Raw genomic sequence first — 56,415 nt, 5'->3', positions numbered from 1 at the left:
ACCGCCACCCGCGCGATCACCACCAAGCGGAGCGCCCGGGCACCCCGGCCGCGCGGCTCGGTCAAGGGCCTCCCGTTCACGATCCTCGGCTGCGTGTTCCTGGCGATCATGGTGTTCCCCGTCTACTGGATGGTCAACACGAGCCTCCAAGCGACGTCCGGGGCCGCCACGGCGACGTGGTTCCCGTTCTCCCCGACCTTCGCCGGCTACGAGGCGGCGTTCGCCCAGCAGGGGCAGAACTTCCTGTCGAGCATGATCATCGGGCTCGGCACCGTCCTGCTGACGCTGGCCATCGCGACGCCCGCCGCCTACGGGCTCGCACGGTTCCGGATGCGCGGCGGCCGGGTGTTCCTGCTCGTGCTGCTCATCACCCAGATGATCCCGGCGATCGTCATCGCGAACGCGCTGTACACACTGTTCAACAACATCGGGCTGCTCAACAGCTACGTCGGGCTGATCCTGGCCGACAGTGCGGTCCAGGTGCCCTTCGCCATCCTGCTGATGCGGGCCTTCATGGAGTCGATCCCGCCGAGCCTGGTCGAGGCGGCCCTGGTCGACGGCGCCAGCGACTTCCGGGCGTTCGTCTCGATCGTGGTCCCGATCAGCCGGAACGCGATCGTCACCGCCGCGCTCTTCACGTTCCTCGGCGCGTGGGGCGACTTCCTCATCGCACTGACCCTGACGTCGACGACCTCGGTGCGACCGATCACGCTCGGCATCTACAACTACATCGGGTCGAACGTCACCGACTGGGGGCCCGTCATGGCCACCTCGGTGCTGGCGTCCCTGCCCGCTGCCGTCCTGCTGATCTTCGCGCAGAAGTACATCTCCGCTGGTGCCCTCGGCGGTGCCGTCAAGTGACGGCCCCGGACCGACGCCACCACGCATCCCAGCCAGAAAGGCACACCATGACCACCACCCCGCTGCGCATCACCGTCTGGGGCGAGAACGTCCACGAACAGGTCGAGCAGCACGTCGCCGAGCGCTACCCCGACGGCATGCACGGCGCGATCGCCGACGGCATCCGCGAGAACCTCCCCGGCGCCGTCGTCCGGACCGCCACCATGCAGGAGCCCGAGCACGGCCTGACCGACGAGGTCCTGGCCGCGACGGACGTCCTGACCTGGTGGGGGCACGCCGCGCACCAGGACGTCGACGACGCCGTGGTCGACCGGGTGCACAAGCACGTGCTGTCCGGCATGGGCCTGGTCGTCCTGCACTCCGGCCACTGGTCGAAGATCTTCGGCAAGCTGATGGGCACGACCTGCACCCTGCGGTGGCGGAGCGAGCACGACCAGGAACTCGTCTGGACCGTCAACCCGCAGCACCCGATCACCCGCGGCGTCCCGAACCCGATCGTCATCCCCGAGCAGGAGATGTACGGCGAGTACTTCGACGTGCCGACCCCCGACGAGCTCGTCTTCATCTCGGGCTTCACCGGCGGCGAGGTGTTCCGGAGCGGCATGACGTACCGCCGCGGCCTCGGGAAGATCTTCTACTTCTCCCCCGGCGACCAGGACTTCCCCGTGTACCACCACAAGGACGTCCGACGCGTGATCGCGAACGCCACCGAGTGGGCGCGGCCGGAGCGTGAGCGGGAGATCCCGACGCTGCGCCGTTACGACCTGGGCGAGTACTTCGACGGCCAGCACTACCGCGGCCCGTTCGACGACGCGCCCGTGGACGAGCACGCAGCCGACGCCGACGCGTCCGACCACGCCGGGGCGCAGGCGTGACCGCGCTGCGCGTCCTGCAGGTCGGGGCCGGGGGCATGGGCCGAGCCTGGCTCGGTACCGTCGCGGCCGACCCCGACGTCGAGCTGGTCGGCATCGTCGACCTCGACCTCGACGTCGCCCGGGCCGGGGCCGCGCACGCCGGCGACCCGTCGATCCCCGTCGGCACCGACCTGACCGTGCTCGCCGCGGAGACCGGCGCGCAGGCGGTGCTCGACATCACCGTCCCGGTCGCGCACCACCCCGTCACACTGCAGGCGCTGCACGCCGGACTCCCCGTGCTCGGCGAGAAGCCGGCAGCGCAGACCGTCGCCGAGGCACTCTCGCTCGCCGCGGCGGCCGAGGCCACCGGCAAGCTGTTCATGGTGTCGCAGTCACGCCGCTACAACGACCAGCTCGTCGCGTTCCGGCACCACGTGCGCGGCCTGGGTGGGATCGGCGGCCTGAGCACGCGGTTCGCCAAGGCTCCGCACTTCGGCGGCTTCCGCGAGCAGATGGACGACGTCCTGCTGCTCGACATGGCGATCCACGCGTTCGACTCCGCCCGCTACGTGCTCGAACGGGACCCGGTGTCGGTGTACTGCGAGTCCTGGAACCCGTCGTGGTCCTGGTACCGCGGCGACGCGGCCGCTGCGGCGGTCTTCGCCTTCGAGGACGACGTCCGCTACGTGTACGACGGCTCGTGGTGCGCGCCGGGTGCCGAGACCTCGTGGAACGGCGACTGGCGGGCCTCCGGCGCCACCGGCACCGCGCTGTGGGACGGCGACCACGACCCGTCCAGTGACCTCGACGGCACCGCTGGCGCACCGTCGCCCGCACCGAGCGTCGGGTACGAGATCGCCGGTGCGCTCACGTCGTTCGTGCACGCCGTGCGCTCCGGCGAGACCCCGGACGGCGAGGTGCACGGCAACGTCATGAGCCTCGCCATGGTCGAGGCGGCGATCGCCTCGACCCGGACCGGGCAGCGCATCGTCATCGACGAGGTGCTCGAGCGCGCGCACACCGAGGCACTCGCCGCCGAGCGGCACGACGCCGTCCGCGACCGCCTGGCGGCGTGGAGCTCGGTGCGCGAGGCCCTGCGCGCGTCCGTCCCCGCGTCGTAGGGCGCACGGCACACCCGCACGGCCCGCCCGCGCGGCTCGCCCGCGCGCGTTCCCCCGAGGTTCCGAAATCTCGGCATGTCGGCGTCCGTCAGACTCCCGATCGGAACCTCGGCGGACGTGAGCGGCGAGTCGCGGGACCGCGGCCGCTCGTGTCGAGCGCGGCGCGTGCGGTGGACGCGACCGAAGGACGGACGGGAGGCCCGTGGCGACGCCGCCACGGGCCTCCCGTCCGCCTTCCCCCACGACCAGGGCGCGGGCCCGGCGCGCGGTCACCCCGGCCAGGACTCCCACGACCACGACCCGCCTGCGCGCCGGTGGTAGGCGAGCCGGTTGCTCGCCGCGTCGGTCGCCCCGCGCCAGAACACCATCCGCACCGGTGTGAGTGCGAACCCCGCCCACGTGCTCGGCGGCCCGAGGTCCGTGCCCGCCCGTTCGCGGCCGAACGCCGACCAGGCCTCGCGGCGCCGAGCCGGTGTGTCCGCGGCGGACGCGTGGTCGTTGACCCACGCGAGGGCCTGCAGGTACGGCGTCCTGGCCGCGTAGGCCGAACGCGCCTCCTGGTCGGAGACGGGCGCCACGTCGCCGACCACGACGAGCTGGCGGGCGGCCTCCGGCCAGTGCAGGGTCACCGCGGCACGGGGCACCGCCGCGAGTTCGGCTGCCTTCCGGCTCCGCGAGTCGGTGTGGAAGTGCAGGCGTTCCCCGTCGAACAGGGAGAGCAGGACCGTCCGGGCGTCGGGGTAGCCGTCGAGCCCGACGGTCGAGAGGGTCATGGTCGGACCCGGAGCGTCGGCCGCGGCGGGGAGCCACGACGCCGCGAGGACCAACGGGTCCGTCGGCACGGGCGCATCGTCGACGCCGTCGGACGCCGGGGCGGGCGCGCCCGGGTCGGACACGCCCGCCCCGCGCGGCACGGTCACGAGACCGCAGCGTCGGCGGGGCGGGCCACCGCCGGACGGCTCACCGCCGGGTCGAACCGTGCGATCTCGTGCAGCGACGTCACGGCCTCGGCGACGGAGTGCTCCCACAGGACGGCACCGTACGACGCCGTCGCCCGGCTGGCATCGCCGACGACCCCGGGCGTCCCGAAGTCGTCGGACAACCACCCGAACGACACCGGGCCGCCGTTGAACGCGATCTTCTCGAAGCCGGCGATGTGCTCCGGCACCCAGCGTTCCGCGAGCGACATGTCGACCAGGTCGGGGCGCAGGTGCAGGATCATCGACGTCTCCGCCGCGCCGCCGTGGATCCCCAGCCCGAGCTCGTCCGCGTCCTCGCCGTCCGGTCCGGGGACACGGGCGAGGGTCGGCATGAGGAAGGTCTTCAACCCGTAGCGCTTCCGGATCTCACGCAGGGCAACCTGCAGCAGGGCGACGTTGCCGCCGTGCCCGTTGGCGAACACCAGGGTGCCGGCGCCGGTGAGGGCGACCGCGCGACCGATCTGCACGGCGGTGTCGAACATCGTGTCGCTGTCGAGCCACACCGTGCCGGGCGCCCAGCTGTGCTCGTCGGACTTCGTGAACGACAGTGTCGGGAGCTGCCAGACGTCCAGCCCCTCGGCGGCGGCCTGCTCGACCGCCGCCCCGCCGATGTGCTCGGCGAGCAGGTGGTCGGTCAGGAGCGGCAGGTGCGGGCCGTGGTGCTCGACGGCTCCGGTGGGCTGCACGACGATCGTGTCCGGCCCGAAGCCCGCAGCGACGGCCGGACCGGACAGTTCCGCGAGCCGACGCGAGCGGACCGTGCCGACCCCGGCGCTCACTTGCCGAACCCCGGGACGACGGGCTGCGCGGACGCGGTGGAGCCACCGCTGACCACGAGCGACGGGTCGATGACGTGCCCGGGGTTGAGCAGGCCCGCGGGATCGGTGCGCTGCTTCAGCGCCACGAGCTCCTCGACGCCGTGGTCGACGTAGTACTGGTGCGGGCTGTGCACCCGGACGCCGAGTTCGCGGAGCACCGGGTAGCCGGCGTAGACGTCCTCGGCACCGGTGTACGGCGCGGTGAGCATCCCGATCGGTCCGACGTGCGCGGCCTCGATGTGGAGCATGCCGCCGGGGTAGACGGCCTCGACCTCGGCGATCCGGTCGATGAGCGCCTCACCGCCGACCTCGACGTGGAAGTACTCGGTGTCGCTCGTGTTCCGCTTCAGCCACCAGATCGGGTGGTTGTACGACAGCATCGACACCTTCGTGGTCTGCTGCAGCCCCTCGCGGACGTCCAGCACCGCACCGCCGGCGGCTTCGATACGTGCCCGGGCCTCGTCGAGCACGACGTCGTCGATGATCGCTCGCAGGCTCGCACGGTCGTCGGGGACGGCCAGGTCGGACGGCAGCGTCGCGGCGATCTCGGCGCGGTCGGCGCTCACGAGCCGCGGCACCGGGTCGAGTCCGCGCAGCGTGCGGACGGCGACGAGCGCGTCCTCGAAGGTTGGGAACGCCGCGTAGACGGCACGCCACTCCTGCAGCGGCTCGAGCCGGACGGTGGCGCGGGCGATGACGCCCGCGGTGCCGTAGGTGTGCACGAACGGCTGCGCCTCGTCGCCCTCGACGTGCAGCAGTTCGTCGGCGCCGGGGAGCGCGACGTCGAGCGCCGTGACGAAGCCCTGCCAGTTCGACCCGTGCGCGATCGACCCGGTGCCGCCGGAACCGCCGGACAGGAAGCCGCCGATGGTCGACTGCGCGGTGGACGGGTACATCCAGAGCTGCTGGCCCGTGGCTGCGGCCGCCTGCTCCAGGGCGACCATGGACGCGCCGGCCTCGGCGGTGATCCAGCCGTCGCCGACCTCGACGACGGCGCGTGCCCGCGACGTGTCGAGGACCAGGCCGCCGTGCAGTGGGATGCCCTGGCCGTAGTTGCCGGTGCCCTTCCCGCGGGTGGTGACGGGGACGCCGTGCCGGACCGCGGCCTGCAGGGTGGCGGCGATGTCGTCGGCGCTGGCCGGCGACGCGACGAGGTCGGCGAGGCCGAGGGGCAGCTGCTCGCTGAGGATGGGACTCATGGTGGCCTCGTCGACGGAGGCGCGGGCCCGCGTGCGCTCGTCGGCGCTCACGCCGCGCTCGCCGAGCAGTGCGACGAGCTCGGCGCGCAGCGCCTCGACGGAGGTGGGGGTGACGGTGGTCATGCTCACTCCTGGTGGGTGGGTGGTGCGGGGACGACGGACTGGGCCCACGTCGCCGGTTCCGGTGCGACGCGCCAGCGGCGGACCGGCCGTGCCGGTGGGGAGAGGCGCGGGGCGGCGTGGCACCGCGCCTCCCGTCCGCTTGTTGGCCGGCTCCCGTTCGACGGGAGCCGACCGGTGTCAGGAACCCAGACCGATGGACTTGTCGAGGAACTCGTTCGTGTACAGGTCGGAGGGCTTCAGGCCGCTCTTGACGTCACCGGTGTCGGCGAAGACGGGCGTCGCCTTCGCGATGAAGTCCTCCATGCGCTGCTCGTCCATCGACCCGATGTAGCCGTCGGTGTCCTTCGCGAGGCCGAGCTCCACCATCTGCGCCGCGGCGAACGCGCCGACCTTCGAGTCGTACGTCCAGCCGTTGTTGTACTGCTGCACGAGCTTCGTGATGAGGTCGTTCGTGGCCCCCGGGGACTTCAGGTAGTCCACGTCGGCCTGCTGCATGACCGGCACGAGCTTCTGCAGGCACGGCTCGAGCTGCTCCAGGTCACCGGTGCGGACCGACATCGCCTCGGGGTAGGGGTTCCATCCCGTGCTCGAGACGAGCGCGTAGTCGACCTTCTTGCCCCAGGCCGCGACCTGGTTCTGGTAGATGTACGGCTCGGCGGTCGCGAAGCCCTGCTGCGCGTCCTTGCCGCCCGCGGACACGAACTTCGACGGGGTGCCGTCGTAGCTGCCGTCGAGGACCTTCTTCGGCAGGATGCCGGACTGCTCGAGGTAGGTCATGTACGCGGCACCGCTGAAGTAGCGGACGACGCCGCCGTCCTTCTCGAGGGCCGTGCCGAGGCTCTTGATGCTGTCGACCTTGGGGTACGTCTTCGGGTCCCACATGATCGACATCGGGGACTGGTCGTTCTCGGCGAACACCGCCGTGGTGGGCAGCTTGCCGGAGAACTGCACCTGCTCGTCCGTGGACATGTACCCGAGGGTGATGTCCTTGTCCTGGTACATCTGCGACGCGACCTTGGTGTACCCGATCGCCGGGCCGCCGGCACGGATCTCGAGCTTGACGCCGGTGCTCTTGCCGTTGGCGTAGAGGTCGCCGGTGACGGTCTTGCCGGAGGAGTCGATCACCGGGTCCGGGCCGAGCATCTGGTAGAGGTGGCCGTGCTCGCCCTCGGGGTTCCAGTCGGTCTGGACGACGACGGTCGCGGGGCACGTGCCGGAGAGGTCGACCTTCGGCCCGGAGGCGGTCGACGAGGTCGCGGCGGTCGTCCCGGTGCTGCCGGACGACCCCGCCGCACAGCCGGTGAGGGCGATGGCGGTGGCGGCGAGGGCGGCGGTGGCGACGCCGAGGCGGGAGGTGGTGCGCATGGAGGCTCCGTTCGTGGTGCGGGTCTCGTGGTGCTGTGGTGGGAAGGGGTGGTGTGGTTCGTCGGGGCGTGTCAGCTGAAGTCGTGCCAGCGGCCGACGGCCAGCCGGCCGATCAGGCCGAACACGAGGAAGACGGCGACGCCGTAGAGCGAGGCGATCAGGATGGTCGCGTACAGCTCGGGGCCCATCAGGCGCGATGCTGTCACCTGGATGAGGACGCCGAGACCGGGGTTGCCGCGCTGGAAGAACTGGTCGCCGACGATCGCCCCGATGACGCTCAGCCCGGCGGAGGTGCGCAGGCCGACGAAGATCGACGGCAGCGCGGCGGGGAACTGCAGCTTGACGAGCTGGGCGAACCGGCCGGCGCGCTGCAGCTGGAACAGCTCACGCTGCGCGCGGTCGGCGGACTGCAGCCCGAACAGCGTGTTCGACACCATCGGGAACAGCGCGATCATCACGGTGACGATCACGCGGCTGACGAACTCGTAGCCGAACAGGGCGCCGATGAGCGGCACGAGGGCGAGGATCGGCACGCACTGCAGCACCACGGCGTACGGGTAGAGCGAGTTCTCGAGCCACTTCGCCTGCGCCATCGCCATCGCCCAGACGACGCCGATCACGATCGCGAAGCCGAGGCCGGTGAGCGAGACGACGGTGGTGCGTCCGAGGGCGGACCAGAGGTCGGAGCCGAACGTGGACGGCGACCCGTCCGGCAGGGTCGGCGCGACGATCGCCTTCGCCACGAGGTGCGGGTACGGCACGAGGAAGGCCAGGCCGCGGACGTGGTCGTAGTACGCGGCTGCCGCGTACCAGATGCCGACGAGCACGGCGAGGACGACGACGGGCTGCCACCAGGCGATGCCGCGGCGAGCCCGAGGAGCGGCACGACGGGCGGCGGCCCGGACCGCGCGGGTCTCGGCGGCCTCCTGCAGGGTGACCATCAGCGGTGTCCTTCCCGGAGCGCGTGCGAGACCTCGCCGACCAGTTCGGCGAACTCGGGTGTGAATCGGATGTCGGGGTCGCGGGGCATCGGGAACGGCACGTCGAACCGGCCGACGATGCTGCCGGGGCGTCCGGACATCACGATCACCTCGGTGGAGAGGTACACGGCCTCGGACACGGAGTGCGTGATGAAGAGTCCGGCGAACTGCTGTTCGACGAACAGCCGGAGGAGCTCGTCGTTGAGGCGTTCGCGGGTGATCTCGTCGAGGGCGCCGAACGGCTCGTCGAACAGGAAGAGCTCCGGGTCGAGGGTGAGCGACCGGGCGAGCGAGACCCGCATCCGCATGCCGCCGGACAGCTGCTTCGGCAGGTTCGTCTCGAAGCCGTTCAGGCCGACGAGGTCGATGGCGTGAGCGGCCTTGGCGGCCCGCTCGACCTTCGACACGTGTCCGAGCTCGGCGAGCAGTTCGACGTTGCCCTGCACGGTGCGCCAGGGCAGGAGCGTGGCGTCCTGGAAGACGTAGCCGATGCGGTCGGCCGCGACACCGGCCGACCCGTCCGACGCGGTCTCGAGGCCGGAGGCGATGCGGAGCAGCGTGGACTTGCCGCAGCCGGACGGGCCGACGACCGAGACGAACTGGCCGCGGTCCACGGTGAGGTCGACGCCCTGCAGGGCGATGGTGCCGTTCGGGAAGGTCATCTCGACGTTGCGGAAGTCGAGCAGCGTGTCCGTCGTGGCGACGGGTGGCGGGGCGGTGGTGGTCACGATCACCTCGGGTTCTCGGTGCGGGCGGGCGGTGGGGTCAGGCGGGGACGGCGGCCGCGGCCGGTGCGGCGACGATCCGTCGCACCTCGGTGCGGGCGACGAGTCGCCCGCGGGACAGGACGATGCGGTCGGCGGGGGCGTTCGCGACGGCGTCGGTGACGCTCGTCGCGGCCACGGCGAGCAGGTCGGCGCGCCGCCCGGGGACGGGACCGGCGGCCGGGAGGCCCATCACGCTCCGGGCGGTGTCGCTCACCATCGCGTACGCCTGGTCCGGCGTGACGTGGCCGGCGGAGACGAGCAGCGATGCGGTCTCGAAGGCATCGCTCCGGCCGACCGGGTTGAAGGGGTCGCGGACGTTGTCCGCGCCGGCGGCGACGCGGACGCCGGCGTCGAGGAGCGCGTGGATGGCGGTCAGTCCCCGCGGCGTGGCGACCGGGTGCTGCCAGCCCTGCAGGTACAGGTTCGTGATCGGGAGCGTGATCACCCCGAGGTCGGCTGCGGCCACGTCGGCGACGACCTCGGCGAGTCGCTCCGGCCCCAGGGTGCCGAGCCGGACGCAGTGCCCGGCGGAGTACTGCCGGTCCCGCCGCAGCGAGCGGGACGCCCGGGCGTAGTGGTCGAGGGTCACCGGACCGTCGAGGCTCTCGTCGGCGTGCAGGTCGACCCCGATGCCCCGTCGGCGGGCGATGGCGAGGAGTCGGTCGACGTCGGCGAGGGGGTCCTCGGCGAGGTGCGGTGCGCCGCCGACCAGGTCCACGCCGAGGTCGAGCACCGCCTCGACGTGCTCGTCGGGGGCGAGCGGGCCGGCGAGGGCGACGAGCTCGATGTCCATCAGGCCGGCGAGTTCGTCGCGGACCTGCACGAGGGCACGGGCGCCGCGCAGGGCCTGCCCCGTGGTGGCGGGCCGGTCGGCCGCGCTGTGCCGGCCGCTGAGCACGTCGACGTGGCTCCGGACGGCCGTGGTGCCGGCGGCGAGCAGCGTGAGGGCGGCGGTCCGGGCACGGTCGGCGATGTCCTCGACGGTCATGGTCGTCGCGTGCGCGGTCCACGAGGCGATCGCGGCGCCGAGGTCCCCGAGCGGCGGCCGGATGGCGTCGGCGCTGAGGGCCTTGTCGAGGTGGGCGTGCGGTTCTGCCGGTGCGGTCAGGAGCAGCCGGCCGCCGAGGTCGATCGTCTCCTCCGCCGGTGCCGCGAGGGTGCCGGCCGGTGCCACGGTCGAGACGGTCGCGCCGTCGATCGCGACGTCGACCGAGCGGCCGTCCGGCAGCAGCGCGGAGCGCAGGAGGGCGATCGGGCGGAGCACTGACGAGTCCATCCGGAGCCTCTCGATCATGTGTGAGAATGTTGATCGCATCAACATCTCCGATGCTAGGGCTGCGGTGTTTCCCTCTCGTTTCGAGGCGGTTGCCGTGTGTGACGCCCGACCCGACGTCACCGGGAGCGGGAACGAGCGTTCCGTCCGACCGGTCGGGATGGCTCAACCGAGGACGAGAGGATTCCGCGTGAGCACCGGCACCACCACCGAGACCGACCGCGTCGTCGACGATCAGACCCAGCGGATCGGTGAACACATCCGTGCCCGCCGACGCGCCGCCCGACTGACGCTCGTCCAGGTCGCCGAGCTGACCGGTCTGTCGCACCCGTTCCTCAGCCAGGTCGAGCGCGGGCACTCCCGCGCCAGCATGGTCTCCCTCGAGAAGATCGCCACGGCGCTCGGGACGACCCAGGTCGAACTGCTCGCCGCCGGTGCCCCCGAGCGACCGGGGCACGACGTCCGCCTGCCCGAGGTGATCCGTGCCGGCGAGGGCGCCCGCGGACCGTTCTCGAGCGGCGAGGCCCGGCTGCTCGTGCACGCGGGCCCGCACGCGTTCGAGCCGCTGGAGTGGGTCGGCGACAACACGGACCTCGGCGAGTACTTCGAGCACCACGAGGACGAGTTCCTCACCGTGCTCGCCGGCCGCGTGCACCTCGACCTGCGCGGGCAGGAGCCACTCGACCTCGGACCCGGCGACTCGGCGTACTACCGCGGCGGCACCGGCCACCGGTGGTGCAGCGCGGACGGCACCCGCTTCCACATGATCGTGGTCAAGGAGACCCCGCGCGCCGGAGCGATCGCGTGAGCGCCGTGCCGGAGCGTCGGCGGCTGCGCGTCGCCGCTCGCCACCGGGTCGCCACCGACGTCGTCGCCCTCGACCTGGCCCCGGTCGACGGTCCGGCGTTGCCGGACTGGGAACCCGGAGCGCACGTCGACCTCGAGGTCTCCCCCGGGACCGAGCGGCAGTACTCGCTCGTCACGACGACGGTCGACGGGCACTGGCGCATCGCCGTGCTCCGCGAGCCAGACGGCCGCGGCGGATCGGTCGCCGTGCACGAGGGCCTGGCGGTCGGCGACGAGGTCGCGGTGGCCGGACCGCGGAACCACTTCGGCCACGACCCGGCACGCCCCGCGGTCTTCGTCGCCGGGGGCATCGGGATCACGCCGATCCGGTCGATGATCGCCGCCGCCGAACGCGCCGGAACCCCGTGGGAGCTCCACTACGCGGGGCGGTCCCGCGACCGCATGGCGTTCGTGCACGAGCTCGTCGCCGCGCACCCCGACCGGGTCGTCGTGGCCGCGGCCGACGAGGGCGTCCGGCTCGACGTCGACGCGCTCCTCGCCGCACCGCGCGACGCGGTCGTGTACTGCTGCGGGCCGCGCGGGCTCATGGACGCGGTCGAGGCCGCTGCCGCGCACTGGCCGGCGGGCAGCGTCCGCGTCGAGCGCTTCGAGGCCGCCGCGGACGTCGACGCCCCCGGCGAGGCCTTCGAGGTCGAGCTCACGGTCACCGGCGTCACCGTGACGGTCCCCGCCGACCGGACCCTGCTCGAGGTCGCGGAGGACGCCGGCGCATTCGTGCTCTCGTCCTGCCGGGAGGGCACGTGCGGCACCTGCGAGACCCCCGTGCTCGAGGGCGCGGTCGAGCACCGGGACACCGTGCTCAGCCCGGAGGAGCAGGCCGACGACCGCACCATGATGGTCTGCGTGTCCCGCGCCCGGCGCGGCTGCCCGCGACTGGTGCTGGAACTCTGACCGGACGGACTACGGACGCTCCGTGCCGTCGAGTGTGCCGCCGGTGAGCGCGGACAGGCGCTCCAGCCCCGCTTCGGCCACGAGCTGCCGAGCGAGCGGACGCGCCCGTTCGACCGCCTCACGTACGTCCACCCGAGTGACGTCGCCGTCCGCGACGCTCAGCTCCCCGTCCACCCAGACGTCGCGGACCTCGCGACTGCCGGCGACGAAGACCACCGCCTGGTAGGGGTCGTGGACGTTGGCGAGGGTCGGGGAGTCGCCGTCGAGGACGACCAGGTCCGCGCGCTTGCCCGGCTCCAGCGAACCGATCTCGTCCTCCATGCGCAGGGCACGGGCACCGCCGATCGTGCCCATCTCGAAGGCCTCGCGGGCGCTCATCGCGGTGGCCTGCAGGTCCCGCACCCGGGCGAGCAGCGCGGCCGTCTTCATCGCCTGCAGGAAGTCCTGGGAGTCGTTCGACGCCGGGCCGTCGACCCCGATGCCCACCGGGACCCCCAGCGCACGGAGCTCCGCGATCGGGGCGATGCCGCTGGCGAGGATCCCGTTCGCGACCGGGTTGTGGGCCACGCCGACGCCGTTGGCCGCGTACCGTTCCCGGTCCTCGCGGTCCACCCAGACGCTGTGCGCGGCGATCACCGGGACCTGGAACATGCCCGTCGCCTCGGCGTGCCCGATGGCCGTCCGTCCGGTGCGCTGCCGGGCCGCGGTGACCTCCTCGCGCACCTCGTGGAAGTGCACGTGCACGCCGTGGCCGCCGGCGACCGCGTAGTCGACGTGCTCCTGCCAGGTGTCGTCCGTGTACCGCCCGATCGACGAGACGCCGACCCGGAACGTGCTGTACCGGCTGGCGGCCGCGGCCTCGCGCAGGGCCTCGAACTCCTCCAGGATGGGCGTCGCGCCGAAGTCGCGGTCGACGTCGCCGGAACCGAACGACACGACCCCGCGCAGCCCGAGTTCCTCGAGCGCCTGCACCACACCGGGCGTCGCCGGTTCGTCCGGCACCGGGTCGGCGCAGAACATGTCGTTCGCCGTCGTCACCCCGCTCCGGAGCAGCTGGATGCCCTGCAGCACCGTGCCCGCGTGGGCCTTGTCCCGGGTCATCACCGGGTTGACGCGCCCGATCAACGCCGTGAGCCACTCCCACAGCGTGTACTGCGAACCGATCCCGGTGATGAGCCCCTCGCTGAAGTGGCCGTGGGTGTTCACGAAGCCGGGCGTGACGACGTCGTACGCACCGCCGCGGACCGGTGCGTCCGGGTGGGCCGCCGCGAGGTCGGCGTACGTGCCGACCGCGGCGATCCGGTCGCCGTCGAGGAGGACGGCTCCGTCGCGGATCGCGGCGGGCGTGGCGGCACCGTCGGGTGCTGCGGTGAGCACCCAGCCGGCGCGGATCAGGGTCTGCGTCATGGGGCGAACCTACGGTCCGCGTGTTCCCCGGGTGTTTCCGCCCGGTCACGGGCCGGAAACAGGGGACTGCTAGAAACACCACCATGCTGACCGTCACCGGTGCCCTCCGCGTCCTCGTCGACCCCCGGACCGAACGGGAGGGCGACGTCGTCGTCGACGACGGCAGCCGCCGCGCCACCACCCTCGACGCATCCGGGTGCGTCGTCACGGCCGGCCTCGTCAACGCGCACCACCACCTCCTCCAGACCGCGTTCCGCACCCTGCCCGGGACCCGCGGCGTGCCGATGGCGGCCTGGCTCCCGACCATGGCCGCGGCGTACGGACGGGTGGGGCACGACCCCGAGCTGTACGCACTGGCGGCGTCCGCCGGAGCCGCGGAGGGCCTCCTGTCCGGCGTCACGACGATCGCCGACCACCACCTGAACTGGCCCGCCGAGGCGACCACGGACGACACCGTCGCGCTCGCCGCGGCCACCGTGGACGCGGTCCGCGGGCTCGGCGGGCGACTCGTCTTCGTCCGCGGCTCGGCGCGGGACGACCCGGACCGCGCGGCGGCATCGGCGGACGCGATCGCGTCGCGGCTGCTGCACGACGACGCCGTCGGCGGCGTGGACCCGGACGGTGGGTTCCAGGTCGCCGTCGGCCCGGCGGGCGTGCACTCCGACGGCGAGGCGACCTTCCGGGCGCTCGGCGAGGTGGCGGCGCGGCGCGGACTCCGCCGGCGGACCCAGGCCAACGAACAGGTCGACACCGCGATCGCGCTCGATCGCTACGGCCGTCGTCCGCTCGACCTGCTCGAGGAGTGGGGGTGGCTCGCACCGGACGTCACGATCGCGCACCTCTGCGACGTCACCGACGACGAGATCGCCCGGCTCGCGGCAGCAGGCGTGACCGCCACGCACGCCCCCGGGTGCGACGTGCCGATGGGGTGGGGCATCGCTCCCGTCGCACGGCTCGCCGCGGCGGGGGTCCCGGTCGGCCTCGGCACGAGCGGCGGGGGCAGCAACGACGCCGGACACCTGCTCGCGGACGCCCGGCTGGCCATGCAGGTGTCGGCACTCGTCGGGCCGCAGCTGCCGGCGCGGCAGGTGCTCGGCGCGGCGACGGAGGGTTCCGCGGCGGGGCTCGGACGCCCGGAGCTCGGGCACCTCGGCGACGGGAGCGCGGGCGACCTGTGCGTGTGGGACGTCTCCGGGGTGGCGGACGCGGGCGTCGCCGACCCCGTCGCGGGACTGCTCTGGGCCGCTCCCGGGCGGCGGCCCCGACACGTCGTCGTGGGGGGACGCGTGGTGGTCCGCGACGGGGAGCTCGTCGCGGCGGACGAGCGGGAGATCGCGGCGCGACTGGCCGAGCGGTTGGCCCGGACACCCGCCGTCGTCTGACCGGATCGCGCGCCGCCGGCTCAGCTCGTGGACACCGCCCGGCGGTGGATGGGACCGGCACCGTCGACGAGCGCGCCGCCGTCGGCACCGGTCCGGACCGCGATCACCTCGGCCATGATCGCGACCGCCATCTCGGCCGGCGTCGTCGCACCGATGTCGAGCCCGATCGGGGACCGCAGCCGGTCGGTGTCCGGTGTCCCGAGCGCGCGCAGCTCCGCCATCCGGCGTGCGTTCGTCGTGCGGGAGCCCATCGCCCCGACGTACCCGGCACCACGTCGGAGCGCCGAGTCGACCACGGCGGCGTCGAACCGGTCGTCGTGCGAGAGCACCACGACGGCGGTGGTCGCGTCCACCGGCAACGCCTCGACCACACGCGTCGGCCAGCCCACGATGCGTTCGTCGGCGGCCGGGAAGCGCTCGTCGGTCAGGAACACCGGCCGCGGGTCGACGACCGTCACGGCGTAGCCGAGCACCGCGGCCGCGTTCGTGAGGGCCACGGCGAACTCGACCGCGCCCACCACGATGCACCGCGGCCGGACGTCGGCGCGCTCCACGAAGAGCCGGCCGCCGCAGCCGTCGGGGACGTGCACGACCGCGCCGAGCGTCGACGGGTCGAGCGAGAGGCCGAGCGACGTCGGCACCCCGGACGCCGCGCACCGGAGCGCGTCCACGACGTCGGCGTCGTCGGGACGGACGCGACGGACCAGGACCTCGACGCGACCGCCGCAGCGGAGCGCCGGTGCCCACATCGCGTCGACGTCGTCCGGGTCGTCGTCGAACCCGAAGCGTTCGAGGACCGCCTCGCCCGTCTCGAGGACCTGTTCCGCCGTGTCGAACAGCGCCCCCTCGACGCACCCGCCGGAGATGGTGCCGACGACCTGACCGCCGGGCAGGACGGCCATCGACGAGCCGACGCCGGTCGGCGCGCTGCCAGTCATCGCGACGGCCGTCGCGACGACCACGGGGTCCCCCGCGTCGAGGGCGGCCAGGAGGCGCGGCGCCAGTTCGAACATCACGCACCCCCGGCGTCGGTCGCGTCCTGGAGCATCGCCCACACCCGGTCGCGCGTCATCGGCAACCGGTGGGGGCGCACGCCGACGGCGTCGCGCACCGCGTTCGCGACGGCGGGCGCGACCGGGTTGTACGGCGCCTCGCTCATCGACTTCGCGCCGAGGGGGCCGAGCGGGTCGTGCGTGTCGGCGAAGCGCACCTCGGTGCGGGGCACGTCGGAGATCTTCGGCACCCGGTACGCCCGGAACGCGTCGGTCGTCACCCGACCGGTCTCGTCCAGCACGACCTCCTCGTACAGCGCCGAGCCGATCGCCTGCGCGGCGCCGCCCTCCACCTGGCCGCGGAGCTGCTCCGGGTTCAGGACGGTGCCGGCGTCCACCGCCTGCACGCTGTGCAGCACGCGGACCTCGCCCGTCGGCCGGTGCACCGCCACCCGGGCGCCGTGCACGGTGAACGCGAGCGACCGTGGCGTGCCGTCGTGGCTGCCGTGCGCGACGAGCGGGCCGCCGGCGAGCAACTCGGCGTGCCCGACGAGCTCCTCGCCGACGCGGACGCCGTCCGGCCCGACCGAGACCGCCGGCCCGAGCGGCCCCGACGCGGTCCGGGGTGTCCGGGCGGCGACGATCCCGAGGGCGCGCCCGGTCATGTCCTCCCGGAGCGCCTGTGCCGCGGCGTACAGCGCCTTGCCGGCGACGACGACCCCCGCGGACCCGAACGCCCCTGTGTCGTGCCGCGCCGCGTCGGTGTCCGACTGGTGCACGTCGACCCGGTCCGTGGTGGTGCCGAGGGCGGTGGCGACGAGCTGCGTGTGCACCGTCGTGGTCCCGTTGCCGAACTCGGCCGTGCCGACGCCGATGCGGTACCGGCCCTCAGTGGTGGCCTCGACCGACACGTGCGCGTGGTGCCCGCGCGGCGGCATCGTGGCGATCGCCGCGAGGGCGACCCCGGTGCCGAACGCCCAGTCCCCGGAGTCGTCCAGCGGCGGCCCGTCCATGCGTGGGACCTCGGGTACCGGCGCGCGGAGGGCGTCCTCCACCAGGTCGATGCACTGGTCGAGTCCGTAGCTGCCCTCCCAGCGCAGGTCGTCCTGCTCGTCCGGGTCCGTGACCACGAGGGGGTCTCCGGGGACCACGACGTTCCGCCGCCGCAGGTCGAGCGGGTCGATGCCGAGCTCCCGGGCGAGCTCGTCCATGGCGGACTCGATCGCGAACACGACCTGGCCGAGCCCGTACCCGCGGAACGCCCCGGACGGCAGGTTGTTCGTGTACACGGACTCCGCGTCCACGCGCTTCGACGGGCACCGGTAGACGGCGACGGACTCGCTGACGGAGTGGAACATGACCCCGATCCCGTGGTTGCCGTACGCGCCGGTGTCCATGGTCTGGTCGACGTGCAGTGCCGTCAGGTGTCCCGCGGCGTCGGCACCGAGCCGGACCCGCACGCGCATCGGGTGCCGGGTCGGGGCGATCGTGAACTCGTCACGCCGGCTGAACTCGTACTGCACCGCGCGACCGGTCCGCAGCACCGCGAGGGTGACCAGGTCCTCGGTCAGCAACTCCTGCTTCCCGCCGAACCCACCGCCGACGCGCTTCGCGACCACGCGGACACGGCTCGGGTCGAGGCCGAACACGTGCGCGATCTCGTCCCGCACCAGGAACGGGACCTGGGTCGCGGTCCGGAGCACGAGCCGCCCGTCCCGGTCGACGGACCCGCGGGTCGCGTGGGTCTCGAGCGCGGCGTGCGAGACGCGGCCCGTCGTCCAGGTGCCCTCGACGGTGGCCGCGGCCGTCGCCAGGGCCCCGTCGACGTCGCCCGTCTCGCCGTGCAGGGCGGCGACCACGTTGCGGCCCGGCTCGGCGATCCGATGCTCCTCCGTCGTCTTGTCGGCGTGCAGGAGCGGAGCGCCGACGGCACGGGCCGCGTCCGGGTCGTGCACGCTCGGCAGCACCTCGTAGCGCACCCGCACGAGGGCGCAGGCCTGCTCGGCGACCCGGACGCTGTCGGCGACGACGGCGGCCACGCGCTGCCCACGGAAACGGAGCACCCGGTCGAGCACCCGGGTGTCGTCCGGGTCGTCCAGGCGGGACTCGTGCCGACCCGTGGAGAACAGCACGCCGGGGTCGTCGTGGTGGGTGAGGACGGCGTGCACGCCCGGCAGGGCTTCGGCCTCCGCCGTGTCGATCGACACGATGCGGGCGTGCGGGTGCGGGCTGCCGAGGACCGCGAGGTGCAGCAGCCCCTCCGTCCGCCGCACGTCGAGCGTGTACTCCTCGCGTCCGGTCACGATCGCCATCGCGGCCGGGGCGGCGACCGACGTGCCGATCGCCTGACCGGCCGCCGCGCAGGCCGTGTTCGCGACCCCGTCCAGGGCGTCCTCGATCGCCCGGTACCCGGTGCACCGGCAGAGGTTGCCCTTCAACGCGCGGTGCCGGTCGGCCAGGGCGTCCTCGTCGAGCGTGGACGCCGTGACGACGTACCCGGCGGTGCAGAAGCCGCACTGGAAGCCCGGGGCCTCGGCGAACGCGCGCTGCACGGGGTGCGGGTCCTCCGGCGTGCCGAGCCCGGCCGCCGTGGTGACGGCACGACCCGCCATCCGGTGCGCCGGCGTGATGCAGGAGTGGACCGGCACACCGTCGACGAGCACCGAGCACGCACCGCAGTCGCCCGCGTCGCAGCCCTTCTTCACGGACGTCACCCCGTGCTCGCGGAGCAGGGTGCGGAGGACCTGACCGGGCTGCGGTTCGGCGTCCACCGTCGCGCCGTCGACCTCGAACCTCATGCCGCACCGCCCGTCGTCCCGAGCGCCTCGGCGACGAGCTCCGCCGCGAACCGCCGGGTCACCGCGCGCCGCCAGTCGGGGGAACCGTGCGGGTCGTCGTACCAGGCGTCGTGGGCCGCCAGCCGCGCATCGACCTCCGCGGCGGTCGGGACCCCTGGATGACGGAGCAGGAGCGGCCGCGGGGTCGCCCCGGTCACGACGAGGACGAATCCCGACGCCGACCACCGCGCCGTGACCAGCGCGCCGGTCCGGCCGTGCGGGCTGAGGGACACCCGGCGGAACCCGGTGCGTGCCACGAGGGCCGCTCGTGGCACGTCGAACGCCCGGATGACCTCACCCGGCGCGAGGTCGGTCGTCCGCGGCCCGGTGACCAGGTCCGCCACCGGGACCCGGCGCTCCCCGCCGTCCGGCGTCCAGACCTCCGCGATCGCGTCGAGCGTCACGAGCAGCGCGGTGATCGCCCCCGCCGGCAGGGCGACCGCGACGTTGCCGCCGACCGTCGCCTGGTTCCACACCTTGAACGACGCCAGCAACGCGTTGGCGCACCGGTCGACGAGCGGCCAGGCACGCCAGTCGTCCTCGGGCGCCACACGCAGCAGCGACGCGATCGTGCACGTCGCGGCGATCCGGAGTCCTCCGGCGCTGCGCTCGGTGTCGCGCCACCCCAGTGCCGTGAGGTCGACGAGCCCGGTCAGACCCGGCTGCTCCTCCGAGTACAGCCAGGTGCCGCCGGCGAGGGGATGCTCACCGGGACCGAAGGAGAGGTCGTCGCGGTGCGACGGTGTCCGCACGGTGCGGACGGAGACGAGGTCCATTGCAGGGTCCGATCGGGATGGGGGAACGGGTGTCGGTGGCGCCGTCGGACCGTCGTCCGTGCGCGATCATCCCGCGGTTCCACGCCGAGGACCGCCGGGGTGCGGATGTGTGCGCCACGGGGCCCTCCTCGATCGGGTGCGTCGTGGCCGCAACGCTATGGAACGGGTGTTTCCGTGTGGTTACGGGCGTTCGACGGCTGCGTCACGACCGGGCCGTGGCCGCTGGCGGAGGTCGTGACGTGTTCGACCCACCGCCGAAACACGCGGATGTCATCGTCGCCTCCATGGAGATCACCGACGTCCAGCCAGTCCCCACCACCACGACCGTCCGCCTCGGTGCGAACCAGTACGGCAAGGCCGAGGTCCGGCTCGTCCGGGTGACGCGCGACACCGACCGGCACGAGATCGAGGACCTCACCGTCACGACGCAGTTGCGCGGCGCGGCGCTCGCCGACTCGTACACCGAGGGCGACAACGCGAAGGTCGTCGCGACGGACACGCAGAAGAACACGGTCTACGCCTTCGCGAAGGAGCACGGGGTGGGGACGCCGGAGGAGTTCCTGCTGCGACTCGGCCGGCACTTCAGCACCGCCTTCGACTGGTACGACGGCTCCACCCTGTCCGCCGAGCAGCACACGTGGGAGCGGATCGTCGTCGACGGCCGGGAGCACGACCACTCGTTCGTCCGGGCCGGTCGCGGAACCCGCACGGCCGTGGTGCAGGTCGACGGCGACGACGTGCACGTGCTCGCCGGGGTCACCGACCTGACGGTCCTGAAGTCGACCGGCAGCGAGTTCCACGGGTTCCCGCGTGACGGCTACACGACGCTCGCTGAGACCGACGACCGGATCCTCGCGACCTCGGTGACGGCCCGCTGGCGGTACACGCCCGAGGCGGTGGCGGCGGGCATCGACTACGACGCCGTGTACGCCGGTGTCCTCGACCGCATGCTCGCGACGTTCGCCGAGCTGCACTCCCTGGCGCTCCAGCAGACCCTGTTCGCGATGGGCCGCTCGGCGATCGAGGCGTTCCCGGAGATCGCCGAGGTGCGGTTCTCGATGCCGAACAAACACCACTTCCTGGTCGACCTCGCACCGTTCGGCCTGGACAACCCCGGCGAGGTGTTCTTCGCCGCCGACCGGCCCTACGGCCTGATCTCCGGCACCGTCGTGCGCGACGGCGTCGCCGAGGCCCCTGCCGCGTGGACGTCGGTGCCGGCGTTCGTGTGACCGACGTGGTGGGCGTGCTGCTCGCCGCCGGTGCGGGGACGCGGATGGGGCGGCCGAAGGCGCTGGTCGCCGAGCCGGACGGCACCCCGTGGCTGCACCTCGGCGTCGACGCGCTCCTGCTCGGCGGCTGCGACCGGGTCGTCGTCGTCCTCGGTGCCGCCGCCGACCGGGCGCGGGCCCTCGTGCCCGCAGTGGACGGGGTCACCGTCGTCGTCGCGGACGACTGGGCAGCGGGGCCGGGCGCGTCGCTCGCCGTCGGGCTCGCGGCCGTCACCGGGCCGGCGACGGCCTGCGTCTCCCTGGTCGACCTGCCCGGCCTCCCCGCGACGGCCGTCCGGCGGGTGATCGGCGACGGCGACCACCCGACGGCGCTCCGCCGCGCGGTCCACCACGGCGTACCGGGACACCCGGTGGTCGTCGGCTCGGAGCACCGCCCCGCGCTGGTCGCCGCGCTGTCCCGCGACCCCGCGCACGGTGCCGGCCCGTGGCTGGCGTCGTCGGGCGCGGGACCCGTCGAGTGCGGCGACCTGTGGGACGGTCACGACCAGGACCACCCCGCCGTCCTGCACTGACCCCACAGCGTCAGCGCGGGATCACCGAGAACAGGAACCGCTTCCGCACCATGTACCAGGCCAACAGGATCAGCAGGGTGTGGGTCGCGAAGCCGATCCAGCCGTTGCCCCAGTCGACACCCGGGATCGACGCGATCGCCAGCGCGAAGAAGACCTGCCACACGAACACGTAGAGGCTCGCCTGCCCGATCGGGATCCAGAGCCACCCGATCGCCGCTGAGATCGGCTTCCAGAACACCGTCAGGATCGCGTACGACACGATCGCGAAGAACGCGATGTCGACCAGTCGGCCCCACTGCAGGTCCACCCGCTGGTACGCCGTGTTGTACAGGTCCTCGTACATCGACGCCGGGAACGGGACCGGTGTGAACCCGGCGTGGTTCGCCGCCCAGACGTACACCAGGAACGCCGCGTAGCCGCCGACGCCGATGCCGACCAGGACCTTGCCGAGCCGCCCGGTGAGCGCGCCGATGATCTGCCGTCGGTAGTACCCGAGCACGAGTCCGTGGGTGAACACGACCTGCCAGGTGAGCAGCGGGAAGACCGCCTCGAACTGCGAGTTCAGCGGGCGGAAGTCCGGGTTGAGCGCCTGGAACACGTACAACGCCCAGCTCACGACGAGCACCACCCACCAGAAGCCGCGGCGGATCAGCCAGAGCAGCGGCGGGATGAACAGGCTCAGCACCACGAACAGGCCCATGATGTTGAACGGCCAGGGGCCCATCTCGAGCAGCAGGAACTGCCGGATGGCGTACCACGGCGGCGGGTAGCCGAGCAGCTGCATGGCGTTCGGGTACAGGTCGTAGACCCGGCCCTCGGCGCCGACGCCGCCGGTGCCGGTGCCCCGGTCGGTGAACGTCGTGATCGCGTCGGTGTTCAGGAACGGGACGAAGCTCAGTGCGAAGACCACCGCGATCACCACGAGCGTGACGAGGTACTGCTTGCGCGCACGCTTCCACGCCCCGATCGCGGCCGCCCACTCGCCGAACTTCTTGATGGCGAACGGGTAGGTCATGCCGAGGACCATGCCGGACAGGAACACGAACATCTCGGCACCGGTGATCGCACCCACCGCGTGCAGGGTGAGGTACGAGTACGGTCCGCCGATCTCGATGTGTGTGATCACCACCGCCAGGATGATGAACCCGCGGAACAGGTCGAGCCGCAGGTCGCGCCCGGGCTTGCCGTCGTCGGGGTACCGCCACCCCGGCAGCAACCGTCCGAACAGGCCGCTCAGCAGGAACACCACCGCCAGGCCCACGGCGAGCCAGACGATCCACGCCATCTGGTCGCCGCCGGTGTCGTACTGCTGGTCGGTCGCGGCGTTGCCCTGCTGCGTGGTGACGCGGTCGGTGACCGGCCCGAACGCGAAGTGGTCACTGCGCTCGAGGTCAGTGCGGAACGAACCGGCGATGCCGGGCACGGCCGTGTCGCGCCAGTCGGCGACACGGTTGCCGGCCTCGGGCTCGCGACGGTTCGTCTCGACGAAGGTCACGCCCCGGATCAACGGGCGGTCCTGGACCGACGCGATCACCTGCCGCCACCAGCCCTGCTTGACCAGCAGCTCCGCGTCGCCCCGGCGGGTGTGGTCGTACAGCGCACCGGTGTCGAGCAGCATCGACCGGTCGCCGTCGACCGCGAACCGGTCGTAGAAGCTGTCGGCCTGCTGCTGCTCGTAGCCCCAGGTCTCGTCGAACCGGGACTCGACCTCACCGGGCTCCGGCACGTCGTTGCGGGTGAGGGGCACGTCGCGGCCGGCTGCTGCCGTCGACTTCCCCTTGCCGAAGGAGTACATCGACAGCCCGACCCAGTCGACCGACGCGTCGCCCGGCCAGTACGGCTCGTAGGGGTCGTCGGCCGCGGTCAGCGCGCCGTCACCGTCGGTGTCGAGCTTCGCGACGTCGGTCGCGGACAGGTCGTCCAGGCGCCCGGCGGACTCGCCGAACGGGTACCCGGCACCGTACGACGGCGACCAGACCATGAGCGCGTCGGAGTCGCCGCCGTGCACCGCGGTCGCGAGTGTCCGGAACGCCTGCACGAACTGCGTCGGCTGCTGCCCCCAGCGCACCCACGTGCCGTTCATCTGGGGCGCGAACCGGACGAGCACCTGGGTGTCGTACTGGTCGTGGACCTCCTGGAGCACGGTGTTGACGGCCCGGGCGTCGGCGACGTCGAGCGAGCGGAGCGACTGCCCCGGCTCGAGGCTGACGACGAGGACCGCGCCCTGCGTCGCCGCGGCACGCGTCGCGCGGAGGAGCTCCCGCCGGGCCGAGCGGTCGAGCGGGTAGTCGATCTCCACCCCGTACATGGACGGCGTCGCACCGAGTCGTCCCTCGTACCCCGCCGGGGAGTCGTCGCCCCAGTCGAGGTCCGGACCGAACCAGGCCGTCCCGCTCGCCGGCGCCGTCGCCGCGGCCGTGTGCACCGTCACCGCGGACGCCGGCAGTGCACCGCAGAGCAGGAGCGTCGCGATCGTGACGAGGACGGCGACCACCCGGGCCGCCAGCAGCCTCACCGTTCGCACACCAGGGTCCAGACGTTGTGCCCGTGCTCGTGTCGGTGCTCGAGCCGGTCGAGGGCGGCGATCGCGAGTGCCAGGCCGCGTCCGCTCTCCTGTTCGACGTCGGCCATCGTCACGGCGCTCAGGTCGATGTCCACCGGCAGCCCGTTGTCGGTGAGCTCCGCGGTCAGGGCGCGATCCGTCGACTCGAGCCGCACGGTGTACCGCCGACCGGTCGCCTGGTCGGCGCGTGTGGTGTGCTCGACGATGTTGGCGGCGACCTCGGCCAGGGCGGTCTCCAGGGCGAACCGGAGCCGGGCGTCGTCGATGCCGAGACCGTCCCACCATGCGGCGAACCGGTCCTGGACCTCGTCGAGCGACACGGGCGTCGCGGCGACGTCGAAGGTGGTCTCGGCGCTCACAGTGGTCCTCCGGCGGTGCTCGACTCGTGCTCTGACTGGGCTGCCGTGCCCGGGCCTCGGTAGAGCACGGCACGGATCACGATGCTGAAGATGAACAGGTCGAAGACGACCCACGCGGTGTTGACCAGCGGCGCGATGCCCGACGCCTGCCCGGTCAGGTACCGGATGCCGATCATGACGAGTGCGGCGACCAGGGCACCCATCGCGAAGAGCTGCGGCTTGACGAGGTCCCACCGCGGCTTCTGCTCGGTCTCGTCGCGCACCTTCGGTGTCACCCGGAACCCGAGCGGCTTGCCGCGGAACACGTTCTCGAACGCACTCGTCACCGCCTCGATCCACACCGGGAACAGCGCGAGCGAGTACTGCTGCCCACGCCAGGTCGGTCTGCCCGCGGCGACCACCCAGAACAACAGCTGGTTCAGCACGAGGAACGGGATCAGCCGGGCGAAGAAGTCGACGCTGTACGCCTGCACCGGCACGACGCCGAACGACAGGCACAGCACCGGCGCCGCGATGTAGACGATCGCCGCGAACCCGGACAGGTAGCTCCACATCGTGGAGAAGTACATCAGGCGCTGCCCCCAGGACAGTCCCTTCTGCACCAGTGGGTTCTCGCGGAAGAACACCTGCATGGTGCCCTGCGCCCAGCGGAGCCGCTGCACGAGCATGGTCGGCAGGTCCTCGGGTGCCAGGCCCTTCGCCAGGATCTCGTCGTGGTACGCCGACTTCCAGCCGAGCCCGTGCAGCCGCATGGCGGTGGCCATGTCCTCGGTCACCGAGATCGTGGCCAGCGGCATGATCGGCTGCGCCTCGTCGTCACGGTTGACGTCGAGTGCCCGGGCGAGGACGGCGATCGACTCGATGGCGGCCACGGGCGATGCGTCGCGGCGGCCGAGCACGTCGAGCGCAGCGTCGTCGAGACCGGCGAAGGTGTTCGCGTCGGTCGACATCGCCGCGAGTTCCTGCAGGTCGTTCCGCACCGACTCGAGGTCGGCGGCGGCGAACCGGAAGGCGATCGCGTCGATCCCGCGCTGGAACGCGTAGGTGACGTCGCCGAGCGGTTCGCCGGCCCGGACCTGGTCGCGGGCACGGTCGACGACGGCCTCGGCCTCGTCCAGGGCTCCGAGCACCCGCGGGTCCGTCTCGGTCTCGCGGGCGCGGGCCAGCAGCTTCCGTGCCGTCGTGATCGTGCGCTGCACCGACGCCTCGACCTCGACCACGTAGCGGGAGATGCCGAGCTGCATCAGGGCCTCGCGCCGCAGGATCGCGTTCGACCCGCAGAAGAACGCGGCGTTCCAGCCGTCCTTCGACTGCTGGATCGGGCCGTAGAACAGCGGCGCCTGGCTGCCGAGCAGGTCCTGTTCGGGGACGTTCTCGAACCACTGCGGCGTCTGCACGAGTGCCATCCGCGGGTCCTTGAAGTAGCCGAGCGTGCGGTCGAGGATCTCCGGCTCCGGCACCTGGTCGGCGTCGAGGATCAGCAGGAACTCGCCCTGGGTCGCGAGCAGGGCGTTGTTGAGGTTGCCGGCCTTGGCGTGCCGGGGCCGGTCGATCCAGTCGGCACCACGGGTGACGACGCCGATGCCGAGCGACTCGGCGGCCGCGCGCATCTCGGGGCGGTTGCCGTCGTCGAGGATCCAGGTCGCGTGCGGGTGCGTGATCGCCTTCGCCGCCCGGGCCGTGCGCACGACCATCTCGACGGGCTCGTTGTACGTGGTGATGAAGACGTCGACGGTGACGTCCGATGACGGCTTCGTCGGGGGTTCCCCGCGCTCGCGCAGCCGCCAGGCTCCGAAGGCGAACAGGAGCGAGTCGATGACGCTGTAGGTCTCGGCGAGGATGAGCGGCACGGCGATCCACCAGGAGTGCCAGTTCACCGAGGCGGCCCAGCGCCAGACGACGTAGTTCACCCCGGCGATCGAGGCCAGGAGCGCGACGGTGCGCACCGTGACGAGCCGTCGGCGGGCCGTGCCGGTGCTGAGCCGGCGGCGGTCCTGCCGGCTGACATCGAGCGCCGTCACCGGGTCGCTCCGGCTGCGGGGTCGCCGACCGTGCTGCGTCGCAAGGGTGCCTCCTGATCCGCGGACCCCGGCCGCAGCGCGCCCGGGTGTGGTCTCGTCCGGACGCAGACCCAGGGGTCGTCGTGCCGGCCGTCCGCTCCGGTCGTCGGGCACGACCTCGGCGTAGGGACCTGTCTACCGCAGCGACCGCCCCTCTGTCAGGCCCGGACTGCGAGTCGTGGACAACGGCCGGGGTCCACCCACCGTGCAGGTCAGAACGCGGCGGCGAACCCCAGGTCGTCGGCGAGGCGCGCGATCACCTGGTCGAAGTACGCGGCGCCGTCGGAGACGGAGCCCACGAAGTGGCCGAAGAGCTCGAACGAGATCGTGCCGAACACCGTCGACCACGCCATCAGGGTGCGGACGAGGACCTCGTCGGGCAGCGTGACGCCGAACGATCGCAGGGTGGCCGGGGCGTCCGCGACTGCGGGGCCGGCCGCCCCGGGAGCCGCCGTGGGCGCGGTGGGTGATCCGGGCCTCCCGTCCGCTCCCGGAGACGACGGGACGGGACCGTCGGACGCGACCGCATCGGCGACCACCCGTACCAGCGCGAGCGTCGTCCGCGCGGCGGGCGCGACCGTCTCGCGGGGCGCGGCGTAGCCCGGTACGGGCGACCCGAACAGCAGCGCGAAGTCCCCCGGGTGTGCGACGGACCACGCCCGGATCGCACGGCACGCGGCGACCCAGCGGGCGCCCGGCAACGGCCCGGCCGCGGCGTCGGCGGCCTCGACCGCTGCGCCGAGTTCGTCGTAGTCGACGATGAGCAGCGCCGTCAGCAGGTCGTCGCGGCTCGGGAAGTAGCGGTACACCGCTGACGAGACCATGCCGACGTCGCGGGCGACGGCGCGCAGGCTGAGCGCCGCCGGGCCCTCGTCGGTGAGGCGGGTGCGCGCGGCGGCGAGGATGTCCGCCCGGACCGTCTGCCGGGCGAGCTCGCGTGCTGTCGGTGCCATCCGGTCACCCTGCCACACGAGAGCACTGCACACAAACGAGAGCAGTGCTCTTGCTCTTTCGTGCTCCAGCGCGCATCCTGGTGGCGAGAGCACCGCTCTCGCTGACCGAACGGAAGCAGGGACCATGTCGCACAACCACCTCGTCATCGGCGCCGGCCCGGTGGGCCGCCACGTCGCCGCGCTGCTCGCCGAACGCGGCGAGCGCGTCACGGTCGTCACCCGCTCGGGTCGCGACACCGGCCTGTCGGGAGTCGGGCACGTCGCACTCGACGCCTCCGACGACGAGGCGCTCACCCGGGCGGCCGACGGCGCCGCCGTGCTCTACAACTGCGCGAACCCCGGCGACTACACGCAGTGGGAACGCACCTGGCCGCCGCTCGCCGCGTCGATGCTCAGCGCTGCCGAACGCACCGGCGCCGTGTACGCGATCACCGGCAACCTGTACCCGTACGGTCCGGTCGCCGGGCCGATGCGACCCGACACCCCGGACGCCGCCACCGACCACAAGGGGATCCTCCGCGCCCGGCTGTGGGCGGACGCCCTGGCGGCGCACCGCGCAGGACGTGTCCGCGCCGTCGAGGTCCGGGCCTCGGACTACGTCGGGCCGGGCATCGGGGCGAACGGGCACGTCACGCGGGTGCTGCCGGCCGCATTGCAGGGGAAGGCCGTGACGATGATCGGCAGGACCGACCTGCCGCACACCTTCACCGACGTGCTCGACGTCGCCAGGACCCTGGTGGCGGCAGCTTCGGACGAGCGCGCGCACGGCCGCACGTGGATGGTGCCGAGCAACGCTCCTCGTACCCAGCGGCAGGCGCTGACCGAGGTGCTGGCCGCCGCCGGCAGACCGCCCGTGCCCGTCCGACGGGTGCCCGCCGCCGCGATCCGTGCCCTCGGGCTCGTGTCGCCGATGATGCGGGAGCTCGCCGACATGACCTACCAGTGGACGGCGCCGTACGTGGTCGACGACGCCGAGAGCCGCACGTGGTTCGGCATCGAGCCGACCCCGTGGGACGAGGTGTGCCGCCGGACCGTTGCCGGGGTGTCGTGAGGGGTGGCGGGTTGTGGGGGTGGCGGCGGTGGGCGGTCTCGCTGGTGCCGGCTGCCGGGCGCCGAGTGCCGGGTGCCGGGTGCCGGGTGCCGGGTGCCGCTGAGGTTCCACAACACGCCGCCGGTGTGCCGCCGAGGTTCCACGGACCGGCCGAGGGAGCGCCGACACTCCAAGATTTCGGAACCTCGGGCCCGCCCGGCCCCGCACCCCGCACCCGCGACACAGGACGGGGTGGGACGCGCCGTTGCGTCCCACCCCGTCCTGCCTCGGTCTGCCGGTCAGATCACCAGCAGCCGCGAGTACTGCGCCGACGACAGCTGCTGGGCAGCCCCGCCGGAGGCCGGCACGCGCCAGAGCCCGGCCGAAGCTCCGCTGTCGACGTTGACGAAGACGTCGCCGTCGTCGGAGGCGGCGCCCGTGTTCGGCCCGCGCGACCCCGCCGTGATGCCGGAGACCGCCACGGTGGATTCCCCACCGGTGCCGACCACGAGCTTGTCCGGGATCGTGCGGTCGACCTTGCAGCCGGTCGGGCTGGTCGGGTACTCGGCGGGGGCGCTGCACCACTCGGCGGACTGCAGCAGCGAGAACCCGTCGGCGTTGGTGGCCGCGTACTCGAACGCCAGCCGGGGCTCGATCCGCGTCAGGGCCGTAGCGCCCGGCTTCAGCTGGTACCAGGCCCACGAACCGGCGGCACCGGGAGAACGGATGTCGACGTACACGTTGCCGTGCGAGTCGGCGAGGACCGCTGCGGGGTACCCGACGCCGGAGCTGCCGGGGAGGGTGATCGCCCGTGCGGTCATGCCGGTGCCCACGACGATCGGGGAGAACTGCGAACCGCCGACGGCGACGACCTTGCCGTCGGGAGTGACGGTCCAGAACCGCTGGCCGCTGCCCGTGGCAGTCAGGTCGAGCACGGTCGTCGCGGTGGAACTGCCGACGGGGAGCTTCTGCACCGCACCCGTCGCCGAGTCGATCCAGTACAGGTTGCCGGCGACGTCGGAGCGCAGGTCGGGGGTCAGGTGCAGCCCGGTCGCCAGCGTCCGCGTGGCACTGCCGTCGGCGGGGTGGAACAGGATCGAGGTCAGGTCCGCCGAGGGGGTGAACACGTCACCGACGTCGTCCGCGGCGAAGCCCGTCCCGTTCGCGGCGACGACCTTCCCGGTGCCGGAACCGTCCTCGGCGAACCGGACGACGTTGCCGGACGCGTCGAGGGCGAACAGCGACTGCGTCGTGTCGACCACGGACGGCGTGGTGTAGCGGACCAGGATGGTGCGGCCGGTCTTCTTCGCGCCGATCGCGCGCACCGAGAAGCGGTAGGTCGTCTTCGGCGTCAGGTCGCCGAAGCGGTCGGACCTCGCCTTCGCCGGCAGCCGGTCGACACCCTGGTCGGGCTGGTGCTGCGCGGGGGAAATCGTGACCTTCCAGCCGGTGACCTTCGCGCCGGACTTCGGGGGACCCCAGGTCACGGTCGCGCTGTCGCCGGCTCCGGTGACCCGGACGGCGGTCGGCGCGCCCGGCGCCGAGGACGAGGGGGCAGCCGTCGCCGGCGCCACTCCCCCGATGACGAGCGCCGCCGCTGCGGCGACGGTGATGAGTGCTCGGTACACGTTCGTTCCCCTGCCTTCCCCGCGGCTCCCTGCGTCACGGCTGCAGGTATCACAGCACCGCCAGGGCACCAGGGGAACCGATCCGGGCGTGATGTGCGGTTCCCCGCACCGCAAGATGCCGCACCGGCGTCTGGCGGGCCCGGGACCCGCGCCGACGACGGACGGGAGGCACGGTGCCAGCCGGCACCGTGCCTCCCGTCAGGATGGGGTCGCGTCCAGGACGCGGCTCGCGTCAGTAGCGCGGCTTGCGCTCCGGACGGTCGTCGCGGTCGCCACGCGGGGCGCGGTCGCGGTCCTCGTAACGACGGGCACCACCGCCACCACCACGGCGGTCGGGCTTGATCTCGATGAGCTTGCCGCTGATCCGGGTGTCGGTCAGACGGTCGAGCACGCCACCGTCCATGTCGGCCGGCAGCTCGACGATGGAGAAGTCCGGCTGGATGCGGATCGCGCCGAAGTCGTCGCGGCGCAGGCCGCCCTCGTTCGCGAGCGCGCCGACGATCTGACGCGGCTCGACGCGGTGCCGACGACCGACCTCGATGCGGTAGGCCGTCATGGGCTGCGAACGACGGGGGCCGCGGTCGCGGTCACCGCCACGGTCGCTGCGCGGGGCACGATCGTCGCGTCCGCCGCGGTCGTCGCGCTCGCCACGGCGGGCGTCGCGGTCCATCTGCGTGCGGAGGGCGTCGTCGGCTGCGGTCAGGAGCAGCGGCGAGTCGCCCTGCGCCACGACGGCGAGGGCGGCGGCGACGTCGTCCGAGGGGACGTCGTGGTGCTCGACGTAGTGGGCGATGACGTCGCGGAAGGCGGCGATGCGGCCCTGGTCCTCGAGCGCCGCGGTGATCGCGTCGTCGAAGCGGGTCAGACGCGTCTCGTTGACGTCGTCGATGGTCGGCAGCTGCATCTGCGTGAGCGGCTGCTTCGTGTGGCGCTCGATCGCGGAGAGCAGGCGACGCTCGCGGGGGGTGACGAAGCTGATCGAGTCACCCGAGCGACCGGCGCGACCGGTGCGGCCGATGCGGTGCACGTAGGACTCGATGTCGACCGGGATGTCGTAGTTCACGACGTGGGTGATGCGGTCGACGTCGAGGCCACGGGCGGCGACGTCGGTGGCGACCAGGATGTCGAGCTTGCCGGACTTCAGCTGGTTGACGGTCCGCTCGCGCTGGGCCTGGGCGACGTCACCGCTGATGGCGGCGGCGGCGTACCCACGGGCGCGGAGCTTCTCGGCCAGGGTCTCGGTCTCGCTCTTGGTGCGGACGAAGATGATCATGCCCTCGAAGTCCTCGACCTCGAGGATGCGGGTGAGCGCGTCGACCTTCTGCGGGTAGGAGACCATCAGGTAGCGCTGCGTGATGTTCGCGGCGGTCTTCGTCTTGGTCTTGACGGTGATCTCGGCCGGGTCCGTCAGGTACTGCTGCGAGATGCGGCGGATCTGCGCGGGCATCGTCGCCGAGAAGAGCGCGACCTGCTTGTCGTCGGGGGTGTCGGCGAGGATCGTCTCGACGTCCTCGGCGAAGCCCATCTTGAGCATCTCGTCGGCCTCGTCGAGCACGAGGTACTTCAGTTCGGACAGGTCGAGCGTGCCCTTCGCCAGGTGGTCCATGATGCGACCGGGGGTGCCGACGATGACGTCGACGCCACGGCGCAGGGCGGAGAGCTGCACGCCGTACGCCTGGCCGCCGTAGACGGGCAGGACGTGGACGTTCTTCATGTGGGACGCGAACTGCTCGAACGCCTCGCACACCTGCAGGGCGAGCTCACGCGTCGGCGACAGCACGAGCGCCTGGGGCTTCTTGCTGCCCGAGTCCATGCGGGACAGGATCGGCAGCGCGAAGGCCGCGGTCTTGCCGGTACCGGTCTGCGCCAGGCCGACGACGTCGCGCCCGGCGAGGAGCGTGGGGATGGTGGCTTCCTGGATGGCGGAAGGGGTCTCGTACCCGATGTCCTTGACGGCCTTGAGCACAGCGTCGCTCAGGCCGAGATCGGCGAAGGTCACCACGGGCCCCTCGTCGGTGGTCTCGGTGGTGGTGGCGGTGTCCGTGCTCATACACCAACGGTATCTCGAATGCACGCACCGCAGTGACCGGAGGGCAGGCGGACGGGAGGCACGGGGCGGGCCCGACCCGTGCCTCCCGTCCCGTCGCGGTCACGTCACGGGCGTGTGGTGCCGATCCCGAGGACCGCGTCGGCGCGGTCGTTCAGCCGCGTGAGCATCTCGGCGAGCGAGCGCAGCTCGTCCGAGGCGAACTCCTCGGTCAGGTCGTCGAAGACCTCGGCGCCGGCCGCGTCGAGCTGGTCGAGCAGTCGCTTGCCCGCGGGTGCGAGGGACACGAGTGTGGCGCGGCCGTCGGCGGGGTCCGGCGATCCGACCAGGTGCTCGGCGTCGATCAGCGACGCGACCCGGCGACTGATCACCGGGCGGGACAGGCCCGTCGCGTCCGCGATGGCGGTTGCCCGGACGGGTCCGTGACCGGCGACGGCCCGCAGGATCACGCGCGCCGTCGGGTCGAGTCCCCCGCTGGACTCGATGAGCGAGGAGCGCAGGGTCTGTCGGACCCACAGCCGGTCGAGCTGGGATCGCAGGAGTCGCTCGGCAGCGTGCCGGTCGTCGGACATGCGCTCAGCGTAGCGGCCACATTTAGTTGCTTGTCGGAAGCAACAGATGTATCGTTGCGCGGTCTGCAAAGTTACACAGCACGAAAAAGGAGTTCGATGACCGCCACCGCACCCGTCCAGGTGCAGCACGGTCGGCACAGCGCCGAGGCCCCAGCAGCCTCCGGCGGTACCGGCCAGCAGCCCCTGATGACCCACCGACAGATCCTCCTCGTGATCTACGGCCTGATGGCTGGCATGTTCCTGTCGTCCCTCGGCCAGACGGTGTTCGGCACGGCGATCCGCACCATCGGCGACGACCTGCACGGCCTCGACCAGCAGGCCTGGGTCACGACGGCCTACCTCATCACCTCGACGATCGCGACGCCGATCTACGGCAAGCTCTCCGACATCTTCGGCCGCCGTCCGCTCTACATCTTCGGCATCGTCGTGTTCATCCTCGGCGCCGTCCTGTCGTCGATGTCCACCTCGATGCTCATGCTCGCGGCCTTCCGTGCCGTGCAGGGCATCGGAGCCGGTGCGCTGATGTCGCTGCCGCTGGCGATCATGGGCGACATCCTCGCCCCGCGCGAACGTGCCAAGTACCAGGGCTACTTCCTCGCCGTGTTCGGCATCTCGTCCGTCATCGGCCCGCTCATCGGCGGCCTGCTCGCCGGCTCCTCCGAGATCCTGTGGATCACCGGGTGGCGCTGGGTCCTGCTGATCAACGTGCCGATCGGCGTCGCGGCGCTCCTCATGGTCATCGTCTTCCTGCACCTGCCGAAGGTGCACAGTGCCGACGACGCGAAGCCCAAGGTCGACTGGTGGGGCGCGACCGCCGTCATCGTCACCCTCGTGCCGCTCCTGCTCGTCGCCGAACAGGGCCGCATCTGGGGCTGGGGCTCCCCCGCCGCCATCGCCTGCTACGTCGTCGGTGTCGTCGGCCTGATCGGGCTGCTGCTCATCGAGTCGAAGATGGGCGACGCGGCGATCATCCCGCTCAAGCTGTTCCGCTCGGGCACGTTCTCGATGGCGACCGTCATCGGGTTCCTGGTCGGCTTCGCGATGTTCGGCGCGATGCTCACCATCCCGCTGTACCTGCAGATCGTCGTCGGGCTCACCCCGACCGAATCCGGCTTCGCCACCCTGCCGCTCGTCGGTGGTCTGATGATCGCCTCGATCACCTCGGGTCAGATCGTCGCCCGCGTCGGCCGCTACCGGATCTTCCCGGTCATCGGCACCGCGCTCGTGTCCGCCGGCTACGTCGTCCTGACCTTCATGTCGATCGACAAGCCGCTCTGGTTCCTGATGATCGGCATGTTCCTCATCGGCCTCGGCCTCGGCTCGGTCATGCAGTCGCTCACCCTGGCGTCGCAGGGCTCGGTGGAAGCCCGTGACATGGGCGTCGCCACGTCGTCCGCCACGTTCTTCCGCCAGATCGGTGGAACGCTCGGCACCGCCGTGCTGCTGTCCATCCTGTTCTCGGTGATGCCGGCGAACATCCTGACCGCGACCGCGAACGAGAAGGACCTCGGTCCGGCGCTCGACGCCGCGCTCAACCCGACCGTCGCCAGCGCGAAGGCGAACCAGGGCGCCATGGACAAGATCTGGACGCCCGTCGTCACCCCGCTGACGAAGACCGTGCAGTCGCAGCTCGACGCTGCCTCCGCGAAGGCGACGCAGGCCGCCGACGCCGCGGTCACCGAGCAGGTCACGGCAGCCGTGCAGCAGCAGGTCGCCGCCGGTGCGGTCCCCGCCGCCTCGGCCCAGTCCGTCATCGACCAGCAGGTCGCCGCGGAGACGCCGGCGGCCGAGCGGTCCGCGCTCGAGCAGGTCGCCGACCAGGCACACGCCAGCGTGCAGGACGGCACCGTGTCCGTCGACTGGTCGAACGCCTCGCAGCGCTCCTACTGGGTCGACGAGCTCACCCCGGAGCTCGCGAAGAAGATCGACGACGGCAACACCACGAGCGACAGCGCCACCAGCACGAACGACACCTCGTTCCTGACCGGTGCCGACAGCCGCCTGACCCGGCCGTTCATGGCGGGCTTCAACGCCTCGTCCGTGACGATCTACTGGGTCGGCCTCGGTGTGATCCTGCTCGCGTTCGTGCTCACCTGGTTCTTCCGGGTGCCGCCGCTGCGCCAGCGTTCCGCCCTGCAGGAGCGCGCCGACCTGTCCGCCGAGGCGCAGCTCGAGGCCGAGGCCGGTGCTGCCGCGGCCGACGCCGGCTCGTTCACCGGTCCGATGACCGGCTCCGTGCCGACCGGCTCGGTGCCCACCGGCTCGGGCTCGACCGGAACCACGCCGACGACCCGTCGGTGACCGACCGGGGCGTCCGTCCGTGCCCCCTTTCCGGGCGGGCGCCCCTCCCACCACCCAGACCACACCAGGAGTCCCCGTGATCACCACCCCGGCAGCGGCAACGGCAACGGAGCCGTGCACGCTGCGTGAACGGAAGAAGCAGCAGACCCGCCAGGCGTTGCACGACGCAGCGCTCACCCTGGTGTCGGCGCACGGACTCGACGGCGTCACGGTCGAGCAGATCTGCGCCGACGCCGACGTCTCCCCGCGCACGTTCTTCAACTACTTCTCGTCGAAGGCGCACGCCGCACTCGGTCTCGACTCGGTCGAGGTCCCGGAGCACTCCGCGGTGTGGTTCGCCGAGGCTCAGGGCGGCCTGGTCGACGACCTGTGCTCCCTGGTCGCTGCAACCGTTCCGCTCTCCCAGGACCGCCGGCGGATGAAGGAGCTGCTCGTGCTCCGGCCCGAGATGTCGTCGATGGTGATGCAGTGGATGGCCGAGTCACGCCAGTCGCTGCTCAGCGTCGTCGGCACCCGCACCGACGAGCAGACCGCACGCACGGCCGTGACGCTCGTGATGTCGGCGCTCAGCGAGGCTGCCCACCGCGACTCCGTGCGGAGCAACGACGAGCTCGCCGTGCGACTCCGGGCCGTGGTGCGCGAGATGGCGGCGCTGGCCGCCTGACGCTCCCGCGCCGGGCCGTTCCGCGTACTCGGTCGTTTCGGGCGTACCTGGCCAGAACTTCTGACCAGGTACGCCCGATTCCGCTTTCCACCGCACGCGTTCTGGGAAAGAACGCCGCGCCGCGGGACCGCCGGCTCAGGAGTGGGCGAGCGGATCGAGCTGCTCGGGGGTGACGTCGGCGGCCGCGGTGGAGCGACTGAGCGCCTCGGATTCCTCGTCGCGCGCGAGCAGCTCTCGACCCGCCGCGGTGCCGTGCTGGAACGCATCCGGCCCGACCAACAACCGGAGCGGCGGCTGGTCCATCTCGACGACCCGCAGCACGAGCTCCGCGACGAGGTCCGGGTCGCTGGCACCGATGGCTGTCCCCCCGTGCAGGCGGGCCGACGCGCCGACGGTCGACCGGTACTCGGGCCGGACCGGGGCCACCTGCATCGACGAACCGGCCCAGTCCGTCCGCATCCCGCCGGGCTCGAGGACGGTCACGCGGACGCCGAGGGGTTCGACCTCCTTCGCGAGCACGGACGAGAAGCCACCCACCGCCCACTTCGCCGTCTGGTAGGCGCCGAGGCCCGGCGTGGCCATGCGACCACCGACCGAGGAGACCTGCACGATGTGCCCGGAGCCCTGCGTGCGCATCACCGGCAGGGCGGCTTGCGTCAGGGCCACGACGCCGAACAGGTTCGTCTCGACCTGCGCACGGAAGTCTGCCGGCTCGACGTCCTCGATGCTCGCGAGGTTGGCGTACCCGGCGTTGTTCACGAGGACGTCGAGTCGCCCGAAGCGATCGACGGCGGTACGGACGGCCGCACGTGCTGCGGCCGGATCCGTGACGTCCAAGGGGACGCTGACGAGGGTCCCGCCCTCTGGGACGACCAGGTCGTCGAGTGCACGTGGGTCACGGACGCCGGCGACGACGTCGTGGCCGGCGTCGAGCGCGGCGCGGACGATGGATCGACCGAGGCCGCGGGAGGCGCCGGTGACGAGGAAGACGGACACGATGGTTCCTAACTGACTGGTTGGTTGATAGAAGTCATGGAACGCCATCCGCTCGCATTTGTCAACCACCCGGTTGATACGATGGCGAGTGTGCCGATGCCACGAGATGCCGACGCCACTCGCGCGAGACTCCTGCTCGCCGCGCGCGACGAGTTCGCTGCGGTCGGGATCGCGGGGGCCCGCGTCGATCGGATAGCGGCCGCCGCCGCGAGCAACAAGGCGCAGATCTACCACTACTTCACCAGCAAGGACGGCCTGTTCGACGCGGTCTTCGACGCCATGGTCGCCGAGACGCTGGACGAGGTGACGATCGATCCGGCGGACCTCCCCGAGTACGCCGGACGGTTGCACGACTCCTACGTCGGGCGGCCCTGGGTCCAACGGCTCGCGACGTGGTACCGACTCGAGCGCGGCGACACGCAGCACCCGATCGACGCGGTCGTTCGGAGCAACACGGCGAAGCTCCAGGCGATCGAGGGTGCACAGCGCGACGGCCTGCTCTCGACCGCGTTCGACGCGGCCGAACTGCTCGGCCTCGTGATCCACACGGCTGCGCTCTGGAGCGGCGCGACCCCCGAGTACGCCCGGCTCACGGCCAGCGCCTCGGCTGCCCGCCGCCGCGCGGTCGTCGTGCAGGCGGTGGCCGCGATCACCGCGGGCTGAGCCGCCGAGCGGGGCGGTGCCAGACGAGCGCGGCGTTCGCGGCGTCGCGGGCGAAGCGGAGCACCCGCAGCACCACGATGTCGTGGTCGCCGGCACGGTGGACGGCCTCGACCGAGCACTCCAACCACGAGTGCGCACCGTCGAGCAGCACGGCCCCCGACCCGGTGTCGACGTGCGGCACACCGACCAGTCGCTGCGCCCGGTCGCGGGAGGCCAGCTGCCGGGTCTGCTCGGCGTGCCCCTCGGCGAGGACCGAGATGCCGAGCACCGGCGCCGCCGCCAGGTCGGGCCAGGTCGTCGACGAGTGCTGCACGGCGATCGTCGCGAGCGGCGGGTCGTAGGAGACCCCGACGGTGAACGAGGTGGCCACCATGACGACCGGCGCGCCCGCCACCCGGGCGGCGATGGCCGCCACGACCGAGGGGATCTCGGCGATCGCCTCGCGGATGTCGAGCGGGTCGCCGACGAACTCGTGCTGCATGGGGGTTCCTTCGTTCAGGAGCGGGCGAGCAGGGAGCGGGCACGTCGTTCGTCGGCACGCATCGCGGCGACGAGGGCGTCGGGCCCGGGGAACGTGCGCTGCCGACGGAGCCGACGGCCGACGGTGAGCTCGACGGGGGTGCCGTACAGGTCGCCGTCGAAGTCGAGCACGTGGATCTCGACGGTGCGCGGCCGGTCGGCGAAGGTGCTGTTGCTGCCGATCGACACGAGGGCCTCGCGCGTGCCGGGCCACGTCGGTGCGGTCAGCCACCCGACGTAGACGCCGTCCGACGGCACCGTACGGCCGTCGTCGGGAAGCAGGTTGGCGGTCGGGAACCCGAGCCCGTGGCCGACGCCGGCGCCGTGCACGACCGCGCCGGTGAGGACGGCCGGCGCCCGTCTCGGCAGGGAGACCGCCGCCACGAACGCCCCGAGTGCCGCCAGCGCCAGGGCGCCGAGGGCGACCGCGTCGGTCGACACCGCGAGCAGCACGGCGGTGACGGTGCTGCCCAGGACGGCACCGAGCTGCTTCACGGTGTTGAACGTGCTCGACGCCGCACCGATGGTCGCCGGGCCGGCCCCGAGCACCGCCGCGAGCGAGAACGGGGACCAGACGAACGCGTTCGCGACCCCGAAGCCGGTGAACGCCGCCGCGACCGCCCAGAGCGGAGCCGACGTCCCGATGAGCACAGCGGTGAGCGTCACCGAGACGACGAGCAGGACGGCACCGGTGGTCGCCGTCGCTCGCGGGCCGGCGGTGTTCGTCGTGCGGCCGACGAACGGTGCGGCGGCCAGGCAGGCGATCCCCATCGGCACGAGCACCAGGGCGGCTGCGCCGGCACCGAGTCCGCGCCCGTCCTGCAGGTCGAGCATCAGCGGGATCGGGGCAGAGCCGACGCAGAACGACGCGGCGGTCGCTCCCCACGAGCCGGTGACGAACCCGCGGTCACGGAACAGCCCGAGCGGGACGAGTGCCCGGTCGCCCGCTCGGCGCTGCACGGTGAGCACGGCGGCGACGACGAGCGCGCCGAGGACCACCAGACCGACCCGCGGCAGGGGTGCGGCGAGCACTCCGTCACCGGTCCCCTGCACGCCGACGACCACCGCGAACACCCCGGCGGTCACCCCGACGACGGCGAGCACCGGCAGCGGCACCGCGATGCGTCGGGACACCGGCACGAAGCGGAGCACGGCGACGGCGGTGACGATGCCGACGGGGACGTTCACCAGGAAGACCGACGGCCACCCCCACGCCTCGACGAGCACGCCCCCGACGATCGGGCCGGCGACGGTCGCGGCACCACCGCCGGCGCTCCAGACGGCGAGCGCGACGGCGAGCCGCGGCGGGTCGAACAACGAACGGATGACGGTCAGGCACTGGGGCGTCAGCAGCGCGGCGCCGACGCCCTGCACGGCGCGCCAGACGACGAGCGCACCGATCCCCGGCGCGAACGCGCAGCCGACGGACGCGACGGTGAACACCGCGAGCCCGAGCAGGTAGACGCGGCGGTGGCCGAAGCGGTCGCCGAGCCGTCCGGCGACGAGGAGCGGCACCGCGAACGCGAACAGGTAGGCGCTGTTCACCCAGACCGACAGGGACGCGTCGGTGCCGAGGTCGCTGCCGATGTCCGGCAGTGCGACGGACACGATCGTGCTGTCGAGCAGCAGCATGAAGAAGCCGAGGCAGAGCCCGCCGAGCGCGAGCCACCGACGGGCCGGGGTCACCTCACACCGCCAGGTTCTCGCGGAGCGTCGACCCCGGGTACCGCGGCGCCAGGGCACCGCGGGCACGCAGTTCCGGCACGAGGAGCTCGCTCAGGTCGGCGAACCCGGTGGGCATGCCGAGCGGGCTGGACAGCATGTAGCCGCCGCGTCCGCCGGTGGCCGCGAAGTTCTCCTGCAGGGCGTCGGCGACCCCCGCGGCGTCGCCGACCAGCATGTGGTCGAGGCCCGTCGCGGCACGCCAGCCGTGTTCGAAGAAGTCGTCGCGGTCCATCGTGTGGTCCTCGCCGAACTCGGCGACCAGGCTGCCGACCAGGCCGGCCGGGCTCGCCTGCGCGGCGACGATCTCGTCGCGCAGCTCGCCGAGCCGGAACGTCTCCGGCAGCGTGGAGAAGTCGTAGCCGGCGTTGTGCGAGATGAAGGTGCCGACGGCCTCGCGGTTCCAGAACGACAGCAGCGCGTCGCGGCGGGCGGCGGCCTCGGCGTCGGTGGCCCCGACGATGACCTGGGTCGCCCAGAGGATCCCGACGCCGGACGGGTCCCGACCGGCGTCGGTGAGCGCTGCGTCGAGCGCGTTCCGGTGCCGGAGCTGTCCGGCGACGCTCGACCCGAACCCGAACACCAGGTCGGCGAAGGACGCACTGGCGGCGATGCCGCGCGGCGAGTTGCCGGCCTGCACCACCACGGGGTGCCGCTGCGGGCTCGGGACGCTCGCGAGCGGGCCACGGACCTTGAAGAAGCGGCCGTCGTGGTCGATGGGGTGCACCCCGGCCGGGTCGGCGAACCGTCCGGTCGAGCGGTCGCGGACGATCGCGTCGGGGGCGACGGAGTCCCAGAGCGCACGGCAGACGCCGATGAACTCCTCCATCCGTTCGTACCGCAGGTCGTGGTCGATGAGGTGGTCTGACCCGTAGTTCGCTGCGTCCGCACCACGCGACGAGGCGACGACGTTGAACGCCATCCGTCCGCCGGTGACGTGGTCGAGCGAGTTGAGCAGCCGGGCGACGGAGAAGGGGTGCGTGAACGTCGACGAGTAGGTGAGCCCGAACCCGATGTGCTCGGTGACGGTGGACATCGCGGCGATCACGGGCGACATGTCCTGCCGGGGCCACTGGATGCCCCACTCGACGGCCGGGTCGATGCTGCCGCGCCACGTGCTCGGCACACCGGACCCGTCGCCGAAGAACAGCATGTCGACGCCGGCACGTTCGGCCGTGCGGGCCACCTCCATGTACATGCGGACGTCGGGGAAGTCCTGGCCGACCCAGCTGCCGGCCGCGGCCCACCGCCCCTCGGTGTGGGTGAAGGACAGGTCGTAGGCCAGGTGCATGCCGCTCATCGGGCACCCACCGGCGAAGCGGACGCGGACGCGGGCACAGACGCAGACACAGACACAGACGCAGAGGCGGACTCGCGCCACAGCGCCACCGTCTCGTCGGCGTCGGTCACGACGCCCACGTTCAGGTCGATCAGGGTGAGCGCGGCGTCGTGCACGTCGGTGTCGTACGCGGCGGTGGCGTCCTGCGGGACCACCACGGGCCAGCCGAGCTGCATCGCGTCCTGCGCGGTGGCGAGGACGCAGCACTCGGTCGTGAGTCCCACGACGGTGACCCAGCCGATCCCGGCGGAGGTGAGCCGGGCCTCCAGGTCGGTGCCCAGGAACCCGCTGTACCCGCGCTTCACGACGCGGGTCTCACCGGGCGCTGGCGCCGTGCGGTACCACTCGGCGCCCTCCGTGCCGATCCGGCAGGGCTCGTCGTCCGGCATGGGTCCGTCCGGGTCGCCCCCGCGCAGCCACGTGCTGGAACGCCACGGCCGGGCCGGGTCGCTGCCGAGTTCGACCCAGACCACGGGGACGCCCGTCGCGCGGGCCTCGTCGACGAGCGAGCCGATGCGGGTGACGGCGGCGTCCACGGCGACGGACGCGCGGTCGTCGAGTCCGTACGGCGCGATCCGCGCCGGCTCACCGAAGTCGCGCTGCACGTCGACGACGACGAGCGCGGGGCGCGGACCACCGGCCGGCGAGCCGGCAGCCGGCGAACCGGCCGCCAGCGAACCGCCAACCGGCGAACCGGCAGCCAACGATCCCCCGTCCAGCAGCCTGACGAGCCGTGGGTCGCGACCCACGTCGACTCCCCCGGTCACCGGACGACCGCCGCGTCGTGCTGGCGGAGCGCGGGCAGGACGGTCTCACCGAACAGCACCATGTCCTGGTCGTACTCGGGGAAGATCAGCATCAGGCCGTCGAGCTCGCCCCGGTCGACGATGTACTCGATGTGCTCGGTGACGGTCTCGGCCGACCCGGCGACGTACGCGGTCTGGAACGCGTCCTCGCCAGCGGCACCGTCCGCCCACGCCCGTGCCTGCTCGGCGGGGACGCCCCACGACGCCCGCATCGAGGCCAGCGCCTGTCGGTCGACGCCGGCACCCCACTCGCGCACCTTCCGCTGGGCGGCGGCGTCGGTCTCGCCCTGGACCACCGTGAGCATCGAGTACGTGCGGCATTCGCGGCCCTCGGCGGCGGCGCGGTCGTGCACGTCGCGGGACAACTCGCGCATCTCGTCGAGGCTGTCCGCCGCCAGGAAGGCCCCGTCGGCGTGCTTCGCCTGGAACGCCCTGGCCGCCTCGGACTTGCCGGCACTGATGATGGTCGGGCGCGACACGGGGTGGGGGCGGGACTCGCACGCGTCGAGGTCGAAGTACGGCGTGTGCATCGTGACGCTGTCCTCGGTCCACAGGCGCGTGACCGCCTCGGTCCAGAGTTCCGTCATCCGATACCGGTCGGCGTGGCTGAGGGCCGCGTCCCAGATCCCGAACTGCTCGAACTCCGCCGCGTAGGCGCCGTTGACGATGTTCATGCCGGCCCGGCCGCCGGAGATGTCCTGCAGCGTCGTGTACATCTTGGCGGCGACCGCCGGGTTGTGGACGTTGGCGTGCATCGTCGCCCAGATCTTGACCCGCTCGGTGGCCTCGGCGATCCCGGCCATCATCGTCATCGACTCCAGGGACCGGCCCCAGTGGTCCGTGGAGCCGCCGAAGCCGCGCCACTTCGCCATCGACATCACGAAGTCCAGGCCGATCGTCTCGGCGTGCAGCGCCGCGCGCTTGTTCCAGGCGTAGGTCGCCTCGGGGTGGGGTGCCGTGGTGGAGAGCATCCACCCGCCGTTGCCGATCGGGAGGAAGATCCCGTACTCCTTCGCGGGCATCTCACGCCGCCTTTCTGGTCGTTGCGGAACACTCGGTGACGATGGGGCTCACGGTGCGGGCCACACGGTCTCGCCGTCCTTCGTGATGGCGTCGATGTACTCGTTCGTGAACCAGCTCTTCGCGTCGTCGGCGGTCACGGAGCGCTTGACGATGTCGAACTGGTGCAGCATGTCGACGAGCTTCGTCACGTTCTCCGGGTCGATGCCGCCGAGCGGCTGGTCCGGCGTCGGGTTGTCCGCGATGACCTTTGTCTCGGTCGTCCAGATCTTGGTGTTCTGGGCCGTGTCGTACGTGGCGCCGGACAGCTTCGCGGCGTACCCGACGCACTGCTTCGTCTTCGCCTCGCTCGCGGAGCAGAAGTCGTAGGCGTGCAGGGCTGCGCGCAGGACGTCCTCGACCGCGGTCGGGTGCGCCTTCGCGAACGCCGGGTTCACGGCCATGGCGCCGATCGACGAGGGGATGTCGTAGTCGACGGGCTGCCAGACGGTGACGTCGTCACCGGCGGCCTTGAGCAGGTTCGGCTCGTTCGACACGAAGCCGGTCAGCGCCTCGAGGCCGTTCTGCTTGCGGGGCAGGACGGACGGGTCGTAGCCCTCCTTCACCAGTGTGAGGGAGTCCCACTCCACACCGGCCTTCTCCATCATCGCCCGGACCGACGCGGGGACGTAGCCCTTGTGGCCGACGACCTGGCCGTCGAGCTGCGGCAGCTCCGTGATGTCCTCGTTCGTCATCAGGACGTCGAGGCCGGCGTTCGAGTACGACGAGATCCCGGTGATGTCGATGCCGTTCGCTCGGGCCTGGATGAGGTCCTGCTCGGCGACGGCGGACACGGTGGCCTGGCCGCTGGCGAGCAGCTTCGTGTTCTGCGCGGTGTCACCGGACCCCGGCTTCAGGGTCACGTCGAGGCAGAGGTCCTTGAAGTAGCCGAGCTCGTCCGCCGCGATGTACTCGAGGATCGACGCCGACGACTGGTACTGGTAGCCGGACAGGTAGGTGATCGTGCCGGCGTCCTTGTTCTCCTTGCACCGCTCGGCCGAGATCGCGCTGCCCTCGGACGAGGTGGTGCCGGCGCTCGAGCCGGTGCTGCAGCCGGTGAGCGCGAGGGCGACGACGGCGGTGGCGAGGGCCGCGAGTGCGGCCGTGGTGCGGCGCGTGGTGCGGTGCTGCATGGTGCTGTGCTGCATGGTCACTCCTGTGGGAAGGGATGGGTGGTGCAGGGCGGGGCGGTGCAGGGCAGGTGCGGGTGGGGCGGTGGGTCGGCTGGCGTCGGCCTGGAGGCGCGGCTGACGTCGCGCGGGCAGGCTCGCGCCGGCGGGTGGTGCGGCAGGGCCGCGGGGCGGCCGCGGGGTGCGGCCGAGGGGCCGCGCGTCAGTCGTTCGCGGTGCGGTGCCAGTGCAGGACGCGACGCTCGACGAGGGTGATGAGTCCGAGCAGGACGACACCCATCACCGCGAGGATCGCGATGGCGGCGTAGACGACGGCGAGCTGGTTCATCGACGACGCCGTGCTGATCACGGTGCCGAGTCCCCCGGTCGATCCCGAGGCGGAGAGCTCCGCGACGACCGCGCCGATGATCGACAGCGGGAACACGATCCGGAGGGCTGCGAACACGAACGGCAGGGCGTTCGGGATCCGCAGGTGCACGAGCATCTCGAACCGGGACGCGTCGATCGTCCGGTACACCTGCAGCACGGGTTGCGGCACGGACCGCAGCCCCGCGGCGGTGTTGATCAGGATCGGGAAGAAGCAGATGAGCGCCGTGATGACGAGCTTCGGCAGCGGCCCGAACCCGAACGCCACGACCAGGGCCGGGGCGATCGCGACGAGCGGCGTGACGTTCAGCACGATCGCGATCGGCATGACCGCGCGTCGGACGATCGGCAGCTCACTCGTCAGCACCGCGAGCACGAACGCGGCGAGGAACCCGATGGCCAGGCCGACGAGCGACTCCGCCAGGGTGATGCCGGCGTTCTGCAGGTAGTACGGCAGCTGCGTGGCGAGGGTCTCCCCCACCGCGGGCAGCGGCGGCAGCAGGTACGGCATGGCCGTCGCCCCGATCTGCCAGAGCACCGCCAGGACGGCGAGCATCACGACGAGGGGCAACCAGACGGTCGGTCGGAGCCAACCGGGCACGGATCGGCGGGCGGTGCGCCGCTCGGCGTCGGCCGTGGTGACGGTCGCGGCGGGCGTGGAGGTGGTGGTCGCGCTCATGGTCCCGTCTCCCTCAGGCCGCATCGGCCGTGCGCCAGGCACTGTGCAGGCGGGTCCGGACGAGGTCTTCGTACTCGTGGAACCGCTGCTCCTCGAACAGGCGTTGGTTGCGCGGGCGGGGCAGGTCGATGTCGATGACGTCGACGATCCGGCCGGGGCGCGGCGCCATCACGACGACGGTGTCCGACATCCGGACGGCCTCGGACACCGAGTGCGTCACGAAGAGGACCGTCGTGCGCAGCTCGTCCCACAGGTCGAGCAGCTGGTCCTGCAGGCTCTCGCGGGTGAACTCGTCGAGTGCCGAGAACGGCTCGTCCATCAGCAGCACGTCGGGGCGCAGCCCGAATGCCCGGACGATCGCGGCGCGCTGCTGCATGCCGCCGGACAGCTGCGCGGGGAGCTTGTCCATCGCTTCGCCGAGGCCCGCCATGCGCAGGAGCTCACGCATGTCCGGACCGGCACCGGTGCCGCGCTCCTCGAGGTCGTCGATGGCGGCACGACGTCGGCCGGCGCCGGGGTTCACGCGGGCGGCGAGGGAGACGTTCTGCAACACCGTGAGCCAGGGCAGCAGCGCCGGCGTCTGGGGGACGAGCCCGATGAGCTTCGCCGCGCACGCCTGCGCCGGGGTGACCCCGTGCACCCGGACGTCACCGCGGTCGGCGGGCTCGAGCCCGGCCACGAGCCGGAGCAGCGTCGACTTCCCGCAGCCGCTCGGGCCGATGAGCGACACGAACTTGCCGGGCTCGATCGTCAGCCGGGCGTCGTCGAGCGCGACCATGGCGCTCGGGCCGCTGCCGTAGACCTTGCGCACCGCGTCCACGCGGACCGCTGATGTGGTCATCCGTTCCTCCATACCGTCGGCGAGCACGCAGGCTCGATCTCGTATGGCGGAGAGCGTGCGTCGCGAGCTCGGGTGGTCTGCGACGCGGAAATCCGCTGCTGGTGACGAGGTTAGGGCGCCCGTGTTACGGCGTCGGACCACATGTGTTGCGAACGTGTGAACGCGTGCGACGGCTCAGCGCGGTGACGGTGCGGCGGTCTCGCCGTCCCAGACGAGCACCTCGACGCCGAGGTCCTCGGCGGCGACCGCGACCCACCCGGCGAGCGCCCTCGCCGCGGGCTCGGCGACGACGAGCACGGCACGCTCGACCCCGGGGACCGACCGCCGCAGCCACAGCAGCTTGAACAGGTCCGCCATCACCTTGTTGCGCCAGGCGGGCTTGTAGGCGCCCTGGTTCGCGACGAGCTGCACGACCACGCGGTCGGCGTCGTCGATGCCCTCGACCTCGACCCGGGCGCGGTCGAGGACGACCGTGCGCGGGCGGAGGACGAGTCCGAGAGCGACCCCGGTGTGTTCGAGCATCCGGCGTTCGACGGAGTCGGGGGCGAACCGGCCCCACTCGGAGCGCGCGACGGGGACCTCGGTCATGTCGGCAGTGTAGGCGGGCCAGCCGCTCCGGATCGACTGGCGCGTCAGACCGACCGCGCGGCCACCTCGAGGGCCTCGGCCGCTTCCCCGGCGCGCACGATGTCGCTGTCGCTGACCGACCGCGCGTTGTACTCGGCTTTGGTCTTCACCGCCAACAGCACCTCGAGGTGCTTCGCGACCGACTGTCCAGCAGCCGCACGCAGCACGGGTACCGCTTCGTCGTGTGCTCCCGATCGCGAGTACTCGCCGGTCCGAGCGACGCAGATCGCGTCAGCCGCGGCGATGCCGCTGAGGACGCACTGCGTGACGAAGGCGTTCGCGAACTGCGATCCGGCAGTGAAGACCCCTGCGTCACCGCCGAGCGCGCGGAGGGCCTCTGCAGCTTCGAGGAACTCCGTCGCCTTGGCGAGCCGGCCCCTCCGGAACGACTCGTCGCCCGGTGCGGTGGTGCCGATTCGCGGGGTCATCCAGTCAGGGTACGGAGCTTCCGGGACAGCCATCGACCATCGCCTGCGATGGGAATACCGTCTCGGGCAACCGATGCGAGGAGCGAGTCGGTGCCGTCGATCTCGTCCTCGTCGAAGAGGACCGGCCGCACGGCGTTCCCGGTCCACCGACCGGCCGCACGGCACAACGCGTGGATCTGGTCCTCTGCCTCCGCACGTCGGCCGTGCTCGACGATGAAGCAGACATCGAGGTCGCTGTCCGGCCCCATCTCACCACGGGCGCCGGATCCGAAGAGCGCGGCGTATCGGAGGGGGATCGATCGACAGCCCGATCGGAGTCGTTCGAGGAGCGCGCGCCGGAGATCGGCCAGAGCGGTGATCGCATCGGCGGCGAGGTGTTCCCGGTTCAGGCTGAACGACTTCGTCCGTCCGGTCCGGTGCCCGTCGACGACACCCTGCTCGACCAGCCGATCCGCACTGTTCCGGACCCCGGCGTACGACCGGTCCGGCACCAGGCTGCAGATGTCCGAGATCGTCATCGGTCCTGGCGCTCGTGCCAACACGGCGAGCACATCGCCGTCCACGGAGGTGGTCACCGTCGCGAAGGGGCTTTGCAACTGCATCGGAACCTCCGATCGAATACGAGTAGAAATCTACCACTTCTAGTAGATTTCTACTCGTATCTGAGCATTTTCCTCAAACGACCGACCACCCGCCGTCGCTCGGCAGCACGGCGCCGTTCACGTTGGCGGAGTCGTCGCTGAGCAGCCAGGTGATCGCCGCGGCGAGCTGCTCCGGCTGCGCCACCGGCGGGATCGCGACCTGCATGATGGGGCCGACCCGGCTGGCGGCGTACTCGCTGCGCATCGGCGCCTCGATGTTCGTCGCGACCGCGCCCGGCGCGACCGCGTTCGCCCGGATGCCCTGCGGCCCGTGGAAGAACGCCACGCTCTTGGTGAACCCGGCGATCGCGTGCTTCGACGCCGTGTACGCGGCGCCCGCGGCCGAGGCGCGGAGTGCGGCCTCCGACGCGACGTTCACGACGACGCCGCGACCGGCGGTGATCATGTGCGGCAGGACAGCGCGGGTGAGGCGCATCGGTCCGGTGACGTTGACGCTGAAGACGCGGTCCCAGGTGGCGTCGTCGACCTCGCTCGGCGGCAGGAAGGCGTCCATGATGCCGGCGACGTTCGCCAGTCCGTCGATGCGATCGCCCGCGGCGGCGATGAGTGCGTCGATCGTCTCGGTCGCGGCGACGTCCCCGACGACGGTCTCGACGTCGAAACCGTCGAGTTCGGAGCGGAGGGCGTCGAGCCGCTCGGCGACGACGTCGGTCGCGATCACGCGCCCGCCCTCGTTCGCGATGCGCGTCGCCGTGGCGCGTCCGATGCCGGAGCCCGCCCCGGTGACGATGATGGTCCTGCCGGTGAACCGTCCGGCGGTGGTGTCGGTCATGTCGTCTCCTCACTGAGAGGCGCTCGCTGCGCCACGATCGTTATAGCACTCAGTGCCGAAAGGACTCCATGAGCTCGACGAGCGACCGGGCGACGAGCGACCGCCCGACGGGACGCCCCCGCACGATCGACCCGGACGCGGTGTCTCTCGTGGCGCTGCGCCTGTTCGACGAGCAGGGCTTCGACGCCGTCTCGATGGACGACGTCGCCACGGCCGCCGGGGTGAGCCGTCGATCGTTGTTCCGGCTGTTCCCGAACAAGGCGGCACTCGTCTGGGGCGGGCTCGACGAGTTCGCCTCGCGGTTCGGTGACGCACTGCGGGAGCGGCCGTCGACGGAATCGTCGTCCGTCGCACTGCGCGCCGCGTACCGGATCGGCGCGACCTTCCCCGACGACGCCGTGGAGGTCACCCGCCACCGCCTCCGCGTCATCCGCGCGAACCCCTCACTCGAGCACGTCGGTGCAGCCACGGTCACGAGCCTGACCGACGCGATCGTCCGGTTCGTGGCCGAGCGGGACGGCGCGACGCCCGACGACCTCGCGGTGTCGGTGCGGGCACACGCCCTGGCGGCCGCCGCGAGCGCCGCCCTCACCTGGTGGGCGCTGCACGGCGACGGCCGTCCGGAGGACGTCGTGGACCGCGCGCTCGCGCTGCTCGCCTGAGACGCGCTCTGGACACGACCACCGGACGGACTGGAGGCCCGTGGCGGGCGTGCCACGGGCCTCCAGTCCGACACCCGGCCGGGTTCAGCCCATCGCGCGCTTCCCACGGACGTCGCGCGACAGCGCGTCGATGCGCGCCACCTCGTCGTCAGTGAGCCGCACCTCGGCGGCTGCGACGTTCTCGGCGACGCGTCCGGGGTTGCGCGATCCGGGGATCGGGACCAGGTCGGCGCGCTTCGCCAGGACCCAGGCCAACGCGAGCTGCGAGAGCGAGATGCCCTTCGCGTCGGCGATCTCGGTGAGTGCGGTGACGACGGCGACGTTCGCGTCGAAGTGCTCCGGCGCCCACCACTCGAGCTGCTGGCGGATGTCGTCGGCCGCGTACGCGCTCGCCGGCTGCACGGCACCGCTCAGGAAGCCGCGCGCCAGCGGCGAGTAGGCGACGACGCCGATGCCGAGCTCGTCGACGAGGGGGAAGAGCGCCTCGGACTCCCGCGAGAAGACGGAGTACTCGGTCTGGAACGCCGAGATCGGGTGGACCGCATGCGCCCGGCGGATCTGGTCGACATCGGTGTTCGACAGGCCGAGGTACCGGACCTTGCCGGCCTGCACGAACTCCTGCATCACGCCGACGACGTCCTCGATCGGGACGGCCGGGTCGTGGACGTGCTGGTAGAGCAGGTCGATCGAGTCGGTGCCGAGGTTCTGCAGGCTCGCGTCCACCACCTGGCGGATGTGCTCCGGTCGGGAGTCCGGTGCGTACGCCTCGGGGGTGAACCCGAACTTGGTGGCGATCGTCACCTCGTCGCGGATCGGGGCGAGCGCCGCGCCGAGGAGCCGCTCGCCGGTCCCCCAGCCGTACAGCTCGGCCGTGTCGAAGTGCGTGACGCCGAGTTCGTGCGCGTGCCGGATCGCGGCGACGGACTCGGTGTCGTCGCCGGGTCCGTAGGCGAACGTGGTGCCCATGGCGCCGTAGCCGATGGCGCTGACGGTGAGGCCCTGTCGGCCGAGGGTGCGTTGCTGCATGGTGCCGTCCCTTCGTGACGTGTGGTGGTCATGCGAGTGGCACTGTACGCCACGATTGTCAGAGTCTGACAACTTGGACCGAAGATGACGTCGCGGTACGATCGGCCCGTGAGCGACGTGCGAACCGGCCTGCGGGACATCACCCGCGACGCCGTCCGCGCGCGCATCGCCGCCGTGGCACTCGAGCGGTTCGACACCGACGGGTTCGAGAACGTCACCGTGGAACAGGTCGCCGCCGAGGTGGGGATCTCGGCGCGGAGCTTCCATCGGTACTTCCCCGCGAAGGAGGACGCCGTCATCGGCGACCCCGCGCGACACCGGGACGCGCTCGCCGAGGCGTTCCGGTCTCGGTCGACGACCCAGCCGGTGTGGCCCGCGCTGCGCGAGGCGTTCGCCGAGATGCTCGAGCGCGGCAGCACCGACGACCCCGAGACCGGACGACGATCCGTCCGCGTGATGACGAGCACGGCGTCACTGCGCGCACGGAACCTCGAGAAGCACCAGGCCTGGGCGGACGTCCTGACGCCCCTCGTCGTCGAGCAGCTCCACGGGCCCGACGCCGAGCTGCGCGCACGAGTCCTCGTGCAGGCGGCCCTCGGTTGCTTCGACGTGGCGATCACCACCTGGGCCACGGGCGACGACCCCGACGCGGCCGCGATCCTGCGACGCGCGTTCGACGGCATCGCCCCGAGCGCCTGACGAGCGGACGCGCGCCGTCGTCCGGCGGTATCGTCCGGGCATGAACGCCACCGGACCGTCGCCGTACTTCCAGTTCGCCGGCACCGCCAGGCAGGCCCTCGAGCACTGGCGAGGGGTCTTCGGCGGCGAGGTCCGGATCGCGACCTACGCCGACTTCTCACGGACCGACGGCCCCGCCGACGCGGTCGCCCACGGGCAGCTCACCGGCGGACTCCAGCTCTTCGCCGCGGACGCGAGCGAGACCGACGAGCCGTTCGCGTCGACCGGATTGCTGTTCTCGCTGCTCGGCGCCGACGAACCCGACGTGCTGCGACGCTGGTTCGACGCGCTCGCCGAGGGTGGCACGGTGGTCGACCCGCTGCAGCAGCGACCGTGGGGTGACTGGGACGGCACGGTGCGGGACGCGTTCGGCGTCACGTGGCTCATCGGGTTCGAGGCGGCAGCCCTGGCGTGACGGGCGCCCTCGCTGGGATGACGGGCGCCCTCGCTGGGATGATGGGCGCATGACCGAGCACCCCACCGTCCTGTTCGTGTGCGTCCACAACGCCGGACGCTCCCAGATGGCCGCGGGGTGGCTGCAGCACCTCGCCGGTGACCGCGTCCGGGTGTTCTCCGCCGGCAGCGAGCCCGCCGATCAGGTGAACGCCGTCGCGGTGCAGGCCATGGCCGAACAGGGCATCGACATCGCGGCCGCCCGACCGGCGGTGCTCGAGACCGAGACCGTGCGCGAGTCGGACGTCGTCATCACCATGGGCTGCGGTGACGCCTGCCCGGTGTTCCCCGGCAAGCGCTACGAGGACTGGGACCTCGACGACCCGGCAGGGCTCGCCATCGAGCAGGTCCGGCCGATCCGCGACGACATCCGGTCGCGCGTCGAGCAGTTGATCGCGTCGCTGTAGACGACTACTGCTGGTCGGACGGCAGCAGCGGCGCCCAGTAGGCGTCCGGGCCGTCGGCCTGCACGGCGTCGCGCTCGAAGCGGAAGCCGTACTCCCGCACGAAGTCGAGTGCGGCGGCCTGCTCGTCCTCGGCGTCGTCGTGCGCGGCGTCGAACAGGTACACCCCGTGCCCCATCTTCACGCCCGAGTCGCTGATCAACGTGAGGTCCCAACGCCCTTCCTCGGCGCGTTCGATCCGCACGACGGCGGCCTGGGCAGCGGTGAAGTCAGCCATGCCGTCAGCCTACGGACGGTGGCCCGGTGGCGTTCAGGGTCGGTCGCGCCCAGTACGCTGAGCACCGTCACAGGCCCGGACGAGCGGAGAACGAAGTCATGTCAGTCGGATTGCTCGCCGTGGTGGACGACATCCTCTCCGCGGCCCTGAAGGCGAGCGCGAAGACCGCCGGTGTCGTCATCGACGACGCCGCGGTCACCCCGCAGTACGTGCAGGGGCTCGCGCCGGCCCGGGAGCTCCCGGTCGTCGGGCGCATCGCGCTCGGCAGCCTGTTCAACAAGTTCATCATCATCATCCCGCTGGCGCTGCTGCTCACCGCGTTCGCTCCCTGGGTGCTGCCGTACCTCCTGCTCATCGGCGGGACGTACCTCTGCTTCGAGGGCGCGGAGAAGGTCACCGAGTGGTTCGGTGTCCACCACGGCGCAGGCTCCACCGACTCGGTCACCGAACCGAAGCTCGTGTTCGGCGCCATCCGGACCGACCTCATCCTGAGCACCGAGATCATGCTCATCGCCCTGGCCGGTCTCGACCCCGACCTCGGGCTCTGGCCGACACTCGGTGCCCTCATCGTGATCGGGCTCGTGATGACCGCGGTCGTCTACGGCGCCGTGGCCCTGCTGGTGAAGATCGACGACGTCGGCCTGCAGATGATGAAGAACTCGGTCCGCCGCACCCGTCGCACCGGAGCGCGGATCGTTCGGGCCATGCCGACGGTCTTCCGGGTCATCAGCGTGATCGGCACCGTCGCCATGCTGTGGGTCGGCGGGCACCTGGTCATCGCGAACCTCGCCGAGACGTTCTGGCACGGTCCGTACGACCTGCTGCACACGATCGAGCACGCGATCGAGGCCGCCGGCCCGGTCGTGACGTGGACCGTGGACACCGCGATCTCGGCGGTCGCCGGCGTCGTCCTCGGCATGGTCGTCGTGGCGATCGTCCTCGGCATCGGTCGCCTCCGCGGGAAGCACTGACTGACACTTCTGTTCCGCCATCGGAACACGAGTGTCCCGACGGACCACGCGTCGAACGACTCGTGGTCCGTTGCAGAACCGACTCGTGGTCCGTCGCAGAACCGGTGCCGCGCGGCAGGATTACCCTGACGCGCATGGCAACGGTGCGACAGGTCCAGGTGACGTTCGACTGCGCCGAACCGGAGCGGGTCGCCCGGTTCTGGTGCGAGGTCCTCGGCTACGAGGTCCCTGCTCCCCCGCCCGGGTTCGACGACTGGCAGGCGTTCAACGCCTCGCTCCCGCCCGCGCACCAGGACTCCGCCTTCGCGTGCGTCGACCCGACCGGTGCCGGCCCGCGCCTGTTCTTCCAGCGGGTGCCCGAGGGCAAGACGGTCAAGAACCGCGTGCACCTGGACGTCCGGGTCGGCACCGGCCTGGTCGGCGAGGAGCGCCTCGCCGCGCTCGACGCCGAGAGCGCACGCCTGGTCGCACTCGGTGCGACCCAGTTCCGCCGCATGCTCGCGGACCAGGTGAACGAGTCCTGCATCGTGATGCAGGACGTCGAGGGCAACGAGTTCTGCCTCGACTGATCCGCGAGCTGCGGCGGCGGGCTCAGGCGACCGGCCCGTAGAGCGGCGTCTCCGCCTGGTCGAGCTCCAGCTCGGCGGTCTGCTGGATGAGTGCCAGCAGGTCGGCATCGAGTCCGGGAGCGAACTCCTCGAGGCGCTCCGGAGCGATGAACGACGGCGCTCCCACCGGGGCCTGCTCGGACGCGGACAGGTCCGTGCCGTCCTTCGACGGCGATGCCCCGCGGAAGACCTTGCCCGCCTCGGACGCCCCGTCGAGGTCGAAGCTGTACTGCTTGCTCTGCAGCCCGAGGTCGACGAGTTCCTTGACCTCCGGGAACCGCTCGGCGTTCGTCTTCGGGATCGGCAGCAGGGTCTTCCAGTCGACGCCGAGGGTCTCGAGGGCCTTCGCGTAGGCGTTCTCGTGCGCCTGGTCGCGGACGATCAGGTACGCGATGGTGCTGCGCGCGGTGGGGTTGTCCGTCATCTCGTAGATCCGGCACTTCTGCAGGCGACCCGTGGACTCGAGCATCAGGTTGTACAGCAGGTCGAGCGGCAGGTTGCCGGAGTTGTAGACGTAGCTGCCGCTCCACGGGTTGCCGGCCGCATCGACCGGCAGGGCGCCCTGCGCACCGACCAGGTAGTGGTGGATGTTGCTCGTGTCGAGTGCGATGTTGAGCGGCGTCGTACCCTTCGCACCGGGCTTGTCGAGCGGGTCGGTGAGCTTGCCGGTGTACTCGGGCGAGCCGTCGAGCAGGCGGGAGATCGTGGTGCCGATGAGCTCGACGTGGCTGATCTCCTCGGTGCCGACCCCCTGGATGAGGTCGCGGTACGGCTTCGCCGCCGGGCCGCGGAAGTTCATCGCCTGGAACAGGTACTGCATCATCGTGCGCATCTCGCCGAACTGCCCGCCGAGCCCTTCCTGCAGGGCGTTCGCGGCTGCCGGGTCGGGCTCGCCGTCGGCGATCTCGTTGATCCAGGTCTGTGCGTGGAAGTACATGGCGCCTCCTTGCTGGTCGCGACGGATCCGCCGCGTGCCTCACGGTCGTCCGGCGTCCCTGGCAGGCGACACGGGTCGTCCACTGAGCGCGGTATCGTCATCGGCGCCGCACCGCAGCGCCCGGAAGGACCCCCGAACCGATGACCGTCAGTCCCGACGTCGACACCGCCGCCCTCGACGACCTGCTGGGGGTGGACCAGGTCCTCCGCGACCCGGCGTCGCTCGAGCGGTACCGCCACGACGACGCCGAATGGGCGGACTCCACGGCGCCGCTCGCCGTCGTCCTCGCCCGCACGACCGACGACGTCGTCGCCACCGTCAAGTGGGCGGCGGCGGCCGGGGTCCGGGTCGTGCCGCGCGGCGCCGGGACCGGTCTGTCCGGCGGGGCGAACGCGATGGCCGGATCGGTCGTCCTGTCGCTCGAGCGGATGGACGCGGTCCTCGAGGTCAACACCGACGAGCGGTACGCGGTCGCCCAGCCAGGTGTGGTCAACGACGCCCTGCGTGCAGCAGTCGCGGAGCACGGGCTCTGGTACCCGCCGGACCCGGCGAGCTCGGCCATCTCGACGATCGGCGGCAACGTCGCGACGAACGCCGGCGGGATCTGCTGCGTCAAGTACGGCGTCACCCGCGACTACGTGCTCGGGATGACCGTCGTGCTGGCCGACGGTTCCGTGGTCGAGCTCGGCCGCCGCACGGCGAAGGGCGTCGCCGGCTACGACCTGGCCGGCCTGATGGTCGGCTCCGAGGGCACGCTCGGCATCGTCGTGTCGGTGACCGTCAAGCTGCTCCCCCTGGCCGGCCGCGACGAGCGCGCCGTGATCGGGTACTTCCCCTCGCTCAGCGCCGCCGGGGACGCCGTCGCGGCGATCTCACGCGCCGGCATCATCCCCGCAGCGCTCGAGATCGTCGACCGGACCTGCCTGCGGGCCGTCGATGACTGGATGCACCTGGGGCTGCCGTCCGACGTCGACACCCTGCTGCTGGCACGGGTCGACGAGCGGGGTGCGGCGGGCGACGACCTCGCCGACCAGGTCGCCGCGGTCTTCGCACGGGCCGGCGGCACCGACGTCGAGCGGGCCACGGACCCCGACGACATCGCCCGGCTGTTCCAGGCGCGGCGGCTCGCGTACCCGGCGCTCGAGCGGCTCGGCCCGGTGCTGACCGAGGACATCTGCGTGCCGCGCAGCGCGGTGCCCGAGATGCTCCGGCGGATCCAGGCGACCGCTGCGGGGCACGACGTCACGATCGCGAACATCGCGCACGCCGGCGACGGCAACCTGCACCCGCTGATCATCGCGCCCGTGGGCGACGACGCGGCGAAGGCCCGCGCGAAGCACGCGTTCGACCAGATCGTCGCGGACTGCCTGGCGCTCGGCGGCACCGTCACGGGCGAGCACGGCGTCGGGCTGCTCAAGTTGCCGGGCCTGCGACAGGAGCTCGGCGAGCGGGTCCTGGCGATGCACCGTTCCGTGAAGGACGCCCTGGACCCGGCGGGCACCCTGAATCCCGGCAAGGCGTTCTGAACGCGCGGAGACGACGGACGGGAGGCCCGGTGCCAGCTGGCACCGGGCCTCCCGTCCGTCAGCCGGTCGCGTTCAGCGCCCGGCGTGCGTCACGCAGTCGCGGTCAGCGACGGCGGAAGTAGCCGTTCGCGCCACCGACGTACATCAGGATCGTCGCGACGAGCACGGCGACGGCACCGATCCACCCGAAGGCGTTGCCGCCCGACGCTGCGCCCACGCCCACACCGATGAGCTGCAGGATCGCGAGCACGGTGAGCACGATGCGGGCCCAGTTGCGACCGTCGCGCATCTTGAAGACGATGATGAGCTCGATCACGGCGAGGACGAAGGCGAAGATCGCTCCACCGACGAGCGGGGCGGTGCCGACACTGTCGGCGACGTCGGCAGAGCTGCCGGACGTGAGGCTGATGATGCCCTGCACGATGTTCGCCAGGACCACCACCAGCCAGATGATGAACGACACGGTGACGCTGGTCGGACGGCTGTTCGTGTTTGCCATGTGAGGAACCCTTCGTGAACGGCCGCGTCCAGCGGCCACACAGCGAACGTACATGAGCACTGGAGGTCTGTCCGGAAGCCGGCGAAGGTCACGGACCGGTAACGAGGACAGATCGGTCCAAACCGTTTCGCCGAGGCCGCCGAATCACCTGCACAGACCGGGAACCACCCGGAGCGCTCACCAGCCGCACATTGCTGGTTCTCCACCCTGCACCAGGGTGTGTTCGGCGCGCAC

At 72.0% G+C, this 56,415-nt stretch carries 54 protein-coding genes (1 of these 54 only partly in view); 19 read left to right on the top strand and 35 right to left on the bottom strand.

The genetic code is table 11. From position 1 onward, the window contains the following. The 3 genes in view from EDF63_RS11475 to EDF63_RS11465 are tightly spaced (at most 47 nt apart) and all read left to right on the top strand, a layout consistent with a single transcriptional unit that may run on beyond the window. Nucleotides 1-861 carry the 3' portion of a carbohydrate ABC transporter permease gene (locus EDF63_RS11475; RefSeq protein ID WP_123313204.1) on the top strand. 30 nt of this gene lie to the left of the window's left edge, so only the last 861 of its 891 coding nucleotides appear in the window; the start codon falls outside the window, past its left edge; the stop codon is at nt 859-861. A 47-nt stretch (nt 862-908) separates the two neighbouring features. Beyond that, nucleotides 909-1,736, top strand: coding sequence for a ThuA domain-containing protein (locus EDF63_RS11470; protein WP_123313203.1), 828 nt, complete (start codon nt 909-911; stop codon nt 1,734-1,736). 5 nt (nt 1,737-1,741) lie between these two features. Beyond that, nucleotides 1,742-2,836: a Gfo/Idh/MocA family protein gene (locus EDF63_RS11465; protein ID WP_123313603.1), complete on the top strand. Its 1,095-nt coding sequence runs from the start codon at nt 1,742-1,744 to the stop codon at nt 2,834-2,836. Nucleotides 2,837-3,105: 269 nt separating this feature from the next. Here EDF63_RS11465 and EDF63_RS11460 read toward each other — a convergent pair whose 3' ends face one another. The 7 genes from EDF63_RS11460 to EDF63_RS11430 all read right to left on the bottom strand — a co-directional run bounded on the left by EDF63_RS11460 (nt 3,106) and on the right by EDF63_RS11430 (nt 10,362). Next, nucleotides 3,106-3,756 carry a pyridoxal 5'-phosphate synthase gene (locus EDF63_RS11460; RefSeq protein ID WP_123313202.1) on the bottom strand — a complete coding sequence of 217 codons (651 nt, stop codon included), beginning with the start codon at nt 3,754-3,756 and terminating at the stop codon, nt 3,106-3,108. Then, complete coding sequence (locus EDF63_RS11455) at nt 3,753-4,595, bottom strand: creatininase family protein (protein WP_123313201.1); 843 nt, start codon at nt 4,593-4,595, stop codon at nt 3,753-3,755. The genes EDF63_RS11460 and EDF63_RS11455 overlap by 4 nt, the downstream gene beginning before the upstream one ends. Next, entirely contained in the window at nt 4,592-5,956 is a 1,365-nt protein-coding gene (locus EDF63_RS11450; RefSeq protein ID WP_123313200.1) for an FAD-binding oxidoreductase, read from the bottom strand. Before EDF63_RS11450 ends, EDF63_RS11455 begins: the two co-directional genes overlap by 4 nt. 177 nt (nt 5,957-6,133) lie before the next feature. Next, a complete protein-coding gene (locus EDF63_RS11445; RefSeq protein WP_123313199.1) occupies nt 6,134-7,321 on the bottom strand; it encodes an ABC transporter substrate-binding protein in 1,188 nt (395 codons plus the stop codon). A 71-nt stretch (nt 7,322-7,392) separates the two neighbouring features. After that, entirely contained in the window at nt 7,393-8,262 is an 870-nt protein-coding gene (locus tag EDF63_RS11440; RefSeq protein ID WP_111084891.1) for an ABC transporter permease, read from the bottom strand. Continuing rightward, nucleotides 8,262-9,029, bottom strand: coding sequence for an ABC transporter ATP-binding protein (locus EDF63_RS11435; protein ID WP_260233079.1), 768 nt, complete (start codon nt 9,027-9,029; stop codon nt 8,262-8,264). The genes EDF63_RS11440 and EDF63_RS11435 overlap by 1 nt, the downstream gene beginning before the upstream one ends. Nucleotides 9,030-9,066: 37 nt before the next feature. Then, on the bottom strand, nt 9,067-10,362 hold the full coding sequence (locus tag EDF63_RS11430; RefSeq protein WP_260233078.1) for an amidohydrolase family protein: 1,296 nt from the start codon (nt 10,360-10,362) through the stop codon (nt 9,067-9,069). A 169-nt stretch (nt 10,363-10,531) separates the two neighbouring features. Between EDF63_RS11430 and EDF63_RS11425 the strand changes: the two genes are divergently transcribed. After that, nucleotides 10,532-11,149 (top strand): helix-turn-helix domain-containing protein, encoded by a 618-nt coding sequence (locus EDF63_RS11425; protein WP_260233077.1) that lies wholly within the window; start codon nt 10,532-10,534, stop codon nt 11,147-11,149. After that, on the top strand, nt 11,146-12,099 hold the full coding sequence (locus EDF63_RS11420; protein ID WP_123313196.1) for a PDR/VanB family oxidoreductase: 954 nt from the start codon (nt 11,146-11,148) through the stop codon (nt 12,097-12,099). Before EDF63_RS11425 ends, EDF63_RS11420 begins: the two co-directional genes overlap by 4 nt. Nucleotides 12,100-12,108: 9 nt before the next feature. Here EDF63_RS11420 and EDF63_RS11415 read toward each other — a convergent pair whose 3' ends face one another. After that, complete coding sequence (locus tag EDF63_RS11415; RefSeq protein ID WP_123313195.1) at nt 12,109-13,506, bottom strand: amidohydrolase family protein; 1,398 nt, start codon at nt 13,504-13,506, stop codon at nt 12,109-12,111. An 83-nt stretch (nt 13,507-13,589) separates the two neighbouring features. Here EDF63_RS11415 and EDF63_RS11410 point away from each other — a divergent pair, with 83 nt between their 5' ends. After that, nucleotides 13,590-14,888, top strand: coding sequence for an amidohydrolase family protein (locus tag EDF63_RS11410; protein WP_123313194.1), 1,299 nt, complete (start codon nt 13,590-13,592; stop codon nt 14,886-14,888). A 20-nt stretch (nt 14,889-14,908) separates the two neighbouring features. On the opposite strand, the gene EDF63_RS11405 is transcribed toward EDF63_RS11410, so the two are convergent. From EDF63_RS11405 to EDF63_RS11395, 3 genes are read right to left on the bottom strand one after another with little or no spacing between them, the layout of a single operon-like run. Next, nucleotides 14,909-15,901, bottom strand: coding sequence for an XdhC family protein (locus EDF63_RS11405; RefSeq protein ID WP_123313193.1), 993 nt, complete (start codon nt 15,899-15,901; stop codon nt 14,909-14,911). Then, nucleotides 15,901-18,678: a molybdopterin cofactor-binding domain-containing protein gene (locus tag EDF63_RS11400; protein ID WP_123313192.1), complete on the bottom strand. Its 2,778-nt coding sequence runs from the start codon at nt 18,676-18,678 to the stop codon at nt 15,901-15,903. The genes EDF63_RS11405 and EDF63_RS11400 overlap by 1 nt, the downstream gene beginning before the upstream one ends. Next, the gene (locus tag EDF63_RS11395) at nt 18,675-19,493 is read right to left on the bottom strand and encodes a xanthine dehydrogenase family protein subunit M (protein ID WP_123313191.1); all 819 of its coding nucleotides are present in this window, start codon (nt 19,491-19,493) and stop codon (nt 18,675-18,677) included. The genes EDF63_RS11400 and EDF63_RS11395 overlap by 4 nt, the downstream gene beginning before the upstream one ends. Nucleotides 19,494-19,777: 284 nt before the next feature. Between EDF63_RS11395 and pucL the strand changes: the two genes are divergently transcribed. Together pucL and EDF63_RS11385 are read left to right on the top strand one after the other, a co-directional pair. Next, nucleotides 19,778-20,722: a factor-independent urate hydroxylase gene (gene pucL / locus EDF63_RS11390; RefSeq protein WP_111084926.1), complete on the top strand. Its 945-nt coding sequence runs from the start codon at nt 19,778-19,780 to the stop codon at nt 20,720-20,722. Beyond that, the gene (locus EDF63_RS11385; RefSeq protein WP_260233076.1) at nt 20,719-21,294 is read left to right on the top strand and encodes an NTP transferase domain-containing protein; all 576 of its coding nucleotides are present in this window, start codon (nt 20,719-20,721) and stop codon (nt 21,292-21,294) included. Before pucL ends, EDF63_RS11385 begins: the two co-directional genes overlap by 4 nt. Before the next feature lie 10 nt (nt 21,295-21,304). Here EDF63_RS11385 and opgC read toward each other — a convergent pair whose 3' ends face one another. The 4 genes from opgC to EDF63_RS11365 all read right to left on the bottom strand — a co-directional run bounded on the left by opgC (nt 21,305) and on the right by EDF63_RS11365 (nt 27,229). Then, a complete protein-coding gene (gene opgC / locus EDF63_RS11380; protein ID WP_123313190.1) occupies nt 21,305-23,809 on the bottom strand; it encodes an OpgC domain-containing protein in 2,505 nt (834 codons plus the stop codon). Further along, nucleotides 23,806-24,216 (bottom strand): ATP-binding protein, encoded by a 411-nt coding sequence (locus tag EDF63_RS11375; RefSeq protein ID WP_185021401.1) that lies wholly within the window; start codon nt 24,214-24,216, stop codon nt 23,806-23,808. The genes opgC and EDF63_RS11375 overlap by 4 nt, the downstream gene beginning before the upstream one ends. Continuing rightward, on the bottom strand, nt 24,213-26,162 hold the full coding sequence (locus tag EDF63_RS11370) for a glycosyltransferase (RefSeq protein WP_123313600.1): 1,950 nt from the start codon (nt 26,160-26,162) through the stop codon (nt 24,213-24,215). Before EDF63_RS11370 ends, EDF63_RS11375 begins: the two co-directional genes overlap by 4 nt. A gap of 326 nt (nt 26,163-26,488) precedes the next feature. Then, entirely contained in the window at nt 26,489-27,229 is a 741-nt protein-coding gene (locus tag EDF63_RS11365; RefSeq protein ID WP_123313188.1) for a TetR/AcrR family transcriptional regulator, read from the bottom strand. Nucleotides 27,230-27,353: 124 nt separating this feature from the next. Here EDF63_RS11365 and EDF63_RS11360 point away from each other — a divergent pair, with 124 nt between their 5' ends. Further along, nucleotides 27,354-28,280 (top strand): NAD-dependent epimerase/dehydratase family protein, encoded by a 927-nt coding sequence (locus EDF63_RS11360; RefSeq protein ID WP_123313187.1) that lies wholly within the window; start codon nt 27,354-27,356, stop codon nt 28,278-28,280. Nucleotides 28,281-28,558: 278 nt separating this feature from the next. Here the strand turns inward: EDF63_RS11360 and EDF63_RS11355 are convergent, their stop codons facing one another. From EDF63_RS11355 to EDF63_RS11345, 3 genes are all read right to left on the bottom strand, one after another. Continuing rightward, a complete protein-coding gene (locus EDF63_RS11355) occupies nt 28,559-29,887 on the bottom strand; it encodes a fibronectin type III domain-containing protein (protein WP_148061769.1) in 1,329 nt (442 codons plus the stop codon). A 232-nt stretch (nt 29,888-30,119) separates the two neighbouring features. Then, entirely contained in the window at nt 30,120-31,937 is a 1,818-nt protein-coding gene (locus EDF63_RS11350) for a DEAD/DEAH box helicase (protein ID WP_123313185.1), read from the bottom strand. A gap of 104 nt (nt 31,938-32,041) precedes the next feature. After that, nucleotides 32,042-32,506, bottom strand: a complete 465-nt coding sequence (locus EDF63_RS11345; RefSeq protein ID WP_123313184.1) for a MarR family winged helix-turn-helix transcriptional regulator — start codon at nt 32,504-32,506, stop codon at nt 32,042-32,044. A gap of 96 nt (nt 32,507-32,602) precedes the next feature. Between EDF63_RS11345 and EDF63_RS11340 the strand changes: the two genes are divergently transcribed. Both EDF63_RS11340 and EDF63_RS11335 read left to right on the top strand, forming a co-directional pair. Continuing rightward, nucleotides 32,603-34,807: an MDR family MFS transporter gene (locus tag EDF63_RS11340; RefSeq protein WP_123313183.1), complete on the top strand. Its 2,205-nt coding sequence runs from the start codon at nt 32,603-32,605 to the stop codon at nt 34,805-34,807. A gap of 76 nt (nt 34,808-34,883) precedes the next feature. Beyond that, nucleotides 34,884-35,471, top strand: a complete 588-nt coding sequence (locus EDF63_RS11335) for a TetR/AcrR family transcriptional regulator (RefSeq protein WP_123313182.1) — start codon at nt 34,884-34,886, stop codon at nt 35,469-35,471. Between the two features lie 135 nt (nt 35,472-35,606). Here the strand turns inward: EDF63_RS11335 and EDF63_RS11330 are convergent, their stop codons facing one another. Continuing rightward, nucleotides 35,607-36,467, bottom strand: a complete 861-nt coding sequence (locus EDF63_RS11330) for an SDR family NAD(P)-dependent oxidoreductase (RefSeq protein WP_221180559.1) — start codon at nt 36,465-36,467, stop codon at nt 35,607-35,609. Between the two features lie 96 nt (nt 36,468-36,563). On the opposite strand from EDF63_RS11330, the gene EDF63_RS11325 reads away from it, so the two are divergent. After that, the gene (locus EDF63_RS11325; RefSeq protein ID WP_123313598.1) at nt 36,564-37,130 is read left to right on the top strand and encodes a TetR family transcriptional regulator; all 567 of its coding nucleotides are present in this window, start codon (nt 36,564-36,566) and stop codon (nt 37,128-37,130) included. Here EDF63_RS11325 and EDF63_RS11320 read toward each other — a convergent pair. From EDF63_RS11320 to EDF63_RS11265, 12 genes are all read right to left on the bottom strand, one after another. After that, a complete protein-coding gene (locus EDF63_RS11320) occupies nt 37,117-37,611 on the bottom strand; it encodes a flavin reductase family protein (RefSeq protein WP_123313181.1) in 495 nt (164 codons plus the stop codon). The two genes, EDF63_RS11325 and EDF63_RS11320, sit on opposite strands and share 14 nt — an antisense overlap. Before the next feature lie 14 nt (nt 37,612-37,625). Further along, nucleotides 37,626-39,335: an MDR family MFS transporter gene (locus EDF63_RS11315; protein ID WP_260233075.1), complete on the bottom strand. Its 1,710-nt coding sequence runs from the start codon at nt 39,333-39,335 to the stop codon at nt 37,626-37,628. A gap of 1 nt (nt 39,336) precedes the next feature. Beyond that, on the bottom strand, nt 39,337-40,671 hold the full coding sequence (locus EDF63_RS11310) for an NtaA/DmoA family FMN-dependent monooxygenase (protein ID WP_123313180.1): 1,335 nt from the start codon (nt 40,669-40,671) through the stop codon (nt 39,337-39,339). Next, a complete protein-coding gene (locus EDF63_RS11305) occupies nt 40,668-41,414 on the bottom strand; it encodes a cysteine hydrolase family protein (RefSeq protein ID WP_260233074.1) in 747 nt (248 codons plus the stop codon). Before EDF63_RS11305 ends, EDF63_RS11310 begins: the two co-directional genes overlap by 4 nt. 59 nt (nt 41,415-41,473) lie before the next feature. Further along, nucleotides 41,474-42,538, bottom strand: a complete 1,065-nt coding sequence (locus EDF63_RS11300) for an LLM class flavin-dependent oxidoreductase (RefSeq protein ID WP_123313179.1) — start codon at nt 42,536-42,538, stop codon at nt 41,474-41,476. A gap of 48 nt (nt 42,539-42,586) precedes the next feature. Further along, nucleotides 42,587-43,723, bottom strand: a complete 1,137-nt coding sequence (locus tag EDF63_RS11295; protein WP_260233073.1) for an ABC transporter substrate-binding protein — start codon at nt 43,721-43,723, stop codon at nt 42,587-42,589. A gap of 184 nt (nt 43,724-43,907) precedes the next feature. After that, nucleotides 43,908-44,750, bottom strand: a complete 843-nt coding sequence (locus tag EDF63_RS11290; RefSeq protein WP_123313178.1) for an ABC transporter permease — start codon at nt 44,748-44,750, stop codon at nt 43,908-43,910. A gap of 13 nt (nt 44,751-44,763) precedes the next feature. Beyond that, the gene (locus EDF63_RS11285; protein ID WP_123313594.1) at nt 44,764-45,591 is read right to left on the bottom strand and encodes an ABC transporter ATP-binding protein; all 828 of its coding nucleotides are present in this window, start codon (nt 45,589-45,591) and stop codon (nt 44,764-44,766) included. Nucleotides 45,592-45,765: 174 nt separating this feature from the next. Beyond that, nucleotides 45,766-46,179, bottom strand: coding sequence for a hypothetical protein (locus tag EDF63_RS11280; RefSeq protein WP_123313177.1), 414 nt, complete (start codon nt 46,177-46,179; stop codon nt 45,766-45,768). A gap of 44 nt (nt 46,180-46,223) precedes the next feature. After that, nucleotides 46,224-46,646, bottom strand: coding sequence for a hypothetical protein (locus tag EDF63_RS11275; RefSeq protein WP_123313176.1), 423 nt, complete (start codon nt 46,644-46,646; stop codon nt 46,224-46,226). Continuing rightward, nucleotides 46,643-47,248 (bottom strand): nucleotidyltransferase domain-containing protein, encoded by a 606-nt coding sequence (locus EDF63_RS11270; protein ID WP_123313175.1) that lies wholly within the window; start codon nt 47,246-47,248, stop codon nt 46,643-46,645. The genes EDF63_RS11275 and EDF63_RS11270 overlap by 4 nt, the downstream gene beginning before the upstream one ends. A 73-nt stretch (nt 47,249-47,321) precedes the next feature. Then, nucleotides 47,322-48,080 carry an SDR family NAD(P)-dependent oxidoreductase gene (locus EDF63_RS11265; protein WP_123313174.1) on the bottom strand — a complete coding sequence of 253 codons (759 nt, stop codon included), beginning with the start codon at nt 48,078-48,080 and terminating at the stop codon, nt 47,322-47,324. 68 nt (nt 48,081-48,148) lie between these two features. On the opposite strand from EDF63_RS11265, the gene EDF63_RS11260 reads away from it, so the two are divergent. Continuing rightward, nucleotides 48,149-48,742 carry a TetR family transcriptional regulator gene (locus EDF63_RS11260; protein WP_123313173.1) on the top strand — a complete coding sequence of 198 codons (594 nt, stop codon included), beginning with the start codon at nt 48,149-48,151 and terminating at the stop codon, nt 48,740-48,742. Nucleotides 48,743-48,826: 84 nt separating this feature from the next. Here the strand turns inward: EDF63_RS11260 and EDF63_RS11255 are convergent, their stop codons facing one another. Continuing rightward, entirely contained in the window at nt 48,827-49,768 is a 942-nt protein-coding gene (locus tag EDF63_RS11255; protein WP_123313172.1) for an aldo/keto reductase, read from the bottom strand. Nucleotides 49,769-49,876: 108 nt separating this feature from the next. Here EDF63_RS11255 and EDF63_RS11250 point away from each other — a divergent pair, with 108 nt between their 5' ends. From EDF63_RS11250 to EDF63_RS11240, 3 genes are read left to right on the top strand one after another with little or no spacing between them, the layout of a single operon-like run. Next, nucleotides 49,877-50,467, top strand: a complete 591-nt coding sequence (locus EDF63_RS11250) for a TetR/AcrR family transcriptional regulator (protein WP_181437665.1) — start codon at nt 49,877-49,879, stop codon at nt 50,465-50,467. A 40-nt stretch (nt 50,468-50,507) separates the two neighbouring features. After that, nucleotides 50,508-50,921, top strand: coding sequence for a VOC family protein (locus tag EDF63_RS11245; protein ID WP_123313170.1), 414 nt, complete (start codon nt 50,508-50,510; stop codon nt 50,919-50,921). A gap of 49 nt (nt 50,922-50,970) precedes the next feature. After that, nucleotides 50,971-51,366, top strand: a complete 396-nt coding sequence (locus tag EDF63_RS11240; protein WP_123313169.1) for an arsenate reductase ArsC — start codon at nt 50,971-50,973, stop codon at nt 51,364-51,366. A gap of 4 nt (nt 51,367-51,370) precedes the next feature. Here the strand turns inward: EDF63_RS11240 and EDF63_RS11235 are convergent, their stop codons facing one another. Further along, entirely contained in the window at nt 51,371-51,640 is a 270-nt protein-coding gene (locus tag EDF63_RS11235; protein ID WP_123313168.1) for a hypothetical protein, read from the bottom strand. A gap of 98 nt (nt 51,641-51,738) precedes the next feature. Between EDF63_RS11235 and EDF63_RS11230 the strand changes: the two genes are divergently transcribed. Both EDF63_RS11230 and EDF63_RS11225 read left to right on the top strand, forming a co-directional pair. Next, nucleotides 51,739-52,611, top strand: a complete 873-nt coding sequence (locus EDF63_RS11230) for a DUF808 domain-containing protein (RefSeq protein WP_123313167.1) — start codon at nt 51,739-51,741, stop codon at nt 52,609-52,611. A 134-nt stretch (nt 52,612-52,745) separates the two neighbouring features. Continuing rightward, nucleotides 52,746-53,180: a VOC family protein gene (locus tag EDF63_RS11225; protein ID WP_123313166.1), complete on the top strand. Its 435-nt coding sequence runs from the start codon at nt 52,746-52,748 to the stop codon at nt 53,178-53,180. 22 nt (nt 53,181-53,202) lie between these two features. Here the strand turns inward: EDF63_RS11225 and EDF63_RS11220 are convergent, their stop codons facing one another. After that, nucleotides 53,203-54,156 (bottom strand): manganese catalase family protein, encoded by a 954-nt coding sequence (locus tag EDF63_RS11220; protein ID WP_123313165.1) that lies wholly within the window; start codon nt 54,154-54,156, stop codon nt 53,203-53,205. Between the two features lie 140 nt (nt 54,157-54,296). Here EDF63_RS11220 and EDF63_RS11215 point away from each other — a divergent pair, with 140 nt between their 5' ends. Continuing rightward, the gene (locus tag EDF63_RS11215; RefSeq protein WP_123313164.1) at nt 54,297-55,682 is read left to right on the top strand and encodes an FAD-binding oxidoreductase; all 1,386 of its coding nucleotides are present in this window, start codon (nt 54,297-54,299) and stop codon (nt 55,680-55,682) included. A gap of 103 nt (nt 55,683-55,785) precedes the next feature. Here EDF63_RS11215 and EDF63_RS11210 read toward each other — a convergent pair whose 3' ends face one another. After that, nucleotides 55,786-56,181 (bottom strand): hypothetical protein, encoded by a 396-nt coding sequence (locus EDF63_RS11210; protein ID WP_123313163.1) that lies wholly within the window; start codon nt 56,179-56,181, stop codon nt 55,786-55,788. Nucleotides 56,182-56,415: the final 234 nt, after the last annotated feature.

The organism is Curtobacterium sp. JUb34 (assembly GCF_003755065.1).
Taxonomy (GTDB): domain Bacteria; phylum Actinomycetota; class Actinomycetes; order Actinomycetales; family Microbacteriaceae; genus Curtobacterium.
The sequence above is the reverse complement of the archived record's forward strand: the minus strand, read 5'-3'. Positions and strand labels throughout refer to the sequence as shown.

Excerpts from the sequence above, each read along its gene's own strand:
- EDF63_RS11470 (WP_123313203.1), top strand. The coding sequence starts at position 909 with ATGACCACCACCCCGCTGCGCATCACCGTCTGGGGCGAGAACGTCCAC.
- EDF63_RS11450 (WP_123313200.1), bottom strand. The coding sequence starts at position 5,956 with ATGACCACCGTCACCCCCACCTCCGTCGAGGCGCTGCGCGCCGAGCTC.
- EDF63_RS11445 (WP_123313199.1), bottom strand. The coding sequence starts at position 7,321 with ATGCGCACCACCTCCCGCCTCGGCGTCGCCACCGCCGCCCTCGCCGCC.
- EDF63_RS11440 (WP_111084891.1), bottom strand. The coding sequence starts at position 8,262 with ATGGTCACCCTGCAGGAGGCCGCCGAGACCCGCGCGGTCCGGGCCGCC.
- EDF63_RS11430 (WP_260233078.1), bottom strand. The coding sequence starts at position 10,362 with ATGATCGAGAGGCTCCGGATGGACTCGTCAGTGCTCCGCCCGATCGCC.
- EDF63_RS11415 (WP_123313195.1), bottom strand. The coding sequence starts at position 13,506 with ATGACGCAGACCCTGATCCGCGCCGGCTGGGTGCTCACCGCAGCACCC.
- EDF63_RS11410 (WP_123313194.1), top strand. The coding sequence starts at position 13,590 with ATGCTGACCGTCACCGGTGCCCTCCGCGTCCTCGTCGACCCCCGGACC.
- EDF63_RS11405 (WP_123313193.1), bottom strand. The coding sequence starts at position 15,901 with ATGTTCGAACTGGCGCCGCGCCTCCTGGCCGCCCTCGACGCGGGGGAC.
- EDF63_RS11400 (WP_123313192.1), bottom strand. The coding sequence starts at position 18,678 with ATGAGGTTCGAGGTCGACGGCGCGACGGTGGACGCCGAACCGCAGCCC.
- EDF63_RS11395 (WP_123313191.1), bottom strand. The coding sequence starts at position 19,493 with ATGGACCTCGTCTCCGTCCGCACCGTGCGGACACCGTCGCACCGCGAC.
- pucL (WP_111084926.1), top strand. The coding sequence starts at position 19,778 with ATGGAGATCACCGACGTCCAGCCAGTCCCCACCACCACGACCGTCCGC.
- EDF63_RS11365 (WP_123313188.1), bottom strand. The coding sequence starts at position 27,229 with ATGGCACCGACAGCACGCGAGCTCGCCCGGCAGACGGTCCGGGCGGAC.
- EDF63_RS11360 (WP_123313187.1), top strand. The coding sequence starts at position 27,354 with ATGTCGCACAACCACCTCGTCATCGGCGCCGGCCCGGTGGGCCGCCAC.
- EDF63_RS11350 (WP_123313185.1), bottom strand. The coding sequence starts at position 31,937 with ATGAGCACGGACACCGCCACCACCACCGAGACCACCGACGAGGGGCCC.
- EDF63_RS11345 (WP_123313184.1), bottom strand. The coding sequence starts at position 32,506 with ATGTCCGACGACCGGCACGCTGCCGAGCGACTCCTGCGATCCCAGCTC.
- EDF63_RS11340 (WP_123313183.1), top strand. The coding sequence starts at position 32,603 with ATGACCGCCACCGCACCCGTCCAGGTGCAGCACGGTCGGCACAGCGCC.
- EDF63_RS11325 (WP_123313598.1), top strand. The coding sequence starts at position 36,564 with ATGCCACGAGATGCCGACGCCACTCGCGCGAGACTCCTGCTCGCCGCG.
- EDF63_RS11320 (WP_123313181.1), bottom strand. The coding sequence starts at position 37,611 with ATGCAGCACGAGTTCGTCGGCGACCCGCTCGACATCCGCGAGGCGATC.
- EDF63_RS11310 (WP_123313180.1), bottom strand. The coding sequence starts at position 40,671 with ATGAGCGGCATGCACCTGGCCTACGACCTGTCCTTCACCCACACCGAG.
- EDF63_RS11300 (WP_123313179.1), bottom strand. The coding sequence starts at position 42,538 with ATGCCCGCGAAGGAGTACGGGATCTTCCTCCCGATCGGCAACGGCGGG.
- EDF63_RS11295 (WP_260233073.1), bottom strand. The coding sequence starts at position 43,723 with ATGCAGCACAGCACCATGCAGCACCGCACCACGCGCCGCACCACGGCC.
- EDF63_RS11290 (WP_123313178.1), bottom strand. The coding sequence starts at position 44,750 with ATGAGCGCGACCACCACCTCCACGCCCGCCGCGACCGTCACCACGGCC.
- EDF63_RS11285 (WP_123313594.1), bottom strand. The coding sequence starts at position 45,591 with ATGACCACATCAGCGGTCCGCGTGGACGCGGTGCGCAAGGTCTACGGC.
- EDF63_RS11280 (WP_123313177.1), bottom strand. The coding sequence starts at position 46,179 with ATGACCGAGGTCCCCGTCGCGCGCTCCGAGTGGGGCCGGTTCGCCCCC.
- EDF63_RS11275 (WP_123313176.1), bottom strand. The coding sequence starts at position 46,646 with ATGACCCCGCGAATCGGCACCACCGCACCGGGCGACGAGTCGTTCCGG.
- EDF63_RS11270 (WP_123313175.1), bottom strand. The coding sequence starts at position 47,248 with ATGCAGTTGCAAAGCCCCTTCGCGACGGTGACCACCTCCGTGGACGGC.
- EDF63_RS11265 (WP_123313174.1), bottom strand. The coding sequence starts at position 48,080 with ATGACCGACACCACCGCCGGACGGTTCACCGGCAGGACCATCATCGTC.
- EDF63_RS11260 (WP_123313173.1), top strand. The coding sequence starts at position 48,149 with ATGAGCTCGACGAGCGACCGGGCGACGAGCGACCGCCCGACGGGACGC.
- EDF63_RS11255 (WP_123313172.1), bottom strand. The coding sequence starts at position 49,768 with ATGCAGCAACGCACCCTCGGCCGACAGGGCCTCACCGTCAGCGCCATC.
- EDF63_RS11245 (WP_123313170.1), top strand. The coding sequence starts at position 50,508 with ATGAACGCCACCGGACCGTCGCCGTACTTCCAGTTCGCCGGCACCGCC.
- EDF63_RS11240 (WP_123313169.1), top strand. The coding sequence starts at position 50,971 with ATGACCGAGCACCCCACCGTCCTGTTCGTGTGCGTCCACAACGCCGGA.
- EDF63_RS11235 (WP_123313168.1), bottom strand. The coding sequence starts at position 51,640 with ATGGCTGACTTCACCGCTGCCCAGGCCGCCGTCGTGCGGATCGAACGC.
- EDF63_RS11230 (WP_123313167.1), top strand. The coding sequence starts at position 51,739 with ATGTCAGTCGGATTGCTCGCCGTGGTGGACGACATCCTCTCCGCGGCC.
- EDF63_RS11225 (WP_123313166.1), top strand. The coding sequence starts at position 52,746 with ATGGCAACGGTGCGACAGGTCCAGGTGACGTTCGACTGCGCCGAACCG.
- EDF63_RS11220 (WP_123313165.1), bottom strand. The coding sequence starts at position 54,156 with ATGTACTTCCACGCACAGACCTGGATCAACGAGATCGCCGACGGCGAG.
- EDF63_RS11215 (WP_123313164.1), top strand. The coding sequence starts at position 54,297 with ATGACCGTCAGTCCCGACGTCGACACCGCCGCCCTCGACGACCTGCTG.
- EDF63_RS11210 (WP_123313163.1), bottom strand. The coding sequence starts at position 56,181 with ATGGCAAACACGAACAGCCGTCCGACCAGCGTCACCGTGTCGTTCATC.